General features: G+C 65.4%; 66 protein-coding genes, 1 tRNA gene and 1 pseudogene. 48 read left to right on the forward strand and 20 right to left on the reverse strand.

Annotation, left to right across the window (positions count from 1 at the left end):
* The 9 genes and pseudogenes from OQF71_RS01525 to OQF71_RS01565 form a co-directional block, all read left to right on the forward strand.
* On the forward strand, positions 1–1188 hold a 1188-nt coding region (locus tag OQF71_RS01525), incomplete at its 5' end, for a site-2 protease family protein (RefSeq protein WP_280585341.1).
* Between the two features lie 85 nt (positions 1189–1273).
* Positions 1274–2572 carry a TIGR00300 family protein gene (locus tag OQF71_RS01530; protein WP_280585342.1) on the forward strand — a complete coding sequence of 433 codons (1299 nt, stop codon included), beginning with the start codon at positions 1274–1276 and terminating at the stop codon, positions 2570–2572.
* Entirely contained in the window at positions 2569–3108 is a 540-nt protein-coding gene (locus OQF71_RS01535) for an N-acetyltransferase (protein ID WP_280585343.1), read from the forward strand. The genes OQF71_RS01530 and OQF71_RS01535 overlap by 4 nt, the downstream gene beginning before the upstream one ends.
* Positions 3109–3210: 102 nt before the next feature.
* On the forward strand, positions 3211–3888 hold the full coding sequence (locus OQF71_RS01540; protein ID WP_280585344.1) for an SdpI family protein: 678 nt from the start codon (positions 3211–3213) through the stop codon (positions 3886–3888).
* A 96-nt stretch (positions 3889–3984) separates the two neighbouring features.
* Entirely contained in the window at positions 3985–4410 is a 426-nt protein-coding gene (locus OQF71_RS01545; RefSeq protein ID WP_280585345.1) for a universal stress protein, read from the forward strand.
* A gap of 138 nt (positions 4411–4548) precedes the next feature.
* The gene (locus OQF71_RS01550) at positions 4549–5421 is read left to right on the forward strand and encodes a sulfurtransferase (protein WP_280585346.1); all 873 of its coding nucleotides are present in this window, start codon (positions 4549–4551) and stop codon (positions 5419–5421) included.
* A gap of 87 nt (positions 5422–5508) precedes the next feature.
* Positions 5509–5949: pseudogene (locus OQF71_RS01555) on the forward strand (deoxyribodipyrimidine photo-lyase); the annotation flags it as partial.
* Between the two features lie 220 nt (positions 5950–6169).
* Positions 6170–6403: a DUF2892 domain-containing protein gene (locus OQF71_RS01560; RefSeq protein WP_280585349.1), complete on the forward strand. Its 234-nt coding sequence runs from the start codon at positions 6170–6172 to the stop codon at positions 6401–6403.
* 186 nt (positions 6404–6589) lie between these two features.
* Positions 6590–7825, forward strand: a complete 1236-nt coding sequence (locus OQF71_RS01565; RefSeq protein WP_280585350.1) for an FAD-dependent oxidoreductase — start codon at positions 6590–6592, stop codon at positions 7823–7825.
* A 43-nt stretch (positions 7826–7868) separates the two neighbouring features.
* On the opposite strand, the gene OQF71_RS01570 is transcribed toward OQF71_RS01565, so the two are convergent.
* Together OQF71_RS01570 and OQF71_RS01575 are read right to left on the reverse strand one after the other, a co-directional pair.
* Entirely contained in the window at positions 7869–8459 is a 591-nt protein-coding gene (locus tag OQF71_RS01570; RefSeq protein ID WP_280585351.1) for an NAD(P)/FAD-dependent oxidoreductase, read from the reverse strand.
* Between the two features lie 114 nt (positions 8460–8573).
* Entirely contained in the window at positions 8574–9428 is an 855-nt protein-coding gene (locus OQF71_RS01575; protein ID WP_280585352.1) for a hypothetical protein, read from the reverse strand.
* 153 nt (positions 9429–9581) lie between these two features.
* Between OQF71_RS01575 and OQF71_RS01580 the strand changes: the two genes are divergently transcribed.
* The 5 genes from OQF71_RS01580 (at position 9582) to OQF71_RS01600 (ending at position 11767) form a co-directional block, all read left to right on the forward strand.
* Positions 9582–9655, forward strand: a tRNA-Tyr gene (locus OQF71_RS01580).
* 173 nt (positions 9656–9828) lie between these two features.
* The gene (locus tag OQF71_RS01585; RefSeq protein ID WP_280585353.1) at positions 9829–10215 is read left to right on the forward strand and encodes a hypothetical protein; all 387 of its coding nucleotides are present in this window, start codon (positions 9829–9831) and stop codon (positions 10213–10215) included.
* Positions 10212–10853, forward strand: coding sequence for an SWIM zinc finger family protein (locus OQF71_RS01590; RefSeq protein WP_280585355.1), 642 nt, complete (start codon positions 10212–10214; stop codon positions 10851–10853). Before OQF71_RS01585 ends, OQF71_RS01590 begins: the two co-directional genes overlap by 4 nt.
* A 235-nt stretch (positions 10854–11088) precedes the next feature.
* Positions 11089–11550, forward strand: a complete 462-nt coding sequence (locus tag OQF71_RS01595) for a hypothetical protein (RefSeq protein WP_280585356.1) — start codon at positions 11089–11091, stop codon at positions 11548–11550.
* The gene (locus OQF71_RS01600) at positions 11543–11767 is read left to right on the forward strand and encodes a hypothetical protein (RefSeq protein ID WP_280585357.1); all 225 of its coding nucleotides are present in this window, start codon (positions 11543–11545) and stop codon (positions 11765–11767) included. Before OQF71_RS01595 ends, OQF71_RS01600 begins: the two co-directional genes overlap by 8 nt.
* 695 nt (positions 11768–12462) lie before the next feature.
* Here the strand turns inward: OQF71_RS01600 and OQF71_RS01605 are convergent.
* Entirely contained in the window at positions 12463–12732 is a 270-nt protein-coding gene (locus tag OQF71_RS01605; RefSeq protein ID WP_280585359.1) for a hypothetical protein, read from the reverse strand.
* A gap of 164 nt (positions 12733–12896) precedes the next feature.
* Between OQF71_RS01605 and OQF71_RS01610 the strand changes: the two genes are divergently transcribed.
* The 9 genes from OQF71_RS01610 to OQF71_RS01650 all read left to right on the forward strand — a co-directional run bounded on the left by OQF71_RS01610 (position 12897) and on the right by OQF71_RS01650 (position 18302).
* Positions 12897–13508: a site-specific integrase gene (locus OQF71_RS01610; protein WP_280585360.1), complete on the forward strand. Its 612-nt coding sequence runs from the start codon at positions 12897–12899 to the stop codon at positions 13506–13508.
* A gap of 64 nt (positions 13509–13572) precedes the next feature.
* Positions 13573–14145, forward strand: coding sequence for a hypothetical protein (locus tag OQF71_RS01615; RefSeq protein WP_280585361.1), 573 nt, complete (start codon positions 13573–13575; stop codon positions 14143–14145).
* Between the two features lie 92 nt (positions 14146–14237).
* Positions 14238–14531: a hypothetical protein gene (locus tag OQF71_RS01620; protein ID WP_280585363.1), complete on the forward strand. Its 294-nt coding sequence runs from the start codon at positions 14238–14240 to the stop codon at positions 14529–14531.
* Entirely contained in the window at positions 14518–14835 is a 318-nt protein-coding gene (locus OQF71_RS01625) for a hypothetical protein (protein WP_280585365.1), read from the forward strand. The genes OQF71_RS01620 and OQF71_RS01625 overlap by 14 nt, the downstream gene beginning before the upstream one ends.
* A complete protein-coding gene (locus OQF71_RS01630) occupies positions 14832–15623 on the forward strand; it encodes a hypothetical protein (protein ID WP_280585367.1) in 792 nt (263 codons plus the stop codon). The genes OQF71_RS01625 and OQF71_RS01630 overlap by 4 nt, the downstream gene beginning before the upstream one ends.
* Positions 15620–16309 carry a hypothetical protein gene (locus OQF71_RS01635; RefSeq protein ID WP_280585368.1) on the forward strand — a complete coding sequence of 230 codons (690 nt, stop codon included), beginning with the start codon at positions 15620–15622 and terminating at the stop codon, positions 16307–16309. The genes OQF71_RS01630 and OQF71_RS01635 overlap by 4 nt, the downstream gene beginning before the upstream one ends.
* Entirely contained in the window at positions 16306–16905 is a 600-nt protein-coding gene (locus OQF71_RS01640) for a hypothetical protein (RefSeq protein ID WP_280585369.1), read from the forward strand. Before OQF71_RS01635 ends, OQF71_RS01640 begins: the two co-directional genes overlap by 4 nt.
* The gene (locus tag OQF71_RS01645; protein WP_280585370.1) at positions 16905–17474 is read left to right on the forward strand and encodes a hypothetical protein; all 570 of its coding nucleotides are present in this window, start codon (positions 16905–16907) and stop codon (positions 17472–17474) included. Before OQF71_RS01640 ends, OQF71_RS01645 begins: the two co-directional genes overlap by 1 nt.
* Before the next feature lie 3 nt (positions 17475–17477).
* Positions 17478–18302: a hypothetical protein gene (locus OQF71_RS01650; protein WP_280585372.1), complete on the forward strand. Its 825-nt coding sequence runs from the start codon at positions 17478–17480 to the stop codon at positions 18300–18302.
* A gap of 198 nt (positions 18303–18500) precedes the next feature.
* On the opposite strand, the gene OQF71_RS01655 is transcribed toward OQF71_RS01650, so the two are convergent.
* A complete protein-coding gene (locus OQF71_RS01655; protein ID WP_280585374.1) occupies positions 18501–19394 on the reverse strand; it encodes an HNH endonuclease signature motif containing protein in 894 nt (297 codons plus the stop codon).
* A 174-nt stretch (positions 19395–19568) separates the two neighbouring features.
* Here OQF71_RS01655 and OQF71_RS01660 point away from each other — a divergent pair, with 174 nt between their 5' ends.
* From OQF71_RS01660 to OQF71_RS01715, 12 genes are all read left to right on the forward strand, one after another.
* Positions 19569–19877, forward strand: a complete 309-nt coding sequence (locus OQF71_RS01660) for a hypothetical protein (protein WP_280585375.1) — start codon at positions 19569–19571, stop codon at positions 19875–19877.
* A complete protein-coding gene (locus OQF71_RS01665) occupies positions 19877–20398 on the forward strand; it encodes a hypothetical protein (protein WP_280585376.1) in 522 nt (173 codons plus the stop codon). Before OQF71_RS01660 ends, OQF71_RS01665 begins: the two co-directional genes overlap by 1 nt.
* Positions 20399–21124 carry a hypothetical protein gene (locus OQF71_RS01670; RefSeq protein WP_280585378.1) on the forward strand — a complete coding sequence of 242 codons (726 nt, stop codon included), beginning with the start codon at positions 20399–20401 and terminating at the stop codon, positions 21122–21124.
* Between the two features lie 13 nt (positions 21125–21137).
* Positions 21138–21419, forward strand: a complete 282-nt coding sequence (locus OQF71_RS01675) for a hypothetical protein (protein ID WP_280585380.1) — start codon at positions 21138–21140, stop codon at positions 21417–21419.
* A gap of 91 nt (positions 21420–21510) precedes the next feature.
* Entirely contained in the window at positions 21511–21882 is a 372-nt protein-coding gene (locus OQF71_RS01680; RefSeq protein WP_280585381.1) for a hypothetical protein, read from the forward strand.
* 1 nt (position 21883) lies between these two features.
* Positions 21884–22228 (forward strand): hypothetical protein, encoded by a 345-nt coding sequence (locus tag OQF71_RS01685; protein ID WP_280585382.1) that lies wholly within the window; start codon positions 21884–21886, stop codon positions 22226–22228.
* Positions 22225–23064 (forward strand): hypothetical protein, encoded by an 840-nt coding sequence (locus tag OQF71_RS01690; protein WP_280585383.1) that lies wholly within the window; start codon positions 22225–22227, stop codon positions 23062–23064. Before OQF71_RS01685 ends, OQF71_RS01690 begins: the two co-directional genes overlap by 4 nt.
* A gap of 166 nt (positions 23065–23230) precedes the next feature.
* Positions 23231–23767 (forward strand): hypothetical protein, encoded by a 537-nt coding sequence (locus tag OQF71_RS01695; RefSeq protein WP_280585384.1) that lies wholly within the window; start codon positions 23231–23233, stop codon positions 23765–23767.
* The gene (locus tag OQF71_RS01700) at positions 23767–24372 is read left to right on the forward strand and encodes a hypothetical protein (RefSeq protein ID WP_280585385.1); all 606 of its coding nucleotides are present in this window, start codon (positions 23767–23769) and stop codon (positions 24370–24372) included. Before OQF71_RS01695 ends, OQF71_RS01700 begins: the two co-directional genes overlap by 1 nt.
* Complete coding sequence (locus OQF71_RS01705; protein ID WP_280585387.1) at positions 24369–24584, forward strand: hypothetical protein; 216 nt, start codon at positions 24369–24371, stop codon at positions 24582–24584. Before OQF71_RS01700 ends, OQF71_RS01705 begins: the two co-directional genes overlap by 4 nt.
* On the forward strand, positions 24581–24796 hold the full coding sequence (locus OQF71_RS01710; protein ID WP_280585388.1) for a hypothetical protein: 216 nt from the start codon (positions 24581–24583) through the stop codon (positions 24794–24796). The genes OQF71_RS01705 and OQF71_RS01710 overlap by 4 nt, the downstream gene beginning before the upstream one ends.
* Entirely contained in the window at positions 24789–25058 is a 270-nt protein-coding gene (locus OQF71_RS01715) for a hypothetical protein (RefSeq protein WP_280585389.1), read from the forward strand. The genes OQF71_RS01710 and OQF71_RS01715 overlap by 8 nt, the downstream gene beginning before the upstream one ends.
* Before the next feature lie 728 nt (positions 25059–25786).
* Here the strand turns inward: OQF71_RS01715 and OQF71_RS01720 are convergent.
* Both OQF71_RS01720 and OQF71_RS01725 read right to left on the reverse strand, forming a co-directional pair.
* Positions 25787–26164: a hypothetical protein gene (locus tag OQF71_RS01720; protein WP_280585392.1), complete on the reverse strand. Its 378-nt coding sequence runs from the start codon at positions 26162–26164 to the stop codon at positions 25787–25789.
* Between the two features lie 83 nt (positions 26165–26247).
* Complete coding sequence (locus tag OQF71_RS01725) at positions 26248–26484, reverse strand: hypothetical protein (RefSeq protein ID WP_280585393.1); 237 nt, start codon at positions 26482–26484, stop codon at positions 26248–26250.
* A gap of 89 nt (positions 26485–26573) precedes the next feature.
* Here OQF71_RS01725 and OQF71_RS01730 point away from each other — a divergent pair, with 89 nt between their 5' ends.
* The 3 genes from OQF71_RS01730 (at position 26574) to OQF71_RS01740 (ending at position 28101) form a co-directional block, all read left to right on the forward strand.
* Complete coding sequence (locus tag OQF71_RS01730) at positions 26574–26849, forward strand: hypothetical protein (protein WP_280585394.1); 276 nt, start codon at positions 26574–26576, stop codon at positions 26847–26849.
* A gap of 63 nt (positions 26850–26912) precedes the next feature.
* Positions 26913–27878, forward strand: a complete 966-nt coding sequence (locus OQF71_RS01735) for a hypothetical protein (protein ID WP_280585395.1) — start codon at positions 26913–26915, stop codon at positions 27876–27878.
* Positions 27879–27924: 46 nt separating this feature from the next.
* A complete protein-coding gene (locus OQF71_RS01740) occupies positions 27925–28101 on the forward strand; it encodes a hypothetical protein (protein WP_280585396.1) in 177 nt (58 codons plus the stop codon).
* A 19-nt stretch (positions 28102–28120) separates the two neighbouring features.
* Here OQF71_RS01740 and OQF71_RS01745 read toward each other — a convergent pair whose 3' ends face one another.
* A complete protein-coding gene (locus OQF71_RS01745) occupies positions 28121–28921 on the reverse strand; it encodes a hypothetical protein (RefSeq protein ID WP_280585397.1) in 801 nt (266 codons plus the stop codon).
* A 13-nt stretch (positions 28922–28934) separates the two neighbouring features.
* Positions 28935–29147: a hypothetical protein gene (locus OQF71_RS01750; protein WP_280585398.1), complete on the reverse strand. Its 213-nt coding sequence runs from the start codon at positions 29145–29147 to the stop codon at positions 28935–28937.
* A gap of 105 nt (positions 29148–29252) precedes the next feature.
* Between OQF71_RS01750 and OQF71_RS01755 the strand changes: the two genes are divergently transcribed.
* From OQF71_RS01755 to OQF71_RS01765, 3 genes are all read left to right on the forward strand, one after another.
* Positions 29253–29450, forward strand: coding sequence for a ribbon-helix-helix domain-containing protein (locus OQF71_RS01755; protein WP_280585399.1), 198 nt, complete (start codon positions 29253–29255; stop codon positions 29448–29450).
* A gap of 274 nt (positions 29451–29724) precedes the next feature.
* Complete coding sequence (locus OQF71_RS01760; RefSeq protein ID WP_280585400.1) at positions 29725–29862, forward strand: hypothetical protein; 138 nt, start codon at positions 29725–29727, stop codon at positions 29860–29862.
* A complete protein-coding gene (locus OQF71_RS01765) occupies positions 29859–30899 on the forward strand; it encodes a site-specific integrase (RefSeq protein WP_280585401.1) in 1041 nt (346 codons plus the stop codon). Before OQF71_RS01760 ends, OQF71_RS01765 begins: the two co-directional genes overlap by 4 nt.
* Before the next feature lie 949 nt (positions 30900–31848).
* Here OQF71_RS01765 and OQF71_RS01770 read toward each other — a convergent pair.
* On the reverse strand, positions 31849–33171 hold the full coding sequence (locus OQF71_RS01770; protein ID WP_280585402.1) for a methyl-accepting chemotaxis protein: 1323 nt from the start codon (positions 33169–33171) through the stop codon (positions 31849–31851).
* Between the two features lie 401 nt (positions 33172–33572).
* Here OQF71_RS01770 and OQF71_RS01775 point away from each other — a divergent pair, with 401 nt between their 5' ends.
* Positions 33573–33929 (forward strand): nuclear transport factor 2 family protein, encoded by a 357-nt coding sequence (locus OQF71_RS01775; RefSeq protein ID WP_280585403.1) that lies wholly within the window; start codon positions 33573–33575, stop codon positions 33927–33929.
* A 352-nt stretch (positions 33930–34281) separates the two neighbouring features.
* On the forward strand, positions 34282–34755 hold the full coding sequence (locus OQF71_RS01780) for a universal stress protein (protein WP_280585404.1): 474 nt from the start codon (positions 34282–34284) through the stop codon (positions 34753–34755).
* Positions 34756–34761: 6 nt separating this feature from the next.
* Here the strand turns inward: OQF71_RS01780 and OQF71_RS01785 are convergent, their stop codons facing one another.
* The 4 genes from OQF71_RS01785 to OQF71_RS01800 form a co-directional block, all read right to left on the reverse strand.
* A complete protein-coding gene (locus OQF71_RS01785) occupies positions 34762–35403 on the reverse strand; it encodes a DJ-1/PfpI family protein (RefSeq protein ID WP_280585406.1) in 642 nt (213 codons plus the stop codon).
* A gap of 45 nt (positions 35404–35448) precedes the next feature.
* The gene (locus OQF71_RS01790) at positions 35449–36135 is read right to left on the reverse strand and encodes an SCO family protein (protein WP_280585408.1); all 687 of its coding nucleotides are present in this window, start codon (positions 36133–36135) and stop codon (positions 35449–35451) included.
* 72 nt (positions 36136–36207) lie between these two features.
* The gene (locus OQF71_RS01795; protein ID WP_280585410.1) at positions 36208–37095 is read right to left on the reverse strand and encodes a sulfite exporter TauE/SafE family protein; all 888 of its coding nucleotides are present in this window, start codon (positions 37093–37095) and stop codon (positions 36208–36210) included.
* A gap of 123 nt (positions 37096–37218) precedes the next feature.
* A complete protein-coding gene (locus OQF71_RS01800; protein ID WP_280585412.1) occupies positions 37219–37722 on the reverse strand; it encodes a helix-turn-helix domain-containing protein in 504 nt (167 codons plus the stop codon).
* Between the two features lie 174 nt (positions 37723–37896).
* Between OQF71_RS01800 and OQF71_RS01805 the strand changes: the two genes are divergently transcribed.
* Positions 37897–38277 (forward strand): hypothetical protein, encoded by a 381-nt coding sequence (locus OQF71_RS01805; protein WP_309243334.1) that lies wholly within the window; start codon positions 37897–37899, stop codon positions 38275–38277.
* A gap of 27 nt (positions 38278–38304) precedes the next feature.
* Here OQF71_RS01805 and OQF71_RS01810 read toward each other — a convergent pair whose 3' ends face one another.
* From OQF71_RS01810 to OQF71_RS01820, 3 genes are read right to left on the reverse strand one after another with little or no spacing between them, the layout of a single operon-like run.
* Positions 38305–39168, reverse strand: a complete 864-nt coding sequence (locus tag OQF71_RS01810) for a copper ABC transporter permease (protein WP_280585414.1) — start codon at positions 39166–39168, stop codon at positions 38305–38307.
* Positions 39165–39959, reverse strand: a complete 795-nt coding sequence (locus OQF71_RS01815) for an ABC transporter ATP-binding protein (protein ID WP_280585416.1) — start codon at positions 39957–39959, stop codon at positions 39165–39167. The genes OQF71_RS01810 and OQF71_RS01815 overlap by 4 nt, the downstream gene beginning before the upstream one ends.
* Positions 39952–41982 (reverse strand): NosD domain-containing protein, encoded by a 2031-nt coding sequence (locus tag OQF71_RS01820; RefSeq protein WP_280585418.1) that lies wholly within the window; start codon positions 41980–41982, stop codon positions 39952–39954. Before OQF71_RS01820 ends, OQF71_RS01815 begins: the two co-directional genes overlap by 8 nt.
* A 106-nt stretch (positions 41983–42088) precedes the next feature.
* Here OQF71_RS01820 and OQF71_RS01825 point away from each other — a divergent pair, with 106 nt between their 5' ends.
* On the forward strand, positions 42089–42658 hold the full coding sequence (locus OQF71_RS01825; RefSeq protein WP_280585421.1) for a nitrous oxide reductase accessory protein NosL: 570 nt from the start codon (positions 42089–42091) through the stop codon (positions 42656–42658).
* Positions 42659–42798: 140 nt separating this feature from the next.
* On the opposite strand, the gene carB is transcribed toward OQF71_RS01825, so the two are convergent.
* Positions 42799–46023 (reverse strand): carbamoyl-phosphate synthase large subunit, encoded by a 3225-nt coding sequence (gene carB, locus OQF71_RS01830; protein ID WP_280585423.1) that lies wholly within the window; start codon positions 46021–46023, stop codon positions 42799–42801.
* A gap of 158 nt (positions 46024–46181) precedes the next feature.
* Between carB and OQF71_RS01835 the strand changes: the two genes are divergently transcribed.
* The gene (locus OQF71_RS01835; RefSeq protein ID WP_280585425.1) at positions 46182–47219 is read left to right on the forward strand and encodes a S66 peptidase family protein; all 1038 of its coding nucleotides are present in this window, start codon (positions 46182–46184) and stop codon (positions 47217–47219) included.
* A 50-nt stretch (positions 47220–47269) separates the two neighbouring features.
* On the opposite strand, the gene OQF71_RS01840 is transcribed toward OQF71_RS01835, so the two are convergent.
* The 3 genes from OQF71_RS01840 to OQF71_RS01850 form a co-directional block, all read right to left on the reverse strand.
* Positions 47270–47485: a hypothetical protein gene (locus OQF71_RS01840; RefSeq protein ID WP_280585426.1), complete on the reverse strand. Its 216-nt coding sequence runs from the start codon at positions 47483–47485 to the stop codon at positions 47270–47272.
* A gap of 142 nt (positions 47486–47627) precedes the next feature.
* Positions 47628–48161 carry a DUF5815 family protein gene (locus OQF71_RS01845; RefSeq protein ID WP_280585427.1) on the reverse strand — a complete coding sequence of 178 codons (534 nt, stop codon included), beginning with the start codon at positions 48159–48161 and terminating at the stop codon, positions 47628–47630.
* Positions 48162–48222: 61 nt separating this feature from the next.
* Entirely contained in the window at positions 48223–50442 is a 2220-nt protein-coding gene (locus tag OQF71_RS01850) for a CDC48 family AAA ATPase (protein ID WP_280585428.1), read from the reverse strand.
* Positions 50443–50668: 226 nt separating this feature from the next.
* Between OQF71_RS01850 and OQF71_RS01855 the strand changes: the two genes are divergently transcribed.
* Together OQF71_RS01855 and larC are read left to right on the forward strand one after the other, a co-directional pair.
* On the forward strand, positions 50669–50857 hold the full coding sequence (locus tag OQF71_RS01855) for a hypothetical protein (protein ID WP_280585429.1): 189 nt from the start codon (positions 50669–50671) through the stop codon (positions 50855–50857).
* A gap of 80 nt (positions 50858–50937) precedes the next feature.
* Positions 50938–51303 (forward strand): nickel insertion protein (gene larC, locus OQF71_RS01860; RefSeq protein WP_280585431.1); only part of this gene is annotated, 366 nt, incomplete at its 3' end.

The following is a 51303-nucleotide window of genomic DNA, read 5'->3' on the forward strand; positions in this document are numbered from 1 at the left end:
CCGGCCGACACGGCCGACCACACAGCGGGCTACCGGCACAACGAAGTCGACGGCGCCCCGGTCGACACGGCCGCCGAGTTCGAGGCAGCGCTTGCCGAGGCCGGTGACACGGTGACGGTCGCGGCCGACGACGGCGACGGGAAGCGCGAGGTCGAGGTGGACCGCGAGCTCCAAGCGGTCGGCTCCGCCGGCGGCAACCCCCTCGGCGTGACGATCACGGAGGCGCCGCTGACGATCGAGTCGGTGAACGGCGATCGGGTGGCGACCGAGGGCGCCTTCTACGACGCCGTCGGCGACGCGGAGCGCGCCACGGTGTCGGTGAGGGCCCTCGACGGGAGCGGCGCGAACGCGAGCGGCGGGGACGCGAACGCCACGACCGCCGAAATCCCGATCGGTGCGTACGCGCTCGGCGTACAGGCGGACGGCCCGCTCGACGACGCCGGCGCGACGCCCGGCGAGCCGCTGACGATCGTCTCGATCGGCGGGGAACGGATCCACGGCGCCGACGCCCTCTCCGCGGTGCTCGGCGAGCGCGACCCCGGAGCGACCGTCGAGGTGATCGCGTACGACGACGACGACGAGCGCCAGGCGTACGACGTGGAGCTGGCCCCGCACCCGAACCGCGACGGCGGGTTCGTGGGCGTCTCGGTGTTCCCCGGATCCAGCGGGCTCGCGCTCGACGACTTCGGCGTCTCCGAGTACCCCGCCGGCGCGTACCTCGAACTGCTCGGCGGCGACGCGGGCGAGGCCGCGGGCGAGGCGGTCCCGCTCGGCGGGCTCACCGACTCGCCGCTCGGGCTCGTGTTCGTCTCGCTCATCCTCCCGCTCGGCAGCCTGTTCGGCCTCCCGTTCAACTTCGCCGGCTTCACCGGCGAGGTGACCAACTTCTTCGTGGTCGAGGGGGCGCTCGGCGCGCTCGGCGGCGGGGTGTTCCTGCTCGCGAACCTCCTCTTCTGGACCGGGTGGATCAACATCCAGCTCGCGCTGTTCAACTGCCTGCCGGCGTTCCCGCTCGACGGCGGGCGTATCCTCCGGATGGTCGCCGAAGCGGTGATCAGCCGGGTCCCCCTCTCCGACCGGCACGCCGCGGTCCGCACGATCACCGTCTCGTCCGGACTCGTCATGTTGACCGGGCTGATCGCGATGGTGTTCGGGAACCAGATCCTTTCGGCGCTCGGACTGATCTGAGCGGTGACTCTCACCCACCGCTCTCGCTGACCGCCACGCCCGCGGCAGGGGAAACGGGTTTCTCCGCGGGCCGAAACGGTGCGGTATGAGCCGGAAACGAACCGTCGAGATCGAGGGGCACATCATCGACAGCGGGACGATGCAGCGCTGTTTCGGCGCGGTGATGGACCTGGGCGGCTCCTTCGACGTCGAGCGGTTCGACGTCGGGAAACACGAAGAGGAGGAATCGTACTGCCGAATGACCGTCTCGGCCGACGACCCGGAGACGCTCCAAGCCATCCTCCACGAGCTTCACCAGAACGGCGCGGTGTTGGAGGACCCGACCGACGTCGAACTCGTCGCCGCGCCCGCGGATAGGGTCGTACCGCCCGACTTCTACTCCACGACGAACCACCCGACCGAGGTGTTGTACGACGGCGAGTGGATCGAGGTCGAGCGGATCGAGATGGACTGCGCGCTGGTGGTCCAGCCCGACGGCGGTCCGAACGGCGAACCGCGAGCGTCCACGAAGGTGCTCAACGCGGTCGAAGCGGGTGACCTGATCGCGACCGACGAGTCGGGGATCCGCGTGCGACCACCGGAGCGCCCCCGCAGCGGGGGCGGCGCCTTCGGCTTCATGCAGGGCGGCGTCTCCTCCGAGCGCCCCTCCGAGTCCACCATCCGGGAGGTCGCCGCGGAGCTCCGTGAGGTGACACGGTCCGGCGGGAACGTGATGGTCGTCGCCGGCCCCGCCGTGATCCACTCGGGGGCGGGCGACGCGCTCGCCGCGCTCGTGGAGGCGGGGGTCGTCGACGCGCTCTCGGCCGGGAACGGCTTCGCGACTCACGACTTGGAGCGGTCGCTGTACGGCACGTCGCTCGGGATGGACGTCGAGACGCTGGAACACCCGCGGAAGGGACACAAACATCACATCTGGACCATCTCGGAGATCATCCGGGCGGGCGGGATCGAGGCCGCCGTGGACGAGGGGATCGTGACCGAAGGCGTGATGTACCAGTGCGTCGAGCGCGACGTCGACGTCGTGCTCGCGGGCTCTATCCGCGACGACGGCCCCCTTCCGGACACGATCACCGACGCCGTGGCGGCGCAGAATGCGATCCGCGAGCAGGCCCACGAGGCCGACATCGTGATCATGCTCGCGACGCTGCTCCACTCGGTCGCCGTCGGGAACTGCCTCCCGTCGACGACGAAGACGGTCTGCGTCGACATCGACCCCGCGACCGTCACCCAGCTGCTCGACCGCGGCTCGGCGCAGGCCGTCGGGATGGTCACCGACATCGGGACGTTCGTCCCGAAGCTCGCCGACTTCGTGCTGGAGGGCGACGGGAGCGAGGACATCGGGCAAACCGACGCGACCGCCCCGAAAGGCGAGGACGACCGATGACTGTCGCGCTTCGCCCGTACGACCCCGCGACCGACGCCGAGGGGCTCTACGACTGCAAGCTCGCGTTCGAGCGCGGGCTCGGCGAGAACACCGGCGGCGACGACAAGGCGGCCGTCTACGAGGGGAAGCTCACCGACGGCTACCGCGAGCGATGGCTCGCGTGGGTCGAGCGGTGCGTTGCCGACGATGAGCGCTGCGTGACGGTCGCGGAGAGCGACGACGGAAAGGGCGACGGCGGCGAGTCTACCGAGGCCGGCGCGGTCGTCGGCTACGTCTTCGTGCTCCCCGAGCGGCTCGCGATGGTCTGGGACGCGGCAGTGATAAACGAGCTCTATGTCGCTCCCGACCACCGGGGCACGGGCGTCGCGGACGATCTCATGACTGCCGCCGTCGATCTCGCGGCCGACCAGTCGCTCCCGCTGGATCGGGTCGTGCTCGACGTCGACCCGGCGAACGAGCGCGCCCGGGCCTTTTACGACCGTCACGGCTTCGAGTCGTGGGGCGAGATGGTCGCGCGACCGCTCGACCTCGTCTGAGTCCGGGACGCCTGTCCGACCCTCCGCGAGCCGACGTGACACCGATAACCGCGGCCTGAATCCGTGGACACCTTCATACACGCGGCCGGCGTTGCGGGGGATATGAGAAGCGTTCAGCGGCTCGCCGTGGCGGCGGGGCTCGTGCTGATAGCGGGCGCGTTGAGCGCGGTCGCGGCGCCCTCGCTCCCCGAGCGCGTGGTGACGAACTGGGACGCCGCCGGGCGGCCGGCCGGGACCCTCCCGCGGGCGACCGCCGTCTGGCTGTCGCCGGCGCTGATGGCCGGACTGGTCCTGCTCTTGGCCGTCCTGCCGCGGATCGACCCGCTCCGCGAGAACGTCGCCGCGTTTCGCCCGACCTACGACTGGTTCGTCGTCGCGGTGACGGCGTTCCTGTTCGTCGTCCACGCGGGGGTCCTCGCCTTCAACCTCGGCTACGAGTTCCCGTTCACGTCGCTCATCGTGGCCGGCGTCTCGCTGCTCGTCTACTACGCCGGCGCCGTGCTCCCCCGGACCGAGCGCAACTGGTTCATGGGGATCCGCACGCCGTGGACGCTCAGCAGCGACGCGGTCTGGGACCGGACCCATCGGCTCGGTGGGCGGCTGTTCAAGCTCGCCGCGCTCGTCGGGCTCGCGGGGCTGGCGTTCGGCGAGTACGCGGTGTACGCCCTCGTCGTTCCGCTGGTGACCGTCGCGGTGGTCACCGCGGCGTACTCGTACGTCCTGTACGGCCGGTTAGAGCGAGACGGTGACGACTCGATCGGCCCGGAGTCGGAGTCGTAGCGACGGTTCGCGTTCGACGACGTACTCCCTGTCCGCACCTTCACGACCCGAGAACGCCGGACAGGAGTTATATGCGAGCCGGCGTGACCTTTGCGTATGAGCTATCTCGTTGCAACCGACGGATCGGCGGAGAGCGACGAGGCCGTCCGCTACGCGGCGCGACAGGCGGTCGCGTTCTACGAGACCCTCGAGATCGTCCACGTGTTGACGCCGGATTCGGAACTCGTCGACGGGACGATCGTCCTCCCGGGTGAGGCGGCCGCGGTCGACGCTGGCGAGAGCGTTCTCGCCAACGCTCGAACGATCGCCGAGGAGGCGGTCGGTGACGAGCCGATCGACGTGAAGACGCAGCTACTCACCGGACGCCCGGCCGACGCAATCGCTGACTACGCGGACGAGGCTGACATCGACGCGATCTACGTCGGACACCGCGGGCTGAGCGAGGAGCGCGAGCAGGTCGTCGGTAGCGTCGCGAAGAGCGTCGTCGACAAGGCGGACGTGCCGGTGACGGTGATCCGGTAGGTGTCACCCGGTGAGCGTGCCTTCGACCGCCGCTAACTCTCGTTTTCGACGCCTCCGTCGAGAACGGCGGCGTCACAGGCGGCGGAAATAACCGCCATTATCGGTCCTTCAAAGCCGTCTTACGCTGTACTGTCGTTGATGCCTGAAGACGTACTCGTGACGGCGGACTGGGTGGAATCGAACCTCGACGCGTTCGAGAGCGACGATCCGGAGTACCGGCTCGTGGAGATCAACAATCCGACCGTCACCGACGAGTCGGACTACACGCCCTACGAGGAGGGGCATATCCCCGGCGCGTTGAACTTCGAGTGGGACGAGGTCTTCACCGACGAGACGGAGCGCGACATCGTCTCGAAGGCGGACTTCGCGGCGCGGAACGGCGAGGGAGGTATCAGCGCCGACACGACGGTCGTGGTGTACGGCGGCGGCCGCGTCCCCAACTGGTTCGCGCTGTTCGGCTACTGGATCTACAAGTACTACGGTCACGAGGACGTCCGCGTGATCGACGGCGGAAAGGGGTACTGGGTCGCCAACGACTACCCGCTCTCAACCGAGGAGCCCGACTTCCCGGCCCGGGAGTACGAGGCCCGCGGCCCCTTCGAGAGCGTCCGCGCCTACAAGGACGACATCGACAAGGCGATCGAGGAGGGGATCCCGATGGTCGACGTCCGCTCGCCCGAGGAGTTCTCCGGCGAGGTCATCGCGCCCGAGGGGCTCAACGAGACCGCCCAGCGCGGCGGCCACATCCCCGGCGCGAGCAGCGTCCCGATCGGGACCACCCTGAACGAGGACGGCACGTTCAAGAGCGCGGACGAGCTCCGCGAGCTGTACGGTGACGCCGGCGTCGACGGCGACGAGTCGACGATCACCTACTGCCGCGTCGGCGAGCGCTCGTCGATCGAGTGGTTCCTCCTGCACGAGCTGCTCGGCTACGACGACGTCCGCAACTACGACGGCTCGTGGACCGAGTGGGGGAACCTCGTCGGCGCGCCGATCGAGACCGGCGAGTAACGGGACGGAATCCGGTGACGCGGCCCACCGGACGCCCGCGGTGAGCCGACGACAGGCCCTTGCGCCGGGAGACCGAACCATGGGCGTATGGAGCCGGGTGATCCGGACGGCCCGACGCCACTTCAAACGGTCCCGGACCGGAAGGCGATCCGGTCGCTCGCCGATTCGGAGGCGACGGCGGGGACCGTGGTGTGGCACCGCGAGGACCTCCGGATCGCGGACAACACCGCCCTCGCGGCGGCCGCGTCGACGCGATCCGCAGACGCGACGGGCGACGCCGACCCCACCGTCCTCCCGCTGTTCGTCTTCGATCCGGCCTTCTTCGGCGACCGCGGGATGGCCTGTGACGCCCGGATCGACTTTCTTCACGACTGCCTGCGCGACCTCGACCGCCAGTACCGCGACGTGGGTGCGCCGGGGCTGACGTACGCCCACGGCGACCCGATCGAGGTGCTCGGTCGCTTCGTCGACGCCGGCTGGGACGTGGTCGCCAACCGGAGCGTGACCGGCCGGTACGGTCTCCGGCGCGCCTCGCTCTCGGGCGGAATCGACGCCGCGCGGTCGATCGCGGCGGAGCACGGGATCGAGGCCTCGGAACGAGAGGCCGAAGCGAGCGGCGGTGCCGGCGGGGCGACCGCCGACGGGCGTCGGCGCGGCCGTCAGACCGACCTGTCCGCCTTCGACGACGACGGCTGATCGACGAGCCGGCGTGGGAACGTATTTACATGTGTGTACCGTATTGTGAGTTATGAACCAGAACGTCGGTTCCACGGACAAGCGCGTCAGAACGGCCCTCGGTGCGGTGTTCGGAATCGCCTCGCTCGCCTCGCTCGCCGGGGCGATTTCGCTGCCGGCGCTGGCCGCGCCCGTCTTCGGCGTGGTGTCGCTGCTCATGCTCGGGACCGCCGCGACCGGCACGTGCGCGCTCTACTCACTGCTCGGCGTCGACACGTGCCCGGCGTCGGCCGGCCGCTCCCGATAAGGCCCTCGATCGGTCCGGGATTTCACGTACAGAACAGTTGAGACGCCTCTTTTCGACGGTTTCGAACCGCCGGCGACGGCAGCCTCAAGTGTGGCTAGTCGTAACGTGTGACATGAGACAGCGACGCAGACTGACGACCACTGTGTGCGTGCGCGCGAATCGCATCCCCGACCGAGGTGGCCGATCGTGAGCGGCGACCCGACGGTCCTCGTGATCGGAGGCGGCGCGACCGGGACCGGAGTCGCGCGCGACCTGGCTCTCCGCGGCGTCGACGTGACGCTCGTCGACCGCGGCGGGCTCGCCGGCGGCACCTCCGGGCGCTCGCACGGCCTGCTCCACAGCGGCGCCCGCTACGCTGAGGACGACCCCCGAGGCGCCGAGGAGTGCCTCCGCGAGAACCGGACGCTCCGCGAAATCGCCGGCACGTGCCTCCGCGAGACCGACGGGCTGTTCGTCCGCCTCGCGGGCGACGACCCGGACTACTTCGAGGAGAAACTGGGGGCTTGCGAGGAGGTCGGCATCGAGACCGAGCGGTTCGACGCCGACGAGGCGCAAGCCGTCGTTCCGGGGCTCTCCGACGACGTCGCGGAGGCGTTCCGCGTGCCGGACGGCGTGATCTATCCCTCTCGGCTGGTCGCCGCGAACGCGGCCGACGCCGAGCGACACGGCGCCACCGTCCACACCGACGCGCCCGTCGAGGCCGTCGAGACGGCCGACGGCGCGGTCTCGGCCGTGCGCGTCGGTGGCGACGTCGACGCCGCGCTCCGACCGGATCACGTCGTCAACGCGACGGGGGCGTGGGCCGACCGGATCGCCGACCTGGCCGGCGTCGAGGTGGGGATGGCGCCGAGCCGCGGCGTGATGATCTCCGTCGAGTACGACGGGCTCGCTCCGGTGTTGAACCGGTGTCGCGACCCCGACGACGGCGACATCGTCGTCCCCCACGAGGGGGAGGCCGTGCTCGGCACGACGAGCGTCCCGGTCGACGACCCGGACGAGTACGAGACGGCCGACTGGGAGGTCGAGCGCTCGATCGAGGAGTGCGCGGCGATGCTCCCCGCGGTCGCCGAGGCGCCGGAGGTGAGGCGGTGGTGGGGCGTCCGCCCACTGTACGCGCCGGACGAGACGGGACCGAACCGGCGCGGGATCTCGCGCGGGTTCACCGTGATCGATCACGCCGACGAGGGCGTCGGGAACCTCCACACGGTCGTCGGCGGAAAGCTGACGACCTACCGGGAGATGGCCGAGGTCACGGCCGACCGCGTCTGCGAGCGACTCGGCGTCGACGCCGCCTGCGACACCGCGACGGAGCCGCTCCCCGGCGCCGACGACCCCGATCGGCTCGACGAGTTCGTGGACCGGTACGGCGGGACGAACCCGACCGACGCCGGCGTCGTGAGCGCCGCCGCTGACGACGACTGAAACGGCGGGAATCGGAAGGCGAGGACGCCGGGGACGAGTCCGGCTACTCGCCGTCGTCGATCAGGCCGCCGAACACCGAGGTCGCGGTGTCGGGGACGTCGAAGTCGTGGTAGTGCTCGCCCTTCTCCTTCGAGAGGATGTTGAGGGCCGCGGCGGCGCCGTCACCGGCCGCGATGACCGCTTGCCACTCCTCGGCGCGGACCATCCCGCCCGTCGCGTAGGCCCCCGCGACGCTCGTCTCCATCGAGACGCCGACGTCGACCGTGTCGTCGTCGCCGAACGCGCAGCCGAGCGACTCGGCGAGGTCACGGCTCGCGCCGGTCGCGAGCACGAGGTAGCCGGCCTCGTACTCGCCCTCCTCGGTCGTCACTGCGAAGCCGTCGCCCGCCTCCGCGACGTCGGTGACCTCCTCGCCCTGTTTCCGATCGACGCCGAAGTCGTCGGCCTGCTGGCGGGCGGTCGCGAGGAACTCGCTGCCGCCGACCGAGCCGATGCCGGGGTAGTTGAACAGGTGTGCCTTGTGCATCCAGGTCGCATCGGTGTCGAACAGAATGGTATCGAGCCCGTTCTTGCCCGCGAACAGCCCCGCGCTGAGTCCGGCCGGTCCGCCGCCGACGATAGCTACGTCTGCCATGGCCGTCGTTCCGGTCGCGGCCTGATAAGGGTTGGCGGAACCGGTGACGGAGGTGTGGTATCTCCGCGCGTTGCGGCGTACGGGTGAGTGCGCTCGTCGGTTGTCGCTCGACGACTACGACGAGAAATCTGAAAGCGACCCGTGAGGGTCGCCGATCTCGTCGTCCCGGTCGCTCTCGTCTTCCTCGGCGTCGGCGCCGACCGTCTCTGGTTCGCGCCACGGGTCGTCCGGATCGACGGGCTCGACGGCGCGATCGAGCTCGGCGGCGGAGTAGTCGTTCTCGTCGTCGAGGAGCATCGCGAGGCGCTGCCAGCGGGCGCTGTGCTCGCCCTCGCCCTCCGGGCCGACCCGCGCGCCGCGGGTCTTGAAGAATCGCGTGTCGCGCCCCAGCTTCGACCCCTCGCCGGTGTGGCCGTCGAAGATCGCGTCGAACTCGCCGCCGGGTTCGAAGTCGCCGACGGGGAAGTCGTGGGCGGGCTCCTCGCCGCGCTCGCGGGCCTCGGCGCGGACGTCGGCGACGGTCCGGAAGTACTCGTCGGCGTTGGGAGCCTCGCGGCTCGACTGCGCGCGAGCGGCCGCCAGCGCGGCGTGAATCGCGCAGAGGCGGCCCTTCCACTCGGCGGGCTCCCAGCGCTCCGTGGCGAGCTCCTCGTAGCGCTCGATTGCGAGCGCCACGTCGCTGCCGGCGCGGAGGTCCTCGACGACGTACAGCGTCAGGCGGTCCCAGAGGTTCCACGCGTAGCCGGAGCGCGCCAACTCCCACGCGGCCCACGCGGCGACCTCCTCGTCGGAGCGGCGCACGGCCTTCTGGAGCAGGCTGGAGACGGCGTAGCGGCTGTAGCCGCCGTCGGTCTCGTTCGGCTCCTTCGGCTCGCCGAAGTCGTTGTCGCCGGTCGCGTCGGGCGTCGTGTCGGTCTCCAAGCTCCCGTCGGACCCGAACGTCGCCTGTCTGTCGTCGCCGTCGGCCATACGCTCGCTCCCGCCGCGAGCGACTTAAAAACCGTGCGCTGCGAGCGGGATCGGAGGGCCCCGATCTCGACCCGGAGCCCCCCGCGGTACGGCGGATCACACCTGTGCTGAAAGGGAACCCTTAAGTTGAATCCGGCGGGTAGCATACAGTAACCGCCCTTAGCTCAGCCTGGTAGAGCAGTCGACTGTAGATCGACTTGTCCCCCGTTCAATTCGGGGAGGGCGGATCCGAATTTTACGGCGAAAGCGCCTCTACGGCGCTTTTGTCGTACTTTCACCGTAGAAGACGTGAGCGACTAGTCCGCGTTTTCGGAAGACGCCCCGAAAAATCGGAGTGCAACAAGGTCGATCACACCCCCCGACGCCGTCCTGCGAATTTTGTAGTTGACGGGGGTGAAGCATGAGTGCGGAGCGCGACAGCGACGAGGCGATAGCGATCGCTGTCGACATCGACGGCGACGCGGTCGAGATCGAGCGCGAGCGGATCGAAACGGTGCGCGTCGATCAGCTCTTTCGGCCGGTCGAGGAGGGTAACTGCGACGCGCGGCTCCAGCTCTGGAGCGACAGCGCCGGCTGGAACGGCTACGAGAGACGCGGCGACAAGTACTACCACGTCAACGTCCTGACCGAGACTACCGTTGAGGGCACAGAGGTCTCCGTCGAATCGGAGTATATCCACGAGGAAGCCGTCCCGCCCGAGGACGTTTCGGAGTCTGTTCGGGATCACATCCTCGACAGACATGCAGGTGGCGTCGGCACCTTCGTTCGGGGGTGTTCACCGCCATGAGCCGGGCGGATTCCCGCAGCGGGCTCGAAGAGTTCGGCCGCGTCGACACGCAGATCGGCGAGTCGATCAACTTCGAGCGCCTCGCCGGCACGAACGATACTAGCTGGAAGAAGGCGGTCCCCTACGAGTCGGACATCGAGATCGTATCGCGGCTCGGCTTCAAGATCAAGAGCCCGAACGGCGAGGAGTGGCACCACGTCGTTCTGGCAAGCGAGGGAGACCACCACGTCGGGCTCTGCGACTGCAAAGGCTGGGAGTACAACGACGGCCCGTGCGTCCACCTCTGTGCCGTCAGAAAGGCCGCGTGGACCGGCGTCACGCCAGAGCGCGACATCAACGGCCGGACGATCCGGATCTGTGACCTCGACGCCGTCGACCCCGCCGAACGCCGCTACCCGTACCTCACGGACAAGCAGCGCGACGCCTACCTCAAGTGCGATCTCGGCGACATGGGCGTTCGAGAGTACCAGCGCCGGCAGGGCTACTCCTCTCCCGGCACGGTCTCGAACCGGCTCCGAGTCGCCCGCGAGAAGGTCGCCGAGCACGAGGAGCAACTCCGCGCCGACGGCGGTACCGCCGCCCGGCGCGACGGAGTCACCGACGATCGCCGGCTGCTCGGCGAGGGGGTGGACCGATGAACGACGTGATCCGTGTGACAGACGCCGACCGTGTCACACAGACCGATTCCGCAGTCGTCGGGGGTAACAAGAACGCTACTGCCGGAACCGGTCCGTGTCACACAGACGGGGGCGCGTCGTCAGAACGGCGTCCCCCCTCATGCACGGGCGTTGTGCGGGCGAACAGCAGGCGGCGCGCGCGCTGCTGCGCGTGGACGGCCGAGCCGAGCGCGGTCACCGGAAGCGAGGTGAGTCGATGAGCGCCGAGACCAGCGGGAAGCGCGTGTCGGCGCGAGTGAGCGACGACGACCTCCTCGACGCGCTCGACGACGCGGCGGATGAGCACGGATCGCGGTCGGAGGCGATCCGGGCGGCGCTCCGCGAGAGCTACGCGAACCGCGACGGCAACGAGGCGAACGTGGCCGCGTATCTCCCGGACGATCCGGTCGTCCGGCGTGGCTACGAAGTGCTCTGCGACGAAGCGTCGCCGTTCCAGTCACGGATCGATGTCGACACCGCGATGAGCCGGGTCGCGAACCGCCTCAACATCCCGAAGGGAAGCGTGAAGCGGCGCGTGATCCTTCCGCTCGAACGCCAGCGCGTCGGCGGCGAGCAGATCGTGGAGCCAAATTGGGGCGTGTTGATGATTCGACAACCCGACGACCTCGCCGATCTCGCCCGCACCGTGCGGACTGACGGAGGTGCCCGCGATGCGTAATGATGTGAAGGTCGTCGGCGCCGCACCGAACGTCGACCTCCGCGGGAAGCGAGACGTCGAGGAAGCGAGCGACCGCCGGCGACACCGAATCTACGAAGTGACGTGTCTGTCGTGCGACCACAGCGAGCGGATCTACGTCGAGCCGGGCGAGGAACGGTTCGTCGATCACGACGAGCAGAACGCCGCGCACTACGTCGAATACGTCGAGGTGAGCTAATGACGGACCGGCATGGAGTTCGACAAAAGCGGACCCAAATAGTAGATCTCCCAACCAGAGGAACCTTTACCAGCAAGTGTACAAAACATCTACCAAGAGATGGCTACCGCGGGGACGGTCGGAACGATACGCAAACAATTAGAAGACGGCTTGTCAGCGGTAGTCACGCAGTCACTAGCCATAGCGATTGTCTGCTTCATCCCACTCATCGGTTCTATCTCGTCACCCAGCCCATTTCCGACACTCGGAGTGTTCGCGTATGGTGGAATTGTGACGCTGTTTGTGGGCGTTGCTACGATTGCAGGGCCAAAGCGAGTCGGAGACCTCAGCGAGAACGAGCCAACGAGGCTAGTGATCAGCCTTGTCCTAGGAATATACCTGAATGTGATGTTCTTGATGGCCTTTGGGGTGGGTTACGCAGTCTGGGAATCTCTAACGCCAACTCTTGCCATCTTTGCTGCGTTAGCAACCCCGACACTAGACTATCGGATATCAAATGCAGGTCTACCAGGAGTTCATTGGCTGACCGCCGTTGTGATTGGCCTGATTCAGCGAATAGCGAGACTATTCGAGTTGGTTCTAGGCTCGGACGGGTTGTTCACCGAAAGTCTCACCGAGGCTCGACAGCTGTTAGAATCACCCGATACAGTAATCGAGACGGTCAACCATCCAATGAAGTTTGTTCGCAATCGGAATTAATCTGGCCCGTAGTCCTTCCAGAACATGGTAAAGAGAACCCCGACTGGAGCAAAGAACTCCAGATATCGCTGGGACAACTCTCCAGTATAGTAAATTGCAACGTACAAAATCCCCCCTACAGCACCTCCAATACAACACGCCAGAAAGCCAGATATAGACAGTCGAATCATTTGGCCGCGGATCGTGTCCAGTGTCGATTCTGTGCGGTAGAGTTGAGTGATCCTTTCCTCAGCTGTGTCCAACCTGGAAAGGATACCCAATGCCATGACAGGACCAATGTCTACGACCTGTTTATACGATCGGATGTTGGCGAATGTAGTGGCATGCTAATGGTTAAGACGAGTTTGGGATTCTCTGTACAGAAACCCAAACTCGCCGGTCCCCCGCGCTGAACCGTTTATAAACAATCCACCTCGAGACACCCCGAATAATGGAAACCCAAACTCAGGAGAAAGCGACCGTCTGGCTGAAGCCGGAGCAGGTCGACCAGATGCGTTCTGCGACCGTCGAAGCGAGCGCGTCGTACCTCGCGGCTCGCAACGACGCGCTGATCGCGGCGCTCTACGACTCCGGCCTGCGGGTCGCCGAGTGCGTCGCGCTCAACGTCGCCGACCATGTCGACCTCGACGACGGCGTTCTCGCGCTCCCGGCCGGCATCCAGAAGGACTACCCGACCGACCGCACCCCGAGCTACACCGAGATCGAGCTGGCCGACGAGACCGTTCGGACACTCCGGACGTACCTCGCCGGCCGGTGGAAGGACACCGATGCGCTCTGGCCGTCGCGCCAGTCCGACCGGATGTCGACCGAGTCGGTCCGCAACGTCGTCACGGCGGCCGCCGTCGGCGCCGACGTGGAGCCGATGACTCTGCAGGGCCGAGGCGACCCGGAGCAGGTGACACCGCACACGCTCCGCCACAGCGTCGCCTATCGGATGCTCAACGTCGAGGAGGGGCACACCTTCTACGACGTGCGGAACCGGCTCCGACACGCGACGATCCAGACCACCGAGCGAGTCTACGACCACATTGACCGTGTCTAAGCGTTAGAATTAGTCAAAGGTCACGCAGCATGGATTTTTATCTATTCCGTCGCGATGACTAGATGTGAATAGTCAAATCCAGTCAGAATCCGATCTACCATCAGACATCAAATCAAGAGTTAGCAGCACTTTCTCTTACAATAATATCAAACAACTACTCGCAAATACCCACTATCGTGGCCCCCTCCCTGAAGGCAAAGGTGGATCTGGTGGAAGTGGATTGAGGAAACGGGGTCATGTTCTCATGGGTATGCCAGGAACAAACCGGGTCAGCGTACTAAGAAAGGCAACAGAAACAAATCTAATTGTTGAAACATCCTCCGGTTACGCTACAACAGACCGAGGCGCCGATCTTTTAGAAAGATTGATGATCTGTGATGAGTGTGGGTCTCAGGAGATTCCTGGTCTCATTCCTGTGGGGAGAAGCAGTCATTACACGAGACATTCAACAGCATGTCCATCCTGTAATGACTTCCAATACCCAGACAAGGACGGGGGACTGAAATTAGGTGAGTGGCACCATTTTGAAAGGGACAGTAGTAGTCTTAAATCGGCTGTCGATGCAGTGGAATCGAACTCGAATGTTGATTTGTGGTTAAATGGGATGTCACTCTCAGCTGCGAAGAATCAAATTTAATTCACCTATAAGATTTGGCAGTATTGTATCTGTATTCATTTAATAACTAAATTAGCGATAATAAATATGTTGTAGCTGATTGATGATTCGGTATGGTCTCCACAGACCTACCGACAGCCGAGGAGTTCGAAGACGCACAGGACGCGATCGACAACGACGATCCGGAGCTGGCGCCGCACTTCGCCTACTGGCACCACGTCGACGAATTCGACGAGTACAGCACGTTCATGGCCTACGTCGCGGCGAAGAAAGCGAGCCGGGGCGCGCAATCGGCCACCGCCGCCGAGTCGGCGTTGGACGGCTACGAGCGCGCGGCGAAGGGGCTGCTGCTCGGCATCGGTGCCGCGGCCCTCATCGAGGCGGTGATCGGTGATGCGCGCCTCTGAAGCCGGCGCCGCCCTCGCGCTCCAGCCGGAGGACGAGGGCGAGCGGACCGCGCTCTCACGGCTTCGAGAGATCTACCGCCGAGCGACCGCGTACCGTCTCCCCTGTCCGTTCTGGGACGACGAGCCGGGCCGGTACTGCGACCTCAACCCGACCGGCGCTGACGCCCTGGTGCTTCGCGACGGGATGGGCTCCGACGCCGGAGACGGCGAGGCTGCCGAAGGGGCGCGCGTCGACGACGCTGAGCCCTGCCCGGCGCTCGCGTTCGACCCGACCGGCGCGGACATCGCGGAGGGCTGTGCGTGACGGGGATCGTCGAATTCGGTACCCGAGCGGACGCCAACGCGGTGCGCGACGACTACGCCGACCACCTCACCGGCCGGTTCGACCGACGGTTCGCGAAAGTCGAGCTCACCGACGACATCCCGGACGACCTCGAGGCCGAGATCCGCGGCATCGCCGCTGACGGCAAGGCCGACCGGGAGGGCGGCGCCGGCCACGCCGAACTTACGGACGGTGAGAAGCGACGCGTCGGCCCGTTCACCGGGTCGAACAACTACCGCAAGGCGACCGCGGCCAAAGCCGCGTTTCTCGACGCAGGGATCGACGACTGGGAGGCCCACTACGACCCGGAACTTACCGCCGACGAGAACACCGGCCGGATCGAGGAGGCTCGCCGGCAGCAGACGGGCGCCGATGTAAGCGACGGGCCGACCGAGGGTGAGTCGCTCCAGAAGGAGGCGGACGCCGCCGCTCGCGTCGAGGGCGAGGAGTGCGGCCACGCCTTCGACTACTGCGAGAGCGGCGACTGGGACGCCTGTGAGTTCCTAGTGGACTCGTGCGGGTTGGACCGAGACGAGGCTGAACAGCTCACCGAGACCGCCGACGAGACCGCTGGGTCCGACCCGCAGAACCTGACCGGAGAAGCCTACGGTGCGCTCTCGAAGCTCTGGAACCAGTACCGGACGGGACTCGCGGATGCAAAGGGTGCGGCCGCCGGTATCAACGAGGTGCGCCGACAGTTCGGTCAGGACGCGCTCTCGTTCGACGAACTCGGCGGGCGACCCATCACCGCAGGAGACCTCGAAGCATGACCGAACTCGACTGTAAGATCGACGGGTGCGACTATTCGGGGAGTCCGCAGGGCCTCCGGTCGCACCTCCATGGACGGAAGGATGATGAGCACGTCGACGCCGCGGCCGACCGGAATCACCACGACTGGTACCCGGTCGCCTACGGCCTCGACGAGGAGGGTACCGACGACGAAGGGGGCGGCGAGGAGGGCGAGACCCTCACCGAGACCCCCTCCGAAGGCGCCGATCCGGACCCCTCTGAAGAGGGTAGCGACGGAGAGGGTGCGGATACCTTCGAAACGGCCCCCTCTGACGGGGGTACCGAATCGCCCGACGAAGAGGACGAATACGCCGCGCAATGGGACGGCGCAGATACCCCCACCGAGACCTCTTCCGAAGGCGCCGATCCAGACCCCTCCGAGGAGGGTAGCGACAGAGAAGGTGCAGATACCCCCATCGACGACCCCTCTGAAGGGGGCGGAATGGGCCTCGGCACGGCCCTCATGCTGGGTACCGGCGCCCTCGCCGTCGCGGTGCTGCTCCGCGGACGGGAGTCGGACCCCAGCGAATCGCCCGACGCGACCAACCCCACCGATACCCAAAACGAGGGCGGCAGCGAGGGCTCGGCATGGGACCAGAGCGGGGGGTCGGCCCCCATCGAAGGCACCAACACGGATGAACTAGAGTTCACGCCGACCGAAACATGACTGACGACCCCACCAACGACGACGCCGATCCGGACGAATCGCCCGACGACGAGACCCACAGCGACCCCGACGAGGCCCCCACCGAAGGGGGTGACGAGGGGGACGAACGCCCCCCGATCGACGACGAGGAGCGGGCCGACGTGGACCTCGCGGCGATCTCCGAGGAGATCAACGAGAAGGAAGGGGACGACGACCCCGCCGGAGAGGGGTCCGAATCGCCCGACGTGACCAACCCCGACGATACCCAAACCGAAGGGGATGAGAAGAGGGGCGAGACCCCCTCTGAAGGGGGCTCGTGGGGCGAGATGTATGTCGAGTCCCTCTCGGTACTCCTGCCGGAGGTCGCCGGGGAGATGCGCGACGAAGACGACGCCGAGGCGATGTCCTCCGAGGAGGTCGCGGCGCTCGCGACCGAGCCGCCCGTGGAACTCGATCAGAAGTTCGACGCGGTCGTTTCGGACATGGGCATGGAGGAGATGAGCGACAAGCAGGCGCTCCTCCTCTCGACCGCGATCGTCTGCGGCACGGTGCTGCTGAAGGACGGGGACGTGGCCGGAAAGCTCGTCGGCGCCGCCTCCGAGGAGGTGAGCGCGTGATGTTCGGGCTCCAGAAGCAGGCGATGAAGCAGATGATGTCGAACCCCGCAGAGAACGAGCAGATCCGGGCTTACGCGTCGATCCTCGCCGGGCTCGAACGCGAGCAGCGCGAGCGGATGCGACAGCACGCCGAGCATCTCGGCGTCGACCCGGACGAGGTCGGCCTCGACGAGCCGCCGGACCCCGAGGAGCGCGTGGCGGAGCTCGCCGAAGCGGTCGGTGCGCACGTCGTCGGCGACGCGTGGGGCCTCTACGTCGACCACCTCGTGCCGGACGAGCTGGAGAACTCCGACCGGGCGGGAGAGTTCGCTGGCGTCGACGCCGACGAATGGGACGCGCAGGTAGAGGAGTGGGCGGCGACGTTTCGAGACCGAGCCGGGGACGCCATCGCGGACCGCTCCGACCGCGACCTCGCCGACGTTCACATTCGCGAGACGTTCGGCGTCGGCCTCGACACCTTCGAGTCGGAGATCGTGGAGTTCGAGCCCGGACGCGTCTTTCAGGAACTCGTGGCCGGCCCGATAGAGACGCACACCGAGGCGCTCGCAGCCCTTGACCGGGAGGTATAGCAGATGCACATGCTCGTAAGCGCGGTCTCGGGCTGGGGGAAGGGCTGGCTGGCACACGCTCTCGCCGAGAAGAACATCAAGGGCGACACCTACGACCGCGTCGTCGTGCTGGACACGTCCGACGAGTTCCGCGGCCTGGTGAGCAAGGAGACCGGGCCAGGGCTCGCGTCGCACTGGTTCGCCGGCCCTCGCGAGCGGGACCACTTCGACCCCGACGTGTGGGGCGACATGATCGACCGAAACGAGGCGCTCGTCGTCGGCCGCCACGTCGACAAGGACGACTGGCAGGAGGTCGCTCGCGACGTAATCCTCGCGTGCCGCCGGTCCGACCACGACGTGCTGGTCGTCATCGACGAGGCACACGGGATCGCCCCGGAGCGCGAGGGCTACCCCGACGAGATCCAGGCGCTCGCGACCGACGGCCGGACCGAAGGAGGTTCGGCGACCTCGTCAATCTGGGTCACGCAGCGGCTCGCACAGCTCTGTAAGAAGGTCGTCGGGAACTGTACCGCCCGGTTCCTCGGTGGCTACCAGTCCGGAAACGACCTCAACGCGGTCAAGGACGTGCTGGAGTACCCGAAGGAGGCGCACAACACGGGCGGGCAGTCGGTCCCGAACCTGCCGGCGAAGCTCCATGCGCCCGACGAGGGCGCGATCTCCGTCCGGAAGTGGGTCGAAGAGGGGCCGGACGGGGAGCCGCAGACGGTCAACTCCGAGTGGATCTACTCGGACGACTCGGGGAAGATCGAGCGCGTCGAGTCGAACCGCTACGAACCGGAGTGTGACCACGTCGGCGCCGAGGGAAAGCGCATCGAGGTGGGGCTATGACCCGGCCGAGTGAGGAAGTGGCACTCTACGGAGGTACTGCGGATAGTTTTCGTGAAGTCAAAAAGGAAATTGAGGAGACTCGAGGTCATGAAGTAGCAAATCCAAGAGTGGTTGAGGAGCTGCTGCTCTTGTACCGACAACACGGACTTCCATATTCTGATCCTCGGAAGCTTTGAAAACAGCATACCATAGTTGAGATCACTCTCGGCTATCTATGAAGTCAGTTAATCCACTTTGACTTAGGCTTGCGACTGGGATATCTCCGTAGTATAGTGCTCCTCCATCGTATACCAGCCCATCTTCATAGGATAGCAGATCTGAATCATCAATAACCGATTCATCGTAGATGACTACATACTCTGATCTATACGTTTCCGTCAACTCGGGCCCAACCTTTTGAACTCTTTCGACCACTGTCTTGGCGAACCGGTCATATCGAGTAAGTGACTCGACCACTTGATTAAACAATTTGTATCTAACATCTATCCCAATCTCCTCGATCAAAGAGTCGTGGAGGTCTCTGCGGCGGAATGCCGGTACATCGGAATCTTCGGCTAAGTCGCTGATTGCCCTTGCAATTTCACTCATCGGAGCCGATTCGCGTCTTGGTGTGGCTTCATGAGTTTCCATATGGCACTCGCGACAGAGTGTTCGAAGGTTTTCAGGGTCATCCGTACCGCCAGCGGATTGGGGCGTAATATGATGTACCTGTAATTCCACCTCTCCTTCTACCCCTCCAACATCACCACACTCCTGACAGGAGAATTCATCACGCTCTAAGGCTGTCTTTCTAGCCTTTTGCCAACCTGAACTAGCGTTTCTAGTCGTTCGACCATATCCTCCCGCAGATTTCCCTGTATCTACAATATACGCCTGAAACGGATTGTTATCATGCTCTGCTGACTGTAGCCGCAGCTCTTTATTTCCCAACTCATTGAGCCTGATCACGTCTAGCTCTGCGGCTTCCTCTGAGTCGTAGGATCGCTCCGTACTGAGGTCGCCGCCGGGAAATTCAAGTAAACGCCGAATCGGACGATTTCTCTCGTAAGCGGATTCTTTGATATCTACCCTGTAACGATAATCATCCGCCATTGTTTGCAATTCGTCTTTTTGTCAAATGAAACATCCGATCGTGGCTGGTTTCCAAGGACATTGAATATAACATAGTGCCGAGGTAGTATACTGAATAAAATTCATCTATTGGAGGCATTCCCCTACTGAGTGGGGCGGCCTATCATAATCAAAACCATTCTCGACACGGTCGCAATGGCCTATGATGTAACGGCCGGCTTCGATAAGCTGGCTGATCAGCAGTTCATGATGGACGCCGGCGCGGTCGGCGGCGGCGTCCTCGCAGGTGAATCGCTCGGATACCTTGCCGACGGCCACACAGTCGCTGGGTTCAACACGCCCGCCGAACTCGGCGGGATCGCAGTCGTCGCCGGCGCCGAATACGCCCCGATGATCGACGGGCGGACGAAGCGACACATGCAGGTCGGCGGCGGAGTCGCCCTCCTCCTCGCGCTGATGGAACGCTTCGGTGTTCGTGACGCGCTGACGGAGGTGTTCGCCTGATGGCAGACATCTACATTTCTAACGGTTCGACCTCTGATGTCGTCGTTCAGCACACGAACGCGGCCGGGATCGAGCGGGCAACACCGATCCTCGAAATCGACCCGGACCGCGGGACGTTCCTCCGAGTCCTGAACAGCGTGGCGCGGGGCGACGAGGTCGGGATTCCGGTCTACATGAAGCTCCGCGACTCGAACGGCGATCCTCTCCCGACCAACACGCTCGTCAAGTTCGAGCTGGAGCGCGCCGGCGGCGACGACCAGCACAAGGTGAGCGAGGAGGTCAAGCAGATCAGCTTCTGGAACTCCAACGACATCACCACGCAGCGCGACGTGGACAACATCGACAACGCGAAGGTGACGCTGGAGTATCCCGAAGCGGCCAGCAAGAACGGTGCGGCGCCGTTCCACGACGTTCGCGACGTGGACTCGTTCTACGTCTCGATCGAGTCGGCCGCCGAAATCGACTGGTCGCAGTCGGAGTTCTACTTCGACACGGCCGCCATCGAGGAGGGATCGCGGTAGATGACCGACGTGATGGACCGACTGGCCGAGGCGAGCGTCCGGAATACGGCGCTCGGACCGCGCCAGTTCGAAACGTCGACCAACTCGCAGGGGTCGCTTTCGGACATCGCAACGCTCGTCGCCGACACGGCGCTCGCGCTCCGAACCGGGCGCCGCAACCCGCTCCGGATCGCGGTCCCGGCGTACCAGTCGTTCACGACGGCCGGCGACGGGAGCGATCAGACGTTCTCGGTCACCCACGATCTCACCGACTGCCCGGACACGCAGGACGTGGTGGTCTGGTTCGACGGCACCTATCAGGGATCGCCGAAGTCGGTCAACCACGACACCAACGAGTTCACCGTGTCCGGGCCGGGATCGGCGGTCACCGTTCACACCTACTACATCAGCGGGAAGGCGGCGACGTTCCAGCTTCGGAAGAAGACGCCGTCAGCGAAGACCTCGAACTCTGAGAAGCTCTACGAGGCGAATCTCGGGCTGATCCACGACGCGAACCAGTCCGAGCAGCCGGAGTTCCTCGAACTCAACGAGTCGCCGCTCCAGCGGTTCCTCGCGAGCGACATGGAGCTGACCGCGCGACTGAAGGCACCGTATCAGGTCCGTTGGACCGACCCGGACGGGGACGGCACGGAGCCGACGAACGCGCTCCTCCAGGTACCCGCCCAGAAGTCCAACGGCGAGATCGAAGGGCTCACGTCGGCCATCAGCGCCGACATGGGCCGGTAGCGAGGGCGTCACCATGTCCGATTTTTCGACGACAACAGACAACGGCGACCCGTGGCAGAGCCCGTCCATCAGCGACGGCCCCGTGACGACGATGGGGAACGGCAACGCGACCGGCGGATCGTCAGGCGGTGGCCTCGCGACCGACGTGGACGTGAGCGACATCGAGAGCCCGCTGTCGAAGTGGCTCGCCGACTCGCGCTGGTCGCGGCGTGACCTCGAACTACTGACCGACCTGATCGGCGCGATCGGGACGCTCGGGTTCCTCTATCTCGCGCTGAACGGGGTGGGCGCATGAGCAAGATCGAGACCTCCGTCGAGGTGGAGGACCTCTCTGACGGCGAGCGCAACCGGCTCGAAGCGGCGATAAAGGGCCGCGGGGGTGACGCGTGACCGACGTGGTGCCGGCGCCGAGCGCGGACGACATCCCGGTCAACGAGCCCGTGACGGTCGACATCGGCGCGGGTCAACAGGCGACCGTGACCTACACGGCCCGCCAGCGGACCAACGAGGGGTTCGTACTCCCGACAGTCGCGGTCTCGAAGCGGTCGCAGTCGAGTTACGAGATCTCGGCGGACGACGAGCAGATCTACGGCCCTGCGGGGATCCCACCGACCGACATCGACGACCTCGCGGTCTGCTTCGTGCCGGCCTACGAGTTCGAACAGGAGCTCGAGGTCCAGGTAACGAACCTGTCCGACACCAGTCGCGAGTACCACATTCAGCCGATGGGCTACGAGCGCGTCGGCGGGGGTGAGTGAGATGGGACTTGATGCAGAAGTCGAGAAGATCAAGGCCCGCGGTGCCTCTGGCACGTCTCTCACGGACGGTCCCGAGGACATCAGCGAGGGAGTAGAGGCGACTCTGTCGACCGGAACCGGCGCCGCCTCAAGCGCCACGCTGTTCATCGAGGTGCAGGGCGCGATTGAACTTACTATCGAGTTCAGCCCCGACGGTTCGACGTGGTACGAGCCAGCGGCAGAGTCGCCTATCGGCTTCGACACAGCCGGTGAGGATGTCGCGTTTATCGACTACGATGCCTCTCACCTGCGAGTAACCGGCTCGAACAACGCGGCTGTCAACCTCGATCTGAGGGTGACAGCATGACGCGATTTCCGGCTGTCGGAGGCGGCTCCAGTTCAGTAGAAGACTGGCCGTATAAGAACAAAGCGGAGACGTTCACAGAGCCGGACGTTACCGTTTCGGACGTGTCGGAGACTGGAGGCTCTAAGGTTGTCAATGAAACTATCGAACTCGGTTCAACGCAGGGAAATAAAGTTAGCGCCCCTTCAACAAGTGTCGTATATGATAGGGGAAGGGACCCGTTTATAGTTATAAATCCGAATAAACGGCTTGAAGCGTTAGAATATAAAACGATGTTTGGCGGAGCCGTTTCAACCGCCAGTATATGGCTTGAGGACGACACCGGCACCACATTAGCGTCGGACTCCAATGTCGGCGATAATACTAGTAAGACGTTTAATGTGACTCTTGAGGCCGGTCGGGAGTATACTCTATATCATGATGATGGGGACGTTGACCACCGCGGTGGTAGTGCTAGCTTCCCCTACGAAGACCCGAGCTTGGATGTGGTCGCTGGCGGCTCAGCCGGTTCCGAAACTGGCGATTGGTATATGTTTGATTGGGTGAGAGGCTACCCAGCAGCAGCATCGGGAGAGGCCGCTATCGAGTGGCCGCAACCTAGCGACGTGTTTCGGTGGGATGCTGTCAAGTTCCAAACATCGCCCGATGGCGAATCGGTGGAGGTATTCATCGAAGAAGATGACGGCACGGGGTGGACGGAGATTGCGGGACCGGTCAGCCGTGGCGACCCAATCGACGCCGATCCAGACTCGGAAATACGATTCCGCGTTAAACTGTCACGCACCAACCTCGCGAACAACCCAACGCTGGATGCGATTTACAGGAGGTGGGTCGTGTGACAGTCGAACAAATTGCGGAGACGGAGACAATTATGCAAGAGATCAACAGCGACGGCGACGGCGAACCGGGCGGCGACTACTCGGCGGATGAGGTGATGGCCTGATGTCGATCCCGGATTCGTTCTTCGATCAGAATGCCGATGTCGATGTGGGTAACGACCCATCGATGTTAGAGTCCGACGACAACGGCAGCGAGTACAGCATCGATAACGATCCGCGGCAGGACCCGGACAACTGGACCAGCGGCGGCAGCGACGACAGCGACGACGACGACGATCTCTCGTGGGACGATACCGACGTGTCGGGCGGTGGTGTGGTCGATGATTCCGGCGGGTCCGACAGCGACGGTACCGACGGCAGCGAGTACAGCATCGACAACGACCCGCGACAGAACCCGGACAACTGGCAGAGTGACAGCGGGGACGCTTCGGACGTGACGGGTGGCGGGCGAGTCGATCCGGAGGACGACGACTGGGCGCAGGAGCAGCAGGCGAACGCCAACGAGGGCACCGACATCGAGGGAGCGCTCGCGGAGCAGCGGGCCGCCTACGAGGAGCGCATGGCCGCGCTGATGGAAAACCTCCCCGTGCCCGACCAACTCGGTGGCTCCGAGGGCGGCGGTGGTCTCTCGCCCGCTCTCGGCGGCGTGGCACTGCTCGCGCTGGCCGGTGGGGGCGCGCTCTACGTCAGGGGTGAAAGCTGATGGCCGGCGCGAAGGGGGTGAAGATCGCGGATGTCGACCTGCCGGACTCGCTCAGGCCGGGCGACCGGGCGACGGCGCGGATCGACGCGACCAACACGAGCAACTTCATCGCGCCGTGGGACGAGGATCGGTGTAACTCCGGCAACGTCGGGCTGCTGGTCGAGGGCGTGCTGGTCGGACCAGACGGCGAGGAACACGTCGGGGACACCGTCTGCGCCGAGCAGCACGACATCGTGGCGTCCTACGAGGTAACATCGAACGTCTCGTTCGAGGCGCCGCACGCAGAGGGCACGCACCGCTACGAGGCGTTCGTCCGCACGGCGGAGACAGGTGAGGAGTCGAGTCGCGTGTCCGAGTCCGTCGACGTCTATCGAGATTCGGACGACGCCCCCGAAGAGGCGCCGGACGACGACAACAACACGGACAACCCGTTCAACTGGCCCGACCCGCCAGATCCGACCGATCCCGGAAGTGGGCTGGTCGGTAATCTCTGGGAGATCGTCCCGACGTGGACGTGGGGCCTCGGCGCGATCGTGCTCGCCGGGGTCGCCTACGGCTACACGCGACCGCTCTGGTCGATCGTCGGTGGGGTGGTCTCGGAGTGATCGACCCGTTCGTGCAGTACATCGTCTCCGCGGCGGCGATCGTCACGGCGGCCGCGACGACCGGGACGTTCGCGGCGGCAGTCGCCGTCTACCAGCTCGCGAAGCAGCACGAGCGCACGCTGCACGGGAGCGAGCAGAACGAGGCGTGGGACGGGCTCGTCGAGATGGTCACCACGCACCGCGAGGCGCTCGAAGAGGAGGGCACCATATGACGGGCGTTGAGGCCGTCGGCGCGGCGCTGTCGGGCAACGCGCAGACGCTCGCGCTGATGCTCGTCGCGTTCATCGCAGGGGCCATGTGCCCGGCGTACTTCGCGCAGGAGCGGTTCCGCGGATTCGGGCGGCTCGTGCTGGCGAAGATTCCGTATCGGCCCCCGCCGGGCATGGACGAGGAGACCGCGATGGAGGAAGCCAGCGATGAGTGAGATCTTCGACCCCGAGGAGGAGCCGGACGGGGACGCCTTCGCGCCGCACCACTTCTACGTGGGCGTGGCGCTGTCGCTGTTCGGCTTCGCGTCGATCTGGCCGTACTACCCGGCGACCGGCGCCGGCTTCGCGTTCATCGGCCTGCTGGTCGCGCTCGACGACGTGATCGAGCACATGACGCCGTATCCGACACCGCTCGATCAGCTGTGGAAGCGTTTCATACTTCCAATTATTCGGCTGCTCGAAAGGTCAGCAGGCTAAACGTGGGTCTCAGAACATCCTCCTGAGACTTTTGTTCTTGGAGGATCAAAACCGTAGCGCCAAGGTCGCGGCCTTGGCAGGTGAAGCTCAAACAACTACTAATAAGTTAGTGGTTGTTTGAAACACCTACTCTGGAATACCATGGTAGAAACCAACACCGAAGCCGGCGTTGGCGAGCTCAATGGTGTCGACGGTATTTACGACACCACCGCACCCGACTCGGGAGAGCTCGACGACGACGGCGACATCGACGAGACCTAGGTGTCTACCGTGGTAGTCCGGCCATAAGCCGCAGGAGAGTAATCGGCTCCTGAATGCGGTGGCCGGGCCATGAGTAATCCTTTGAACGGAAACCTTGCTAGTGATGCGTATCATGAGTAGTGGCCCGGATGAGTAGGGCCGGGATTTCACCGGCTCCCTACTTCACCACACAGTGGACCGCAAGGCCGACAGCGGGGATGATCAGTCCCCAACCAGCGAGCCCTCCACCATGCAGGAGGACAGTTCCGCAGACGAGCATCGTCCGCACGATGTCGCCAGACGGAGTGTCTGTGGTAGTCCGGGCCATGAGTAATCCTATTAACGATGGATAAGCCACCGGGCTGTAACCATGTTTCAGGAGTATGCCAATTTTTGATAACTAACCAGCATACTAATATTTTACTCTGTGACAAATGCACGGCCCGGCGTATAACGGGCTTCCCAATACTACTCAATCAAAGAGGCCGTTAGATAATGGTTCCAATTATCGTTAAAACTGCACCAATAATCGTGATTATAAGTCCATTATTCCTACATTTTCTCTCAATAGCCAGAGTAATTATCTCTACTAACGTTCTTTCGCTAAAACCCCCGCGTAGGAACTCTTCTGGGTCCCCGTTGGGCATTTCAACCTCTATACTAGCCGCAACATTAGAAAGTGACACCGGTACTTGATCAGGAGGATCACGAATATCATGTGCATCAACATAATCAATAAATTCCTTTCTGACAGCTCGTGATCTAATAGTGAAGTTCCATCCCTTCGGACTCTCTTTGATCTCTTGTCTGATTTCAAAGAGTTCTCTGGTAAAAGGAGCATTCGAGTAAAACTGTCTCCTTCTCATGCGATCCACATCTGGCACTACTCGTACAAACGTACCAACGCCTGTAAGGCCAATCCCAACTGCGGATACTAGTGTACCAAGCATCATACAAACGCCCGCGTCCGCTCCTTCGTGTGCTCACTAACGACCTCCTCGACGCCCTCCCGATCGAGCATCGCTTTGTGTAGCGCCTCGCCAGTGATCATCAGCTCGGTCATATCGTCGGCCTCCTCGATCCCCTCCTCCCACGCTTCACGTTCACCGGGACGGAAGATCCCACGTTCGTCGAGTGCAGCGACCAATTCGCGCAGATCCTCGCGATAGGCGGATTGGAGAGACATGTTTCACTTTTACTCCCCGCCCATGGCTTATGTCTTTATTTAAACACCCGCTCCGTCCATGTGTGCCGCCAAGTAGGACGCAGCAAACGATGGTGGAGCAGCGCGCGAAGGAATTGGAGGATTTCAGGCGGATGTTGAGACCGGAAGCGCAGGAGGCGTTCGGTGAAGTGCTGGGGATGATGGGCGCCAACGCTGGCGCCGCTGACTACCTAGAGCCGGCGACGCCGCGGCGGGGGATGGACCTCTCGCTGTATATCGAAGCGGAGTTGGAACGCCGACGGTTACAGCGGGAGATTGCCGAGTTGGAAGCCGAGATCGAGCAGGTCAAAAAATATCTCGCCGGTGAGGCTATGCCACTGGAGTAGCTGGAACTACGGCCTGTCGGACGTCCCAGATTATTAGTCGGCTTGGGTAAAACTCATTCTTAGATGGTTGTCATTAGTGAGGTTGATCTGGAACCGGGTACGGCATACTCTCCATCTGAACTACGCACCACATTCGATAAGGGACGAGCAGGTCGGGGCATCGAGACGTTATACGACGACAACGATGATCGATTCATTCGGCTGTTCTCAAAGGCAGAAAGCGAATATGGCGACGATTTGGAATCAGATCCGATGCGGTATGTTGGTGAAAAAGACTTCAACAATCCCTCTGGCGATCAGATCCTCAATAGAGGGAATGGATTACTTGCAGAGAGTCAGGACAATGACTGGCCAGTCTTCCTATTTGAAAAAGTCTCAGAGGACCCTGTTAGACACCTATTTCACGGGCAAGTTGAGGTGGTCGATTTCGAGCTGAACTATCGACCTCAAAAAGGCAAGTCAGAATATGACTTCTACTTGGAACTAGCCGATAACCAGGCAGAGGCCGCTTCAGAGGAGTCTGAATCGGATGATGATCTCGCTCCCGGACAACTGAGAGAGATTGAACCGGGCACCCGAGATGTTCCGAGCTCGGAAGAGGAGATCTCCTACGACTCGAATAAGAAGACCCAGGCTGAGGCGACAAACACTCATGAAGACACTGTAGCGGAAATCCGAGACTGGCTGGAATCTGGTCGGTGGGAGTGTAAAGAGACCGATGAGACGGACATTCTCGCCTATACGGAGACAGAGGCTCTTGTAATCGAAGTCAAGTCTATTGACGACTCAAACGAGCGAAAACAGCTGAGAAAGGCCATCGGCCAACTGCTCGAAAACTGTTACCGCGATGTCCAGAACCGTGCATGGGGTGAGAAAGAGCTCATTGCCTGTGTCGCGCTCAGTCAGGTACCTTCAGACCGGTTCTCGGGATATATTGAGTTCCTCCGCTCCCGAGGGATCGAAATGATCTGGAGAACAGAAGATGGTATCGCCGGTCACCCGGAGTCAATTGCAGCGATTCTGGAGTAAGATATCCCGGACAGAGGCGCAGGAGGCGTTCGGGGAGGTGCTGGGGATGGTGGGCGCCAACGCTGGCGCCGCTGACTACCTGGAGCCGGCGACGCCGCGGCGGGGGATGGACCTCTCGCTGTACATCGAGGCGGAGCTGGAGCGGCAGCGGTTACAGCAGGAGATCGCCGATCTGGAGTCCGAGATTGAGCAAATGAAACGCTATCTGGCTGGTTCGATGTAATTGAAAAGCCAGATACGATTCATTGATCTCTGAGCTGGTCGATCTCCTTCTCAGTAAATTCGTTTGGATGCTTTTCCAAACTCGACCTGTTGGTAAGGTATTCACCTCTCACTAGATCCGAAAGCCGTTTTTTGATTACTCTATGGGTATCTTCTTCAATGAACTCGTGCATACTATACTGGATTTCGGCAGATATGTCTCCATACATGGACCTGGACAACACGCGAACGATAACTAGTAGGAGTACAACGTTAATTACAATTGGACGGCTTAAGCTTCTATTCCATAAATATGCAGACAGCAGACCAGGGAGATCTCTGTCATACCTGCGAACATAGCCGGGTTTCACAGCTAGTTCGTCATTGAGCAAACTCATAAATCTGGTATTGGACCTAATCTGATGCTTGAATATTCTATACAATGATATGGCCAAAACAACTAGTCCGCACATACCAATCCCCGAATAAAGCAGGATCCTGCTCATAAGAAGTCCAGTAAGCGTTTGGCTGACCCCTGCCAGACTAACACCCACGATGAACAACACGACCAGAATATACGAATACAGTGTCTCAAGCCTGTTTTTGATTTCTTCTAATGTATCAAAAAATTGTATGAGTTCATGCTCATTTTCAATGTCTTTCGCATAGGACTCTGCTTCTAACGCCATAGTTGTCAGATCTGGGTGGCTAATGTCGACCTCATCAACAATGTGTGGATGTTCTGCAGCTTTCCTATACCAACTTATGAAGTCGTCCTTTATCGGATCAAAAAGAATCGGAAAGTAAACAAAATCAAATAACCACTCAGGGAGGGTACGCATTTTTGATATTTGATCAGTCCTCAGTCCCCTCTTCGGCAAAGAGAGAATGATCTTCAATTGCCGCACGCATTAGGTTCCTAAGTGCTTCTGACCGATTCATACCCATCGGTGCAATTCCCTCAATTTGAGCCTTTTTGAGTGCTAAATCAAATTCATCAGCCAGCTCTTCGTTGACTTTTGCAGATACAGTTTTACTACTGGCTTCTTCGTCATCAGCGGTGCTCATAGAATCATATTGTCCAAAGTCAATGAATAAGTTCGTCTTTTAGTATCGTAGTATTGAGTTACTTTCCAAAAGAACTAAGTTAGTAATTGACTAAAGCAGACTCGCATGGCGCTATCAGTCAATGTGACCGTCAACATGCCGATGGAGATGGTCGACGACGTGACCGAACAGGCCGAAGAACACGGAATGAGCCGTGCTGAGTACATCCGCTTCCTGATCCGTCAGGCGGACGACTCTCCCTTCGCGGTCCCGGAGCAGTCGCTCACCTCGACGGACTGTGAATCGAAGAAGGGCCCCGCGTGATGACCCTGCCTAAAGAGACACCCTCAGGGCCCGTCGGAGACAACGCGAGCGACCGCAAAAAGCGTGCGGAACGTGCTGCGACGTTCAGCGTCCCCGACGTGCGGAGACGGCCCGACGCCGTCACCCGCGCCGTCGAGCTGCGCACGACGCACGGAACGAGAACTGTCGAAATCGCCGTCTCGCCGCTCGCGACCGACACCGCCGCGGTCGATCTCGCGCGACGCCGCGCCGAGATCCCGCCCAGAGAGTTCAGAACGGGGGAGGTGCTGCCGGCGTGACCCGCGTGCATGTGGTCTGCCGCGACTGCGACTTCGAGACGCTGAAGACCGCAAAGGACATCGCCGTCCTCGCCGCGGACCGCCACGAGGAGGAGACGGCCCACGAGACCGACTTGGAGGTGGTTGCGGAGTGACGGACCTCGAACCGATCGAGCCGTCGAAGGCCGTGGACCTCTACCTGCGAGGCCGCGACGACATCAGCGAAAACACCCGCGAGTCCCAGCTCTACGATCTCCGCGCCTTCGTCGCGTGGGCCGACGAGGTGGGCCTCACGAACATGAACGAGCTGTCCGGCCGCGACCTCTACGAGTTCCGCGTCTGGCGCCGCGACGGCGGCTACTCCGGACAGGAGATCGAGACCGTTACTCTCCGGGGAACGCTCGCGACCGTTCGCGCGTTCCTCCGGTTCTGCGCGACGATCGACGCCGTCGAGGACGAACTCTGGGACAAGCTCCCCCTGCCGGTCGCGGGCCGCGACGAGCAGGTGAGCGACAGCACGCTCGACCCGGATCGCGCCGTCGCGATTCTGGAGCACCTGGACAAGTACGCATACGCCGGTCGGCCCCACGTCATCCTCCTGCTGCTGTGGCACACTGGATGCCGGTCCGGCGCGATCCGCGGCCTCGATCTCGGCGACCTCGACCTCGAAGGAACCCGAGCCCGCGGCGAGGGACCGGCGATCCACTTCGTCCACCGACCGGACACCGGCACGCCCCTCAAGAACAAGGGCCCCGGAACGCGCTGGAACGCGATCAGTCAGGAGGTGGCGACGACCCTACGCGACTACATCGACGGCCCGCGAAAGGATGCGACCGACGAACACGGCCGGCGGCCGCTCCTGTCGACCAGGCAAGGCCGCATCAGTTCGTCGTCAATCAGGAGCACGCTCTACCGGGTGACGCGTCCCTGCTGGCGCGGTGAGCCGTGCCCCCACGACGAGGACCCGGACACCTGCGAGTTCACGGAGCCGGGCCACATGAGCCGCTGTCCATCCGCACGGTCGCCCCACGACGTGCGGAGTGGGAGAGTCACGGCGTATCGACGAGCGAACGTGAAACGCGATCTCGTCGAGGATCGACTCAACGCGAGCGACGATGTCCTCGACAAGCACTACGATCGGCGCAGCGAGCGCGAGAAAGCGGCGCAGCGACGGAGGTACTTCGACATATGAACCGACAAGCACGCAGTCGACGAGAGAGGGGTAGCGACAGCAGAGATCATGCGTTCGGGGAGGGCGGACTTCCTCTCAAGCTGATTCGTAGCAGACCGGAGATTGACCTGTCCCCCTCCTCGGAAGACGAAAGGGTCGAGCGAAGCGAGGCGCACGCCCGGACTGTCTCGGCGAGTTCAATTCGGGGAGGGCGGGCTTTTTCAACAGATGAACCGGTACCGAGAGAAGCCACGTCGTCGTGTGATCTCATCTCGCCGTATCGGCGTTGGACGGGTGACCTGACTGCTGATACCGCCTTCGTGCGTTCGCGTATCGCCGAATGTATCGGGAACAGTCGAATCTCCGATCGTGTTCGCGTACTGCCGTTCGCCGATTCCACAGACCTCGAACGGCGTGTTCGATTTCGAAGAGTCCAACAAAATCGGCCCACAGAGGGGGGCCGCCCCGACTCAAGAGAGGGGGTGAGATATGCCATGGGGTGGATGGTACTTTCGTGACTGCGAGAGAGTCTCCGGATCCGCCCGATTGCTCGAGGATACCACGGATGACGGTGATAGTACGATTCGTATTCCGGAGTGGGCGTCCCACTGATGGTATGAGTACGGAACGCCAACGGCTGCGACACCGGAGGGTCCCATCGCTCCCGACGATGGAACCGGCCTCGAGGCACTCATCATCGAGCACGACCGCGTGCTCGACGATTTCTACAGATAAGCAAGGCGAGTGCCTCGGGGCTTGACCCCGAGGCGGTTCACACTGACGGCTGTACCCGTGTGCAAGTACCGAGGTGGTAGTCGGTACGTCACCCGCACACGAGGCCCTCACAGTTGCGATAGTCGGCCCTCGCAGCGATCCGCCACTACTCGAGCGATTCGAAGTCAAAGACGCCCACCGTTGCTGCCCTTCGAGAGCGGTGTTATGTCGGGTTGTGACGTGGACGCAACCGAGACTACATCTCCGCCTGGATGTCGATGGCGTTCATCTCGTCGACGTCCCTGCTGATCTCCTGAACCCGCTCGGTCTGCTGTTCGTTTGCGGCGGCGATGGCTTCGGCCTCGTCTGCGACCCGTTCGAATTCGTCGGCCGTCTGATCGACCATACCGGCGATCTCCTCTGTGCTGGCCGCTTGATCGTCCGTGGCGTCAGCGACCTCAGTGACTCCGGAGGAGACTTCTTCGACCACTCCGGCGATGCGTTTGAACGTCTCCCCCGAACTCCGGACCTTCTCGATGCCGACTTCCAAGATCTCGTTAGTCTCGTCCAGGCTCTCGACTGTTTCCGCTGTGTCCTCCCGGATCCCACCGACGATTTCCTCGATTTCGCTGGAACGCTGCTGTGATTCCTCGGCGAGATTTTTGACTTCGTCTGCAACGACGGCGAACCCGTCGCCTGCCTCTCCTGCACGCGCGGCCTCGATCGACGCGTTCAGTGCGAGCAGGTTCGTCTGATCGGCGATATCGTTGATGACGTCTACCAGTTCGTCGATCTGTTGGATGCTCTTGTCGAGTTTGCGGAAGTCCTCGGTTACGTCCCCGGCAGCGGATTCGAGGTCGGACATCATGTCCATAACCGCCTCAGCCGCCTCACCGCCGGATTCGGCCTGTTCTCGTGCCTGTTCGCTCGTCGCCTTTACCTCGTCTGCGGTGGAAGCGATCTCTTCGACCGTGGCGCTGAGCGACGATACCTCGTCAGCAACCTCCGTGATCGACTCCACCTGATTGGCGGCTTGGGTGCTGATCTCACGGGAACTCTGCTCGACCTGTTCCGCGGACGCTTCCAGCTCGTCGACTGAGGACTTGATGCTCCCAGTCGCACGCTTCTTGATGGAGAGATCGCGGAACGTTTCGCTAATGGCGACGACCTGCCCCTCTTGATCGTGGATGGGTCTGACGACCAACTCGGTCGGGATTACACGTCCGTCGTAGCTCTCTTTTTCGACTTCGACGCGAATCTCGTCTTGTCCGTTGTCGACGATCTGTTTCAGCGTGCAGTTTTCGGTTCCACAAACGTCCGTATTGCAGAACTGATCGTAGCAACTGATCGATTCGCTCCCCTCGGCGTCGACGCCGCCCATCTCTTTCATCTGCTGGTTTTCCACAACGACGTTGAAATCGAGGTCGAGGATCCGCATTCCCGCCCCGGTCGACTCCATCACCTGCCGGAGGTTGCTCGTGAGAACGTCCCAGAGTTCTGATTCCGTGAGATCGTTCCCGCCGTGGATCGGCTGGGAAAGATCCTGTGCCGCCGTCGAACCGCTCTGCGATTTAGCCATAACGCATGTCCCTGTGCAAAATATGTAAAAGCCATCTCCCGAGTCTCAGTTCTGAGAACCGCTCGCCACGTTGCTGGAACCTCTCCTCCTGCGGGTCACTGTCACGACCGATGAGCGACAGCGAACGGTCGCTGAACGTGCGGGACGACCGACCGAATCGAGCAGACCGACCACAGCCCGGAACTGCGAGCGGAGCGAGCCGCACGCCCGGACTGCCTCGAACAGATCCGCGAGTACGCTCGGTCACCGGGTCGCTGGCCCAGACGGTCGCCACGAACTGGTCAGTACCGATGTTCCGCTCTGCGATGCGGGACGGCTTCCGTTCGGTGACCAAGTGGGCGGTAGGCAGGATCCATGCGTCGAATCACAGCCTACTTGTCACGTTGCGTTGAATCCGACGTATGGATAACGCCGATCCGGACGTCGTCCGGTCGTACTACGAGTCGGTCGACGCCGAGGCATACGAGTCCCTGTTCGCGCTCTTCGATGACGACATCCGCTACGAGCGTCCCGGTCAGGACGACATCGAAGGGATGGACGCTCTCCGCGACTTCTATCTCGACGGTCGGCCCCTCACGGAGGGCTCACATGAGGTCCATTCCCTGACCGGCGAGGACGACACCGTTGCAGTCAGAGGAAGGTTCAACGGCCTCCAAGACGGCACTCGAGTCGCCTTCGGCTTTGCCGACTTCTTCGTGTTCACCGACGCCGGCACCATCGGCCGGCGGTACACCTACACCGATCGCGACGTGGTGTAAAGGATCGGACCGGAACGCGGATCTCGCTGTCTTCCCGCCGTGCAAGGTACCGATCTCCTAGTCGGCTTAGCGCGACGGCTTCGAGGTCTCCGGTCAGCGGCCGGTGTATTCGCGACCTCACGACATCGGCCGGAAGATCCAAGCGGATCGTCCGATACAGCCCTGTTAACGCGCAACATATCCCCATCTTCCGAGGTCTGATTCCGAGCGGACGAGCCACAGCCCGGACCAACGAGCGCAGCGAGCGGGGTCCGACCGGAGGACCGAGCCACCCTAACAGCACACGGCCAGCCGCCGACCGTTCGGCCCCGCACCGACAGCATATTTATCCCTCCCATGCAACCGTTCCGACATGACTCTCGTCGTGGTCCCGGTCCGGTTCCCGCCGTCGAAGCACTCGGAGGCGACGCTGCGGGAGGCCGTCCGCGTCGCGGAGGAGCGCGACGCCGAACTCACGATCCTCCACGTGGACCTGTATCAGAACTCCGGCGGCGTCTCCCGTAGCGACCTCAAACGCGCCGTCGAACAGCGGATCGGCCGGCTGGACCGCGCGCGGTACGTGGTCCGACGCGGCTTCCTCGTTGAGGAGACCATCCTCGAAGAGATTGTCGCCGAGAAGGCCGACGTCGTCGTCATCGGCTCGAAGCAGGCCGGCCGCTGGCGGCGCATGGTCCAGAAGCTCCTCTCTGATCCCGACATCGACGCGTTCCTCCGCAGCGAGCTCGACTGCACCGTGATCACGGTCGGAGCCGACGGCGAAACCACGACCAACGAGGCCAGCGATGGCGAGGGCGACGCCCCGCTGCCCGACGACGGCGACGACTGACCCGACTCAGGCGCTCCCGTCGTCGCCCGCGACCTCGTAGCGACGCTCGTACTCGATGACGGTCGCGACGCGGTCGGCGACCCCTCGGCCGAACTCCCGCTCGACGAGGTACAGCGCCAGGTCGATACCGGAGGTCACGCCGCCCGCAGAGAGCAGGTCGCCGTCGTCCACGACGCGCGCGTCCACGACCTCGGCGCCCGACTCGCGGAGCTCCTCGATCGCGGCGGCGTGTGTGACCGCCCGCCGGCCGTCGGTGACGCCCGCCTCCGCGAGCAGCATCGACCCGGTGCACACCGAGGCGATCCGGGTACCGGTCGCGTGGTGGTCGGCGAGCGCGCGCGGCACGTCTCCCTTCTGCGCCTCCGCCCACGCGCTCGCCTCCTCGTCGCGGGCGGACCACCCCCCGCCGGGAACGAGGAGCAGGTCGGCGGCGTCGGCGGCGTCCGGTTCGGGCAGGACGCCGTCGACGCCGACGCGGGTCCCGTGGCTCGCGGTCACCGACTCGCGCTCGCCGAGGGTCACGTACCGGACGCGACCGGCCGGGTCGTCCCCTTCTCCGGCGTAGTCCAGCGCGTAGTCGAACACCTCGTACGGGCCGATCCCGTCCAGTTCGTCGAAGCCGTCGTACAGCAACACGTCCACGTTCATCGACGGGCCCGTACGCGGTCGGGCGTCATGTGCGTTCCCCCGCCGTCACTCCGGGGCGAACGCGTCGGCGACCGCCTCGATGTCGCCGGCGACGCGGTCGCGGTCGATCCGCTCCCCGCGGTACGCGCGTTCGACGATCCCGTCGGGGTTGACGAGGAGGGTGACGACGATGTGCGTGAAGTCGTAACCGGGGAGCCGCTCGCTCTCGGTCGTCTTCTCGAAGCCGATCCCGAGCCGGTCCTCGACGACAGCCTTCGCCCGCTCCGGGCTCTCCGGGCGGAGGTAGTGCCAGTTGCCGCTGTCGAGGTTCACCCCGATCGTCTCGGCGTTCTCGCGGAGCGCCGCCGCGTTGTCGCGTTCGGGGTCGAACGTGATCGGGAGGAAAACCGTCTCGTCGGTCAGTCCAGCGTCGGCGACGCGTCGCTGGACGCCGACCAGTCGCCGGAGCAGGATCCCGCACTCCACGGGACAGGTGGTGAAGACGCCGGTCACGACCGCGGTCCGGTCGATGGCCTCGCTGTCGATGGCGACTCCGGCGACCGGATCCCGCAGCTCGAACGCCGGGAGAGGCTGGCCGTACGCGGGGTACGCGAGGTCCTCGCTGTCCGCGATCTGGCCTTCCTGCGGCCCGAGGACGACACCTTCGGGCTCGTCGCCGAGTACAGACGTACAGCCGGCGGTCGCACCGATCGCCGCCGTCGCGATCCCGCCGAGCACCGCTCGCCGTTGCATACCGAATCCGACGGACTGCGGTCGCATAACCGGTCTGGTGCGCGCGTCGAACGCCGCTCGCGACTCGGTTATTTATAAGGGAGAGTAATACGGGATCGGCGGGTGCGGCAGCGGGACGCCGAGCGTCGCGAGGCCGTGCTGGAGCGGGACGTACCCGAGCGCGACGAAGGCGACGCCCAACGCGCGGTGGAGCCGCATCCGCGTGTCGACGCTCACGGACCCGAACGCGGTGCCGAAGAGGAACAGCGCCGGTACGGTTCCGAGCCCGAGCGCGGCGAGTGCGGCGGCGCCGCCGAGCGCGCTCCCCTGTACGAACGCGTATAGGAACGCCGGGTACAACAACGGACACGGCAATAGCCCGTGTGCGGCGCCGAGCCCGACGATCCGCCAGTCGCCGACCCACGCGTCGACCCGAGGGACGATCCGTCGGGTAACGACCCCCGAGGCGGCCTCGATCCCGGGGACCGGGATCCGCTGGAGCTCCAGTCGGAGGGCGTACCGTACCCCGATAGCGATGACGACCGCGCCGACCGCGAGGCCCGTGAGCGCGTGGACGTCGTCGGCGACCGTCGTCACGGTGCGACCCGTGACGAACGCGAGGCTCCCGGCGAGGCCGAACAGCCCCCCGAGAGCGGCGTAGCTCGCGGTCCGGCCGAGGTTGAACAGCGCGTGCTGGCGCACCTGTCGCACGGTGAGGTCGGCGCTCCCCCCGGCCCGCGCGGTCCTCCTTCGACCGCCGTCACTGCCGGCGGTGTCGACCCGCATTCGGTCCGCGTACGTCGAGACGAGCGGGCCGCACATGCCGAGACAGTGCGCGCCGCCGAGGAGCCCGACGAGCAGGAACACGCCGAGGCTCAGCGGCTCCGCCGAGTAGATCGTTCCGGTGGGCTCGCACGTCGTCGTCGCGGGGACGAGCGATAGCGCTCCGAGCGAATCGACGCCGCCCCCGAGTTCGCGCATGGTCGATCGGTCGCGTGCGGCGCCCCTAACGGATCTGGTGCGATCGACGAACGTGGATCGAACCCGATGGCGACGGGTAAGGAGAGGCTGGCGACGGGCGGAGAGGACGACGGGCGATGTCGGCTATTCGAACAGGCTGTCGACGGTCCGGACGAACCGGTCGACGATCCGGTCCGGGAGCGACGCCGACACCTCGTCGAGGAGCGCCTCGGTCCGCTCGGGACGCGCGAGCGAGACGCGCATGGGCCGCTCGTCGGACTTTTCCGCGATCCCGCTCTCGACCAAGTTCGAGACGTGCCACGAGACCGTGCTCCGCGCGAGGTCCAACTCGTCCGCGAGCGTCGCCGGGCGAATCGGTCCCCCGGCGTGGAGCCGAACGAGGATCCCGCGAGCGGTCTCCCGCCGGAGGAAGGCGACGGCGCGTCGCTCCCACGGGTCGAACGTCGGATCGAAGTAGTGGGCGCGGCCGCCGATCCGCTCGACCGCGACCTCGTCGTCTCGGACGAGTCGCCGGAGGTGGTACTGCGCCTGTCCGGTGGCGATGTCGAGGTCTCGGCTCACCCGGTTGAAGTGGACGCCGGGCGTGTCGCGGACGTGTCGGCGAACCCGGGATCTGGTGTCCGGCATGCGTGCTCGTCGTACCCTTCCGGATCGACACGTAAAACGGGCCCGCGCGTTCTCTCCGCGCGGGAGATCGGGAGAGTATTCTTGTCGCCCGCCGCAGTAGGAACCGAGAACGTGAGTCCGATCTCCGCGACTGCGATCGCGACCGCAACTGCGATCGCACCCGCGACCGCACCCATAGCTGCGAGCGCACCCGCAACTGCGACCGCACCCGCGACCGCGACGGCGGCGTCGACTGCCGGCGGGTGGGGCGTAGAGGGGTCGCTTCCGCTGCTGGGCGTCGTGTTCGTCGCCGGCGTCGGAACGGGGCTCCTCTTTTTAGTGAGCCTCGTCGCCTACCGCCGTCGCCGGGGTGCGCAGTACGCGCTTATAAGCGTCGCCGTCGGCGCCCTCCTCGCCCGCTCGGTCGTGGGCGCGGGCACCGTCCTCGGCGTCGTGCCGATGCCGGTTCACCACTACCTCGAACACAGCTTCGACTTCCTCATCGCCGCGGTGGTCCTCTACGCGGTGTACGCGTACGCCCCCGGATCGGTGGGAGACGACGCGCCGTCGGAGTGACCGGGAGGCGGCGACTCGACCGCCCTCTCAGCTCCCGATCTCGCGGCGAACGCGCTCGATGGCCGCGTCGACGCGGCGACCCCACGCGAGCGTCGCACCCGCGACGACGGCGCCGAGGAGCGTCCAGCCGACCAGCGACCCGACCGCCCGGACGGTCGAGACGAACCCGCCCTCCGGGGCGAAGGCGACGCCGATCACGTGCTCGAAGACGAGCCCGCGGAACGCCCCGTTCGGCGCGAGCGCGATCGCGCTCGGGACCGTCGTCGGGGACGCCCCGGCCGCGAGCGACCGGAGCAGGACGAGGTCGCCGCCGAGCACGCCCGCAACCAAGGCGAGGCTTCCGAGCGCGATGGCGCTGCGGCGGCTCGCGGCGAGCGCGGAGACGGCCGCCGCGAGCGACACGTACGCCGCGCCGAGGAGGAGGACGAACGCGAGGAACCGAACGTACAGCAGCGGCGAGTCGACCCCGGCGTGCGTCGCGAAGATCCCCGTGTCCGGCGCGGCGGTCAGCCAGACGACGACCCCGATGGCCGCGTACGGGACCCCGACGACGGCGACGAGCGCGACCGTTCGCGCCAGCAACACCCCCGTGACGTACTCGCCGACGCGGACCGGATAGGTCCGGATCACCGCGAGTTCGCCGCTCGCGGCGTCGGTGAGCAGCGCGCGGTAGCCCAACACCACCGCGACGAGCGGGACGAGCGCCTCGGTCGGGAGGAGCAGGTCCACGACCGCCGGCACGAAGCCGGTCGCGCCGCCGCCGCCAGCCGCGAGAAGGCCGCCGAGGGCGACGAGCAGCCCGACCGCCAGCACGCCGTAGCCGGGGGTCCGAACCACCGTCGCGAGCTCGCGCCGGAACACGGTCGCGACCCCAGAGAGGCGACCGCTCATCGGTCCGACACCCCCGTGACGTGGACGTCCGGTTCCGCGTCGTCGCTCTCGCCGTCTCCGCCGGCCGCGTCGCCCGCGTCGGCCTCGTCGACCGCCTGCGCTTCGGTATCTTCCATCACGGCGCGATAGAGCTCGCTCGCATCGGCCGCGCCGTGCTCCTCGAGCAGCCGGTCCAGCGGCCCCGCGGCGGCGACCCGCCCCTGCCCGAGGATCGCGACACGGTCGGCGTGGGCGTCGACGAGGTCGAGCGCGTGCGAGGAGACGACGACCGCGGTGTCGCCGTCGGCGCGCCGGGCGGCCGCGCGGAACGCGCGCTCGCGCATCCCGGGGTCGAGCCCGCTCGCCGGCTCGTCGAGAACGACGAGCGAGGGGTCCCCGAGGACCGCCTGCGCGATGCCAAGCAGCCGTCGCATCCCGCCCGAGAGCGCGTCGACGCGCCTGCCGCCCGCGTCGCCCAGCCCGACCCGTTCCAGCGCCGCGTCCGGGTCGTCGTCGACGAGCCGCGCGTAGAACGCGAGCGTCTCGCGAGCGGTGAACCCGTCCCGAAACGGTATCCGCTGGGGGAGGTAGCCGATCGGCTTCGGCCCGGTCGCACCGGGGTACCGGACCTCGCCCGCGGTCGGCTCCGTCGCGCCGACGAGCATTCTCAGTAACGTCGACTTCCCGGAGCCGTTCGGGCCGATGACGGCCGTAACGCCCGGCTCGAAGGCGAGCGACACGTCGTCGAGCACTCGGACGCCGCCGTACGTGCGAGCCACCTCGGAGAGGCTCGCGACGAGGTCGTCAGGCATCGGCCACCCCGCTCGTCGCGTTCCGAGCGCGTGTGGTCATCGTGTCGGCGTTTCCGTCGTCGTCTCCGCCGCCGAATCGGGGGCGCCAGTCGGCGCGGACCGGCCCCGCGTCAGGGTCGAGCGCCGCCGCCACCCGCTCGGGCGAGTACGGCTCGGTCGCCGGCGCCGGGTCGATGATGCTCCCCGAGCGCGCACCGGGGACCGTCCCGCGGAGGCGGTCGAGGAGGGCGACCGCCGGCGACTCGCGCACGGCGACGACGGCGACCTCGCGGTGGAGCGCGCCGTCGACGGGCGAGGTCGGTCGATACGCGCGCTCGCCGGGCTCGTGGGTCCCGACGTTCGCGCCCTCCCAGTAGTTCCCGCGGTCGCCGTCGGCCCAGACCCGGAGCGCGCCCGCTCCGGCGGCCGCGTGGTCCGCGTTGGCGACGAAGTCGTTCTCGACGATCCGGCTCGACGGAACGACCGTGGTCGCGCGGGCCCCGAGTTCGTTGTTCGCGGCGACGTTGCGCTCGTACAGGGATCCGCGCGAGCTGGTCGAGAAGCCGAGCTCGTTGCCGACGAGGGTGTTGTACCCGATGTACGCACGGGTTCCCGACGCCTGGATCCCCGCGCCCGAGTCCCGCACGTCGTTGCCGACGATCGCGTTGCCCGAGGGGCGCGTCATCACCGTGACGCCGCCGAACAGTTCGTCGCGGAACGCGTTGTCGGCGATCAGCGCGTCGCCCGTGTACATGAGGTGAACCCCGTACCGATTGTCCGCGAACGCGGAGTTCCGGACGACCGAGCCGTCGGCGCGGTGGAGGTAGATCCCGTCGCGGCCGCCCGAGAACGCGCTGTCCGTCACCGTCACCCGCGACCCCATGCCGGTGACCCCCATGAACCCGTCCTGCCACTCGTCCGTCCCGTCGACGCGGAGGTCCCGAACGACCGCGCGAGAGCCCTCCCGCAGGAGCAGGCCGCTCGCGTTCGCCTCGATCGTCACGTCGTCGACGAAGAGCCCCGGGGCGTCGATCGCGCGGATCCCCGCGTCGCCGTGGCCGTACCCGAGCTGGATGTTGGTGTCCCACGCCCCGTCGTCGCGGTCCCGACCCTCGCGCGCCGCCTCCGGGTCGCGCGTCTGGTTGCCGCTCCCGTCGATGTCGACTCCGGTGATCGCCACGTCCCGTGCCCGCACCGTGATCACCGAGCCGTTCCCGTCGCCGCTGACCCGCGCGTCGTCGCCGGCGATCGTGACCGACTCGTTCACCGTCAGGGTCTCCTCGTAGGTGCCCGGCGGGACGACGACGGTCGTGTTCGCCGGCGCGGCCGCGAGCGCCGCCTCGACCGTCGGCGCGTCCTCTCCGACGACGACCGAGACGGGTCGGTCGGCGCGACGCTCGGCGGCCGCGACGCGATCGTCGGCCGCGGCCCACCGCTCGGGGGCCATTCCCCGCACCGCCGCCGCGGAGTCCGTGTCGAACGATCCCCCTCGGACCGCCTCCCAGCCGACCACCCGCCCGCCGTGGTCGGCGGCGAACGCCTCGGCGGCGTCCCGCTCCCGGAACGGGACGACCGTCTCGCCGGCCGGGCTCCGGGCGTCGCTCCCGACCACGTAGGCCGCCTCCGGGGCCGGCGTCCACTCGCCGGCCAGCTCGGCCGCGAACAGTCCGGTCTCGGTCGTCCCCGGCCGCGCGTCGTCGAACGTCTCGACGTAGGCGACGACGGGGTAGCCGAACTGCCGTTCCGTCCGGTCGTCGTCGAACGTCGCCGCGAACGACTCGACGCCGTTGTACCCGACGACGTACTGGAGCTGGGAGTAGAAGACCTGCGTCCGCGGAATCGTCGCCGACCCCGCCATCAGGGCGTCCGTCTCCGAGGAGAGGCCGAGCTCGACGACGTCGTCGTAGGCGACCGGCGACGGCGCGGCCGACTCGGGGTCGGCGACGAACGCTCCCGCCGTCGCGGCCGCCCCGACGAGGAGGAGCGCCGCGAGCGCGAGCCGGACCGGGAGCGACGGATCGCCGTAAGGGTCGAAACGCGTCACGGCGACCCTTTGAACGCTGGGGGTTTAGCCGGTTTGGTTCGTTCCTCGAACGGACTGTTGAATAGCTCCCGAGAGCCTAAGACGGTTGTCTTCGAACTATTAGGTGATGACAGAACAAACACTCCCGTCGGTGTCGCGTCGGCGTCTGCTCGCCGGCGTCGGCGCGGGCGTCTCGCTGGCGGCCGCCGGCTGTCTGGGGGAGGAGAGCGCGTCGATCACCCCGGTTTCGCTCGACGGCGAGCGCGCCTGCGACCAGTGTGGCATGATTGTCGAGGACCACCCCGGTCCGGTCGGCCAGGTTCACTTCGAGGACGACGAGCCCGAGGGCGGGCGACCGGGACAGTTCTGCAGCAGCACCTGCACCTACACCTACCGGTTCGACGCGGAGGAGGCGGGGCGGACCCCGCTGGCGACGTTCCTCACCGACTACTCGCTCGTCGATCAGGAGGTGTTCGAGGAGGGTTCCGACACGATGTTCTCCTCGCACGTCGAGAGCGAGGCGTTCTCGCGGACGACCGAACTCACGGTCGTCGCGCGAAGCGAGGTCGTCGGCGCCATGGGTCCCGAACTGATCCCGTTCAGCGAGGAAGACGACGTGTCGTCGTTCGTCGAGGAGTACGGCGGCGAGCCGATGCCCGCGGAGGACGTCGAGCGATCGACGCTCGAAGCGTTATAAATAGTCGAGCGAGGCCGGCGTATTTACAATAAGCCGAGCCCGCCGGCGTCGAGCCCGCCGGCGTATTCGTTATAAACAGGTCGTCGCGAGCGCGGGTCGCTTATAAACGGTGCGTGAGTGTACGACGGCGTTTCCGCCGGTTACTCGGCCGCGCCCCACTCCTCGGCGCGCTTCGGCCGGTCGGAGACGGCCATCACGTCGAGGTCGTCGTCGGCGTGTTCGAGCGCCTCCAAGGCGGCCTTCGCGGAGGCGTGCGTCGAGAAGTAGGTGATCTCCTCCTCGACGGCGACCTCCAGTAGTTCGCGCTGGCGGGAGACGATGAGGTCGATCTCACCGCGCTTCGTGGCCTCGATCAGGTCCGTCGCCGTCGACAGCTCGAAGTGCTCCGCGTACCCCTCGACCAGCGCCTCGCCGGCGTCGGTGTCGGGGTCCGGGAACTCCTCCGCGGAGAGGTCGACGACGGCGGTACCGGACTCGGGGATCGGCTTGCCGGTCGAGTCCTGGGCCTTGTCGTACGCCTTTCCGAACGAGCGGGCCGTGCCCATCACTTCGCCGGTCGACTTCATCTCCGGGCCGAGCCGCGGGTCCGAGCCCGGCAGACGGTCGAACGGGAGGACGACCTCCTTCACGCTGCGGTGCTCCGGGACCTGCTCGTCGGCGTCGAGGTCGGCGAGCGTCAGGTCGTCGGTCATCACCTTCGCGGCGAGCTTCGCGATGGGGACGCCCGTCGCCTTCGAGACGAACGGGACCGTCCGCGAGGAGCGCGGGTTCGCCTCCAGCACGTACACCTCGCTTTCGGCGTCGTCGTCCCCGACGCCCGTCACGGCCAGTTGGACGTTGAGCAGTCCGACCGTGTCGAGCGCGCGGGCGATGTCCTCGGTGACCTCACGGACCCGCGCCATCGTCTCCTCGCCGAGCGAGCGCGGCGGGATCATGCAGGCGGAGTCGCCCGAGTGGACGCCCGCGCTCTCGACGTGCTCCATCACGCCGCCGAGCAGCACGTCCTCGCCGTCGGCGACCGCGTCGACGTCCAGTTCGACCGCGTCGTCGAGGAACTGGTCGACCAAGATCGGCTTGTCGGGGGAGACGCGGACCGCCTCCTCGATGTACTCTTCGAGCTCCGCGTCGCTCTCGACGACGCGCATCGCGCGGCCACCGAGAACGTAGGAGGGGCGCACGAGGACGGGGTAACCGATGTCGTGGGCCAACTCCAACGCCTCGCTCTCGCTCGTCGCGGTACCCCCCACGGGCTGGGCGATCCCCATCTCGTCCATCAGGACGTTGAACCGGTCGCGGTCCTCCGCGAGGTCCATCGCCTCGACGCTCGTCCCCATGATCTCGCAGTCGAGCCCGCGGCGCTGGAGCTCCGCTTCGAGCGGCTCGCCGATGTTTACCGACGTCTGCCCGCCGAACTGGACCATCACGCCGTCGGCGCCGGTCGCCTCGGCCACGTCGGCGACCTCCTCGGCGGTGATCGGGTCGAAGAACAGCCCGTCGGAGGTGTCGTAGTCGGTCGACACCGTCTCGGGGTTGTTGTTGACGACGTGCGCCTCGATGCCGAGCTCGCGGAGGGCCTGAATCGCGTGGACCGAGCAGTAGTCGAACTCGACGCCCTGCCCGATCCGGATCGGGCCGCCGCCGACGACGACCACGCTGTCGACGCTCTTGTCGACGACGAGCTCGCCCGCCGCGGCGTCGCCCTTCAGCGGCCCGCGCTCGAACTCCGACTGGCGCGCGGAGTAGTAGTACGGTGTCTCGGCGGCGAACTCGCCGGCGCAGGTATCGACCTGTTTGTACGTCCGGCCGGGAACGTCCTCCTCGACCGCGCCGACGTCGACCTCGCCGCCGGCGAGGGCCGCGATCTCGGCGTTCGTGTGGCCCGCGGTGGCCGCCTGCGTGAACTCCCCGTTCTGAGCGGCCTGAGCGGAGTCGCTGACGCGCTTGAACCGTTCGAGGTACCACGGCTTGATCCCGGTCAGGTCCTCGATGTCCGCGACGGTGTAGCCGCGGTCGAACGCCTCGAAGATCGCGTACGGGCGGTCCGGCGTGGGGCGTTCGAGGTACTCGGTCTCCAAGGCGCCGTCGTCGACCGCGGGCCAATCGACGGCCGGGTCGTACTCGGAGGAGCGAAGCGACTTCAGCAGGCTCTCCTCGAAGTTCCGGCCGATCGACATCGCCTCGCCGGTGGACTTCATCGCGGTGCCGAGCTCGAAGTCCACGTCGTCGAACTTGTCGATGGGCCACCGCGGCACCTTCGTCACAACGTAGTCGATGGCGGGCTCGAAGGCGGCGGTCGTCTCGCCGGTGATCTCGTTGTCGATCTCGTGGAGGCGCTTGCCGAGCGCGACCTTCGCGGTGACCCGGGCGATCGGGTAGCCGGTCGCCTTCGACGCGAGCGCCGAGGAGCGCGAGACGCGCGGATTCACTTCCACCACGCGGTACTCGCCGCCCGGCGTTCCGTCGTCGTGCCACGCGAACTGGATGTTACAGCCGCCCTCGATTCCCAGGTCGCGAATGACTTCCAGCGCCGCGTCGCGCATCTCTTGGTGGCCGTCGTCGGGGATCACCTGTGAGGGGGTGACGACCGTCGACTCGCCGGTGTGGATCCCCATCGGGTCGATGTTCTCCATGTTGCAGATGATGATACAGGAGTCGTCGGCGTCCCGCATCACCTCGTACTCGAGCTCGACCCACCCCGCGATGGACTCCGTGATAAGCACCTCGCTGTTCCGCGAGAGGCGGAGCCCCTTGCGGACGCGCTCGACGAGCTCTTCGAACTCGTCGACGACTCCGGAGCCGGAGCCGCCGAGCGTGTAGGTCGTCCGGGCGATGACGGGGAGTCCACCGACCGCGTCGACCGCGTCTCGGACGCGCCCGCGGAACGCCTCCTCGTCGAAGTCGGTGACCGATTCGCCCTCGTCGAGCGAGATGGTGGTCGAGGCGGGCACCGGCTGTCCGAGGCCCTCCATCCGCTGACGGAACAGGTCGCGGTCCTCCGTCGCGTAGATGGTGTCGAGGGGCGTTCCCATCACTTCGACGTCGTGCTCCTCCAGGATGCCCTCCTCGGCGAGCTCCGCGGTGACGTTAAGTCCGGTCTGGCCGCCGAGCCCGGCGATGACCCCGTCGGGCTCCTCGATCCGGATGACCTCGGCGATCGCCTCCGGCGTGATCGGCTCGATGTACACCCGGTCCGCGGTCTCCGGGTCGGTCATGATCGTCGCCGGGTTCGAGTTCACCAGCACGACGCGGGCGCCCTCCTCTTGGAGAGCGCGGCACGCCTGCGCGCCGGAGTAGTCGAACTCGGCCGCCTGTCCGATCTGGATCGGTCCGCTACCGATGAGTAGAATGGTCCGGTCCTCGCTCATTACGCGGACGGAATACGTTCATCGTAATAAGGCCGACGATAGAATACGAATCTCGCAGCGAGTTTGCGATTTTCGCAAGGTACGTCGAGACATGACACGCGAGGCGGTTTAGCACACGACCCGGTGACTTATGCCGATGTCGGACGGAAGCCGCCAGCATGTCGTTTACGACGCCCCCGCCGCTCGGGGACGACCAGGCGCTCGCGGTCGTGGCGCCCTCGCGACCGGCCGAGGCGACGACGCTCCGGATCGGCCGCGAACGACTCGCGGCCCTCGGCGTCGAGACTCGCGTGTTCCCGACCGCGGACCCCGACCGCGAGGAGCCGGCGTCGCCGGCGACGCGCGCGGCCGACATCGAGGACGCCTTCGCCGACCCGGAGATCGGCGCCGTCATGGCGTACACCGGCGGCGACGACCAGATACGCGTCCTGCGGCACCTCGACGGCGACGCGCTCGCCGCGAATCCGACCCGATTCTTCGGGTACAGCGACAACGACAACCTCCGGCTGTTCCTCTGGAACCGCGGGATTGTCAGCTACGGGCTCGGAATCCACCCGGACCTCGTCTGTGACCCCGAGCTCCGCCCCTACGCCGAGCGGCACCTCCGTCGCGCGCTGTTCGAGGACTCGCTCGGCGCCGTCGAACCGGCCGACGAGTGGACCGACCACTGGTTCGACTTCGAGACGGGCGAGCGGCGCGCGTGGCGCGAGAACCCCGGACCGACGACGTGGGTCGGTCCGGACGCCGATCCCGAGGACCCCGTCCGTGGCCGAGTGTGGGGCGGCTCCTTCGGGATCGTGAAGTGGCACCTCCAGGTGGGCCGGTACCTGCCGGACCCCGAGCGGCTCGACGGGGCCGTCCTCGCGCTGGAAACCTCGGAGGACGTGCCCCCGCCGCGCGAGGTCGGCTACACCCTTCGCGCGATGGGCGAGCGCAGGCTCTTGGAGCAGTTCGACGGGGTCCTCGTCGGTCGTCCGCGGACGAACGCGCCGACCCTGGAGTGGGACCCGGATCCGAACGAGTACCCCGCGGAGCTGGAACGCGTCGTGACTCGCGAGGTCGAACGGTACGCCCCCGACGCGATGGTCGGCTTCGGCTACGACTTCGGCCACACGGACCCGTCGTTCCCGCTCCCGCTCGGCGCGGTCGCGACGCTCGACCCGACGGACGGAGCGCTCCGGTTCGGGCCGGACTGACCGCGGTCCCCTCGTTCGCCGGCGGGGGCGCCGCGACCGCGCCGCCGCGATCAGGTCTCCAGCCGGTACCGGTAGGGCCGGTCCGCAATGACCTCGACCTCGCCGCGCTCGGCCCACCGACCCAGCACGGTCGCGACGCGGTGCGGGCTGTCGATCTCCTCGCACTCGTCGGCGAGCGCAAGGATCTCCCGCGCCGTCAGCGGCTCGTCGGCCTCGGCGAGCACGCTGCGAATCCGGTCGTACCGGTCGTATTCACCGGTCCTCATACGTCTTACGTACGGGACCCGTACATATAGGGTTCAGTGAGACAGGGGTCGGACAACCGTCTGACAGAAGGGCTGAAACAGTGTTTTTCGGCCGTTTGAGCGGCCTCACGGAATGTAGTTTTAAAAGACCCGAGATCCGCGGTCAGGCGTACGGATCCTCGGTCTCGAGGTCGCGCTCGGCGCGGTACTGCTCGACGAACTCGCTCACGTCGAACTCGACCATCTCCGCTTCGAACGCCGAGAGCGCCTCGTCGTCGTCGGCGTGGCTCACGGCGTGCTCCATCAGTTCGACGACGAGCTCGACGACGATCTCGTGGAGGCGGCGGGAGTCGAAGTCGGTCACCCACGCCATCGCGTAGCCGACATCGGCGTTCTCGCTGGCGTCGGAGGCGACGACGGCCTCGGGGAACTCCTCTAACACGACGCCGAGCAGGTGCGGGGTGTCGAACTCCGGCATCTCCTCGCTGGTCGTCTCGATCGCCTCGCGGAGCACCTCGACGAGGAAGTCGGGGAGGAAGCGCTCAGGGGGGTGCACGTCCATCACGACCGCGTGCGTCTCGCCGCAGTCGCACTTGAACTCGCGCATCCCGAGGTCCAGTTCGCCGGACGCCATCGTCTGTCCGCAGGGCAGCTCCAGCGTGTTCTCGTCACCGCCCGGGACGCGCGGCTGGGACATGGCCTCGCTTGGTCGGTGTCGGAGTTAAAAGGCGCGGAACGGAACGCTTGAGACGGATCGCCTACTGGAACCCGATCCGGCCGCCGGTGTCGCGAAGCGTCTCGCCGCCCCCGCCGAACTGCTCTTCGACCTCCTCGTAGTACGCGAGGATGTCGTCGTTGATCGTGGGGCGCACCGACTCCAGCGCGCGCCGGAAGTGCTTCATCTCGACCTCCTCGGCGTCGTCGTCGTCGCGCAGCGCCTCGATGGCGGCCTCGCGAGCGATCCCCTCGAGGTCGGAGCCGACGTAGCCGTCCGTGATCTCCGCGATCTCGCGGAGGCTCACGTCGGGCGCGAGCGGCGTGTCCCCGGTGTGGATGTCGAGGATCTGCTCGCGACCCCCCTGGTCAGGCTGGCCGATCATCACGAGCCGGTCGAACCGGCCCGAACGCAGCAGGGCGGGGTCGATCATGTCGGGGCGGTTGGTGGCGCCGATCACCATCACGTCGCCCATGTCTTCGAGCCCGTCGAGCTCGGTGAGCAGCTGGTTGACGACGCGCTCGGAGACGTTGTTCCCCATCTCTTGCCCGCGCGAGGGCGCGAGGCTGTCGAGCTCGTCGAAGAAGATGATCGTCGGGCTCACCTGCCGGGCCTTCCGGAAGGTCTGCCGGATCGCCTTCTCCGACTCGCCGACCCACTTCGAGAGCAGCTGCGGCCCCCTGACCGAGATGAAGTTCGCGTTCGTCTCGTTTGCGACCGCCTTCGCCATCAGCGTCTTCCCGGTGCCGGGCGGCCCGTACAGCAGCACGCCCTTCGGGGCGTTGACGCCCATCCGGTCGAACTTCTCGGGCGAGGTGAGCGGCCACTCGACCGACTCCTGCACCTGCTGTTGCGCGTCGGAGAGCCCGCCAACGTCGTCCCACGATATTTTCGGGAGCTCGACGAGCACCTCCCGCATCGCGGACGGCTCCACCTCCGTGAGCGCGCTCGAGAAGTCGTCGCGCTTGACGATCATCCGGTCGATCAGGCTCGGCGGCACCTCCTCGTCGTCGAGATCGATCTCGGGGAGGTAGCGCCGGAGCGCCTTCATCGCGGCCTCCTTCGTCAGGCTCTCGATGTCGGCGCCGACGAAGCCGTGCGTCTCGTCGGCGAGGTGATCGAGGCTCACGTCGTCAGAGAGCGGCATCCCGCGGGTGTGGATCTGGAGGATCTCCTTGCGGCCCACCTCGTCGGGGACGCCGATCTCGATCTCGCGGTCGAACCGCCCCGGACGACGGAGCGCGGGGTCGACGCTGTCGACGCGGTTGGTCGCGCCGATGACGACCACCTGCCCGCGCGTCTCGAGGCCGTCCATCATCGTCAGCAGCTGCGCGACGACGCGGCGCTCGACCTCGCCGGTGACGTCCTCGCGCTTGGGCGCGATCGAGTCGAGCTCGTCGATGAAGATGATGCTGGGGCTCTCCTCTTTCGCGTCCTCGAAGATCTCCCTGAGCTGCTGTTCGGACTCGCCGTAGTACTTCGAGATTATCTCCGGACCGGCGATCGAGAAGAACGACGCCGACGTCTCGTTGGCGACCGCCTTCGCGAGCAGGGTCTTCCCGGTGCCGGGCGGGCCGTGCAGGAGGACGCCCTGCGGCGGCTCGATCCCGAGCTTCGAGAAGATCTGCGGGTGTTTCATCGGCAGTTCGACCATCTCGCGGACGCGCTGGATCTCCGACTGGAGGCCGCCGATGTCCTCGTAGGTGATCCCGCCGCCGGTCTTCTCGAACCCGGAGATAGGCTCCTCGCGGAGCTCGACCTCGGTGTCCTCGGTGATCAGGCAGACGCCGTCGGGCTCGGTCTCGACCGCGATCAGCGGGATCGCCTGCCCGGGCGACCGCATGAACGGGTGGTTCGTCGAGGACATGACGGGGACGATGTCACGCTCGACGACCGGCCGCTTGAGGATCTGCCGCTTCACCATCCCGGCGGCGTCGGAGCCGAACTGGACCGACGCCTCCTCCGGCGGGGCTAAGACGAGCTTGTCGGCCTTCTCGGCCTCCGCTTTCCGGATCGTCACGCGCTCGCCGATGCCGACGTCGGCGTTCTGGCGGGTGAATCCGTCGACGCGGACGGTGTCGGTGTTCCAGTCCTGGCGGTCGGCGCGCCAGACCTTCGCGGCGGTGGTCTCCGCGCCCTCGATCTCGATGATGTCGCCGGGCGAGAGCTTGAGGTGCAACAGCGTGTCGGGGTCGAGCCTGGCGATGCCGCGCCCGGAGTCGTTCGGGTACGCCTTCGCCACTTCGAGTTGGACTTCGTTCATGGTTCCTCGCGGGGGTTGTCCGTATCTCCATCCGGTTCGGGAATAAGCCTGTTGCCCGTGCCGGCGCCGCCGGTCCGTCCGGGAGAACCGGGGGCTGCGGCGGACTGTGGTATCATGTGCCACGGTTAGACGTGCACACTTAAAATGCCGTCGTAAGCGTGCGTTTTCGCCGTCGTTCCGGCGGCGGCACCCTCACGATTTTAGCCGCTCAGCGATGAGTTCGGTCGTGTTCGATTCGCTCTCCGGACCGATGCGAATGCTGCTCTCTCGGGTCGCCTTCCTGCTCGTCGGCGCGCTCGTCGGCCTCGGGCTGTACGCGCTCGACGTGGGCGGTATCCTCGCCGTCCCGCTCGCGGTGGTCGGAGTCCTAGCCGCCGGCGAACTGTACCTCTTCGCGGTCGCCGAGACCGCGTAGTGCGTGCCCCCGTCGACGCCGCTCGGGGCGTCCGGTCCCGGATCACGGGGTATTTGTCCCGCGATCGCCTCCGGACTGGTATGCGAACGATCGTCTTCGACGGCCGGACCGGCGCAGCCGGCGACATGGTCTGCGCCGCGCTGATCGCGGCCGGCGCAGACCCCGAGGCGCTCTCGCCAGTGACGGACCGGCTCCCGGTTCGCTACGAGGTCGGGGAGGCGACGAAGAACGGGATCCGGGCGACGACCGTCGACGTGCTCCTCGACGGCGACGACGACGAGAGCGGGGCGACGGGGAACGACGGTGAGCACGATCACGGCGACGGGCACGATCACAGCCACGATCACAGCCACAGCCACAACCACGACCACAACACAAAACAACAACTACCGCAACCGCCGATACTCCTGAACAACAACACACACATCTTCTGTTTTTTTTATAAA

It is taken from the genome of Halorubrum sp. Boch-26 (assembly GCF_029889805.1).
Classification (GTDB): Archaea; Halobacteriota; Halobacteria; order Halobacteriales; family Haloferacaceae; genus Halorubrum.

Bases quoted from the DNA above. Each gene is read 5' to 3' on its own strand.
- OQF71_RS01530 (WP_280585342.1), top strand. From the start codon at position 1,274: ATGAGCCGGAAACGAACCGTCGAGATCGAGGGGCACATCATCGACAGC.
- OQF71_RS01665 (WP_280585376.1), top strand. From the start codon at position 19,877: ATGGCAGACATCTACATTTCTAACGGTTCGACCTCTGATGTCGTCGTT.
- OQF71_RS01735 (WP_280585395.1), top strand. From the start codon at position 26,913: ATGGTTGTCATTAGTGAGGTTGATCTGGAACCGGGTACGGCATACTCT.
- OQF71_RS01625 (WP_280585365.1), top strand. From the start codon at position 14,518: ATGCGCGCCTCTGAAGCCGGCGCCGCCCTCGCGCTCCAGCCGGAGGAC.
- OQF71_RS01570 (WP_280585351.1), bottom strand. From the start codon at position 8,459: ATGGCAGACGTAGCTATCGTCGGCGGCGGACCGGCCGGACTCAGCGCG.
- OQF71_RS01710 (WP_280585388.1), top strand. From the start codon at position 24,581: ATGACGGGCGTTGAGGCCGTCGGCGCGGCGCTGTCGGGCAACGCGCAG.
- OQF71_RS01775 (WP_280585403.1), top strand. From the start codon at position 33,573: ATGGATAACGCCGATCCGGACGTCGTCCGGTCGTACTACGAGTCGGTC.
- OQF71_RS01800 (WP_280585412.1), bottom strand. From the start codon at position 37,722: ATGCCGGACACCAGATCCCGGGTTCGCCGACACGTCCGCGACACGCCC.
- OQF71_RS01780 (WP_280585404.1), top strand. From the start codon at position 34,282: ATGACTCTCGTCGTGGTCCCGGTCCGGTTCCCGCCGTCGAAGCACTCG.
- OQF71_RS01700 (WP_280585385.1), top strand. From the start codon at position 23,767: ATGGCCGGCGCGAAGGGGGTGAAGATCGCGGATGTCGACCTGCCGGAC.
- OQF71_RS01715 (WP_280585389.1), top strand. From the start codon at position 24,789: ATGAGTGAGATCTTCGACCCCGAGGAGGAGCCGGACGGGGACGCCTTC.
- OQF71_RS01795 (WP_280585410.1), bottom strand. From the start codon at position 37,095: ATGCGCGAACTCGGGGGCGGCGTCGATTCGCTCGGAGCGCTATCGCTC.
- OQF71_RS01575 (WP_280585352.1), bottom strand. From the start codon at position 9,428: ATGGCCGACGGCGACGACAGACAGGCGACGTTCGGGTCCGACGGGAGC.
- OQF71_RS01815 (WP_280585416.1), bottom strand. From the start codon at position 39,959: ATGCCTGACGACCTCGTCGCGAGCCTCTCCGAGGTGGCTCGCACGTAC.
- OQF71_RS01725 (WP_280585393.1), bottom strand. From the start codon at position 26,484: ATGTCTCTCCAATCCGCCTATCGCGAGGATCTGCGCGAATTGGTCGCT.
- OQF71_RS01645 (WP_280585370.1), top strand. From the start codon at position 16,905: ATGTTCGGGCTCCAGAAGCAGGCGATGAAGCAGATGATGTCGAACCCC.
- OQF71_RS01720 (WP_280585392.1), bottom strand. From the start codon at position 26,164: ATGAGAAGGAGACAGTTTTACTCGAATGCTCCTTTTACCAGAGAACTC.
- OQF71_RS01560 (WP_280585349.1), top strand. From the start codon at position 6,170: ATGAACCAGAACGTCGGTTCCACGGACAAGCGCGTCAGAACGGCCCTC.
- OQF71_RS01825 (WP_280585421.1), top strand. From the start codon at position 42,089: ATGACAGAACAAACACTCCCGTCGGTGTCGCGTCGGCGTCTGCTCGCC.
- OQF71_RS01540 (WP_280585344.1), top strand. From the start codon at position 3,211: ATGAGAAGCGTTCAGCGGCTCGCCGTGGCGGCGGGGCTCGTGCTGATA.
- OQF71_RS01610 (WP_280585360.1), top strand. From the start codon at position 12,897: ATGGAAACCCAAACTCAGGAGAAAGCGACCGTCTGGCTGAAGCCGGAG.
- OQF71_RS01695 (WP_280585384.1), top strand. From the start codon at position 23,231: ATGTTAGAGTCCGACGACAACGGCAGCGAGTACAGCATCGATAACGAT.
- OQF71_RS01655 (WP_280585374.1), bottom strand. From the start codon at position 19,394: ATGGCGGATGATTATCGTTACAGGGTAGATATCAAAGAATCCGCTTAC.
- OQF71_RS01590 (WP_280585355.1), top strand. From the start codon at position 10,212: ATGAGCCGGGCGGATTCCCGCAGCGGGCTCGAAGAGTTCGGCCGCGTC.
- OQF71_RS01750 (WP_280585398.1), bottom strand. From the start codon at position 29,147: ATGAGCACCGCTGATGACGAAGAAGCCAGTAGTAAAACTGTATCTGCA.
- OQF71_RS01790 (WP_280585408.1), bottom strand. From the start codon at position 36,135: ATGCAACGGCGAGCGGTGCTCGGCGGGATCGCGACGGCGGCGATCGGT.
- OQF71_RS01690 (WP_280585383.1), top strand. From the start codon at position 22,225: ATGACGCGATTTCCGGCTGTCGGAGGCGGCTCCAGTTCAGTAGAAGAC.
- OQF71_RS01620 (WP_280585363.1), top strand. From the start codon at position 14,238: ATGGTCTCCACAGACCTACCGACAGCCGAGGAGTTCGAAGACGCACAG.
- OQF71_RS01550 (WP_280585346.1), top strand. From the start codon at position 4,549: ATGCCTGAAGACGTACTCGTGACGGCGGACTGGGTGGAATCGAACCTC.
- OQF71_RS01685 (WP_280585382.1), top strand. From the start codon at position 21,884: ATGGGACTTGATGCAGAAGTCGAGAAGATCAAGGCCCGCGGTGCCTCT.
- OQF71_RS01640 (WP_280585369.1), top strand. From the start codon at position 16,306: ATGACTGACGACCCCACCAACGACGACGCCGATCCGGACGAATCGCCC.
- OQF71_RS01600 (WP_280585357.1), top strand. From the start codon at position 11,543: ATGCGTAATGATGTGAAGGTCGTCGGCGCCGCACCGAACGTCGACCTC.
- OQF71_RS01660 (WP_280585375.1), top strand. From the start codon at position 19,569: ATGGCCTATGATGTAACGGCCGGCTTCGATAAGCTGGCTGATCAGCAG.
- OQF71_RS01635 (WP_280585368.1), top strand. From the start codon at position 15,620: ATGACCGAACTCGACTGTAAGATCGACGGGTGCGACTATTCGGGGAGT.
- OQF71_RS01585 (WP_280585353.1), top strand. From the start codon at position 9,829: ATGAGTGCGGAGCGCGACAGCGACGAGGCGATAGCGATCGCTGTCGAC.
- OQF71_RS01730 (WP_280585394.1), top strand. From the start codon at position 26,574: ATGGTGGAGCAGCGCGCGAAGGAATTGGAGGATTTCAGGCGGATGTTG.
- OQF71_RS01845 (WP_280585427.1), bottom strand. From the start codon at position 48,161: ATGTCCCAGCCGCGCGTCCCGGGCGGTGACGAGAACACGCTGGAGCTG.
- OQF71_RS01670 (WP_280585378.1), top strand. From the start codon at position 20,399: ATGACCGACGTGATGGACCGACTGGCCGAGGCGAGCGTCCGGAATACG.
- OQF71_RS01850 (WP_280585428.1), bottom strand. From the start codon at position 50,442: ATGAACGAAGTCCAACTCGAAGTGGCGAAGGCGTACCCGAACGACTCC.
- OQF71_RS01770 (WP_280585402.1), bottom strand. From the start codon at position 33,171: ATGGCTAAATCGCAGAGCGGTTCGACGGCGGCACAGGATCTTTCCCAG.
- OQF71_RS01755 (WP_280585399.1), top strand. From the start codon at position 29,253: ATGGCGCTATCAGTCAATGTGACCGTCAACATGCCGATGGAGATGGTC.
- OQF71_RS01595 (WP_280585356.1), top strand. From the start codon at position 11,089: ATGAGCGCCGAGACCAGCGGGAAGCGCGTGTCGGCGCGAGTGAGCGAC.
- OQF71_RS01605 (WP_280585359.1), bottom strand. From the start codon at position 12,732: ATGGCATTGGGTATCCTTTCCAGGTTGGACACAGCTGAGGAAAGGATC.
- OQF71_RS01745 (WP_280585397.1), bottom strand. From the start codon at position 28,921: ATGCGTACCCTCCCTGAGTGGTTATTTGATTTTGTTTACTTTCCGATT.
- OQF71_RS01835 (WP_280585425.1), top strand. From the start codon at position 46,182: ATGTCGTTTACGACGCCCCCGCCGCTCGGGGACGACCAGGCGCTCGCG.
- OQF71_RS01810 (WP_280585414.1), bottom strand. From the start codon at position 39,168: ATGAGCGGTCGCCTCTCTGGGGTCGCGACCGTGTTCCGGCGCGAGCTC.
- carB (WP_280585423.1), bottom strand. From the start codon at position 46,023: ATGAGCGAGGACCGGACCATTCTACTCATCGGTAGCGGACCGATCCAG.
- OQF71_RS01650 (WP_280585372.1), top strand. From the start codon at position 17,478: ATGCACATGCTCGTAAGCGCGGTCTCGGGCTGGGGGAAGGGCTGGCTG.
- OQF71_RS01545 (WP_280585345.1), top strand. From the start codon at position 3,985: ATGAGCTATCTCGTTGCAACCGACGGATCGGCGGAGAGCGACGAGGCC.
- OQF71_RS01535 (WP_280585343.1), top strand. From the start codon at position 2,569: ATGACTGTCGCGCTTCGCCCGTACGACCCCGCGACCGACGCCGAGGGG.
- OQF71_RS01840 (WP_280585426.1), bottom strand. From the start codon at position 47,485: ATGAGGACCGGTGAATACGACCGGTACGACCGGATTCGCAGCGTGCTC.
- OQF71_RS01785 (WP_280585406.1), bottom strand. From the start codon at position 35,403: ATGAACGTGGACGTGTTGCTGTACGACGGCTTCGACGAACTGGACGGG.
- OQF71_RS01740 (WP_280585396.1), top strand. From the start codon at position 27,925: ATGGTGGGCGCCAACGCTGGCGCCGCTGACTACCTGGAGCCGGCGACG.
- OQF71_RS01675 (WP_280585380.1), top strand. From the start codon at position 21,138: ATGTCCGATTTTTCGACGACAACAGACAACGGCGACCCGTGGCAGAGC.